The sequence below is a fragment of the Aureimonas sp. ME7 genome, assembly GCF_903970965.1.
Taxonomy (GTDB): domain Bacteria; phylum Pseudomonadota; class Alphaproteobacteria; order Rhizobiales; family Rhizobiaceae; genus Aureimonas.
Map to the genome: position 1 here is coordinate 56,120 of NZ_CAJCKW010000009.1, position 54,777 is coordinate 110,896.

Genomic DNA, 54,777 nt, shown 5'->3' on the forward strand with positions numbered 1-54,777 from the left:
TCGTTCCGCTCGCCATCGCCGCGACGCCCTATTACGCGCGCATCGCCGAAGTTTCCTTGCGCGAGGTCGAGCCCGGCCTTATCGAGGCGATCCGGGCGATGGGCGGCAATCGCTGGCACATCGTGCGTGAGGTGCTGGTTCCCGAGGCGCTGCCGGGCATCGTCGCCGGCTTCACGGTCACGCTCGTGACGCTCGTCGGCGCTTCGGCCATGGCGGGGGCGATCGGGGCGGGGGGGCTCGGCGATCTCGCCATCCGCTACGGCTACCAACGCTTCGAGACTGGGGTGATGATCGCGGTGGTCGCCGTTCTGATCGTTCTCGTCTGCGCCCTGCAATGGGTCGGGGACCGCATTACCGCCCGGCTCGATCATCGCGGAGCCCGCTGACGACGGCACCCAGCAGGCCGCATCGCGTAGAGTTCTTTCGAGTTCCCGCAGCTTCGTTCAACGGACGAAACGTTCCCAAATCAGTATATCTTGTGGATGGATTTATCTCGTTCCCGTCTTCCTAGTCGCCGATACTGTCTTCATCGGCAGAGCGAGCCAGGAAAGCCGGCTTTCGCCGTCCGAGTTCGATGAACGACGCAAGGGGGCCTGGGAAGCATGAAACGGACGAAAACTTGGATCGCCGCCTTGGCGGGAGCGATGGCGCTGACCTTCGGAACGGGCGCCGAGGCTGCCGACAAGAAGGTGACGGTCGCCTACCAGACGGACGCGTTGCCGTCGTCGGTCGCCATCGCCAGCGGCGAGTTCCAGCGCGCCACGGGATACGAGATCGATTTCCGCAAGTTCAATTCCGGCGCCGACATCTTCGCCGCCATCGCGTCGGGCGACGTGCAGGTCGGCTATGTCGGGTCGAGCCCGTTCGCGGCGGCGACCTCGCGCGGGCTCGACGTGAAGGCGTTCCAGCTCGCCTCGATCTCGGGCACGGACGAAGCGCTCGTGGTGCGCAACGGATCGGGCATCGAGGGGCTGGGCGACCTGAAGGGCAAGAAGCTCGCGGCCGCTCCCGTGTCCACCGATCATTATCAGTTGCTGGCCCTCATCAAGGCGCAGGGTCTCAGCGAAAAGGATGTTCAGGTCTTCGCCATTCCCCAGCCCGAGATCGTCGCCGCCTATAACCGCGGCGATCTCGACGGCGGCTTCGTCTGGGATCCCGCTTTGACCGAGCTGAAAAAGGGCGGCAAGGTCCTCGTCACCTCGCGCGAGGTCGCGGAAAAGGGCGCCCCGACCTTCTCGGCCTGGGTCGCGGCGGGCGAGTTCGCCAAGGAGAACCCCGAATTCCTGAAGAGCTTCGCGGGCGTCGTCGACAAGATCTATGCATCGTTCCGGCAGGACCCGGCCGCCTGGGGGCCGGACAGCGAGAACGCCAAGACGCTGGCCCAATTCCTCGGCGGCACGGCCGAGCAGCAGGCGGCGGCCTTGAAGAACCTGACGCTGCTGACGCCCGAAGAGCAGGCTTCCGCCCAGTGGCTCGGCGGCGGCGCGGATTCGGGTGCGGCCAAGATCCTGAAGGACACGGCGACCTTCCTGAAGGAGCAGGGCAAGGTATCGCGTGTTCTCGCCTCCTACGCCGACTTCGTCACCCCGACCGCGCTGGCCCTGACGAACTGAGAGCGAACCGGACAGGCCGCCTCCTTTGACGCGGCCTGTTCTAACATTTCGACCCCAAGGGAGAACGGTTCCATGCTCAAGGTCGATCGCGTCAGCATCCATTTTGCGGGACGCGACGGGCGCGCCGTCCATGCCCTGGACCGCGTGTCGCTCGACATTCCCGATCGCGGTTTCGTGGTGGCGCTGGGCGCGTCGGGCTGCGGCAAGTCCACGCTTCTGAATGCGATCGCCGGGTTCCTGCCGGTGTCGAGCGGCACCATCACGCTGAACGAGCGGCCGATCGCGGGGCCGGGTGCCGACCGTGGCGTCGTCTTCCAGAAGGACACGCTCCTGCCCTGGAAGAGCGTGGCGGACAACGTCGCGCTCGGGTTGAAGTTCGCGGGCCTCGGGCGCGCCGAGCGCCGCGAGCGGGCGGACGAACTCCTCGGCCTCGTCGGCCTTCAGGACTTCGGGAAGGCTTACCCGTACGAACTGTCCGGGGGCATGCGCCAGCGCGCCGGCATTGCGCGAGCGCTCGCCACCGATCCGGAAATCCTCCTGATGGACGAACCCTTCGGCGCCCTGGATTCGATGACGCGCGAAACGATGCAGGAGCTTCTCGTCAGCGTCTGGCACCGAACCGGCAAGCGCATCTTCCTGATCACGCATTCGATCGACGAGGCGCTCCTGCTCGGGCGCGAGGTCGTCGTGATGTCGCCGAGGCCCGGGCGCATCGTCGCGCGCATTCCGCTCCGCTTCGTCGAGGAATTCGCCGCCGAAGGCACCGCCCACACCGCCAAGGCGCGTCCCGAATTCGCCGCGCTCGGCGAGGAGTTGCGCGCCATCATCCACCGCTCCGACCTTCAAGGCCTCGCCGCATGAGCGACATCGCCCGCGTTCGCGTTCCCGTACCGCAGGCCGAGACGGCCGAAGCGCCCCGCCTCGTTCGCATGCACGGCTTCGGCACCGAGGGCCGTTCGACGCGCGCCATCAGCATCGGCACGGCCGCCGCGATCCTCTCGGCATGGTGGCTGATTTCCCGTCTCGGACTGGTTTCGCCTCTTTTCCTGCCGAGCCCGGACGAGGTCTGGTCGCAGATCCTCCTGATCGCGCACGACGGCTATGCCGGCGCCTCGCTTTGGGAGCACGTGTCCGCCAGCCTGACGCGCATCGTGTCCGCCGCGGTGATCGCGACGTCCATCGGGGTGCCGCTCGGTCTTCTGATGGGGCTCAACCGTTGGGCCAAGGGCGTGTTCGACGTGCCGATCGAGTTCTACTGGCCTCTGCCCCCGCTGGCCTACCTGCCCTTGATGATCATCTGGCTCGGCATCGGGGAAACTTCGAAGATCGCGCTTCTGGTGCTCGCCATGTTCGCCCCGATCTGCCTCTCGGCGCAGGCCGGCGTGCGGTCTCTGCCGATCGAACGCGTGAACGGCGCGCTGACGCTCGGCGCCACCCGGCGCCAGCTCTTCCTCGACGTCGTCCTGCCTTCGGCGCTTCCCGAAATCCTCACCGGCATCCGTATCGCGCTCGGGGTGGGATGGAGCACGTTGGTCGCCGCCGAGCTGATCGCCTCCACGCGCGGCATCGGCTTCATGATCATGTCGGCGGCGCAGTTCCTGGCGACCGATGTGGTGTTCGTGGGCATCGGCATCATCGCGGCGCTCGCCTTCGGCTTCACCCTTCTGATGCGCCTGGCCGAGCGGCGTCTGGTTCCCTGGCGGGGCAAGAGCTGAAGCCCGCGATCCAACCGTTGCGGGGGATTCCCTGCCGCAAGGTGAACGAACCCGACCGCGACGGGATGGATGCCTTCAGGAGGCAAGCCGGTCCGGCGCGACCGTGGTCGTGATGATGCCGGCGATCTCTTCGCGCAAGGTCTCGAAAGCGGAGTCGCTACGGCGGCGAGGACGTTCGAGATCGACATCGAAATGCGCGGCGATCTGGCCCGGCCCCGGCTTCATGACGAGAATCCGATCGGCAAGGATCAAGGCCTCGTCGAGGTCGTGCGTCACGAGAACCAGCGTGAGACCGCTGCCGCGCCAAAGGTCGAGGAGATGCTCGTGGAGGCTGGAGCGGGTGAAGCTGTCGAGCGCCGAGAAAGGCTCGTCGAGAAGAAGCACCGAGGGCTCTGCAACCAGCGCGCGGGCGATGGCGACGCGCTGGGCCTGCCCACCGGACAATTCCTTCGGCCATCGCGCGCCCACCCCGTCCAGCCGGAGGCGGGCGAGCGCTGCGGCCGCGCGCTCGCGGCGCACCGCGCGCGGCAGGTTCGACAGGCCGAACTCGACATTGCCGGAATTGGTCAGCCAGGGCATCAGCCGCGGCTCCTGGAACACGATGCCGACGGCGGGGTGGGGCTGGCGAATCGGCTGCCCGTCGAACAGGACCTCGCCCCCGTCGGGCCGGTCGAGGCCGCCGAGAAGTCGCAGCATGGTCGACTTCCCGCAGCCCGAGCCTCCGACGACGGCGGTGATGCTTCCGGGGGCGAACTCCGCCGAGACGTTTCGGAGCGCCGTCGTGCCGTTGCGATAGGTCCGGGTGAGATTGGCGGCGATCAGCATGGGGTCATATCCCGTCCTGGTGGCGGTCCTGCCAGCGCAGGAACGGTTCGGAGGCCGCGGCCAGGCATGCATCGCTGACCTTGCCGAGCGCGGCGAAGACGAGGATCGCGGCGACGATCTGGTCGGCCTTGCCGAGCTGCTGGCCGTCGACGAGCAGATATCCCAGGCCCTCCGAGGCGCCCATGAACTCCGCCGCCACGACGAACATCCAGCCAAGGCCAAGACCCGTGCGCAGCGCCGTCACCGTCTGAGGCAGGATGGCGGGGAGGAGGACGCGGCGCACGAGCGCTGGCCGCGACAGGCGGAAGGCCCGCCCGACCTCGACGATGCGCCGGTCCACCGAAAGAACGGCGCTGGCAACGCCGAGATAGACGGGAAAGAACACCCCGGCCGCGATCAGGACGATTTTGGAAGTTTCGAAGATGCCGAACCAAAGGATGAAGAGCGGCACCCAGGCGATGGATGGAATGGCGCGCAGCGCCTGGATCGTCGGGTCGAGGAGGCGACGCGCCAGGGGCACCGCGCCGGTGAGCGCACCAGCGAGGATGCCGACGGCGGCACCGGCCGCAAAGCCCCAGGCGACGCGCACGGATGTGGCGACGACATGGTCGTACAGCTCGCCGCTGGCGGCAAGGGTACAGAGCGTGCCAGCGATGCGGGAGGGGGGCGGCATCAAACGGCCGTTCGACCAGCCGGATCGAACCGCCAGCTCCCAGACCAGCGCCAGACCAACGGGTAGGATCCAGCCGAGCGGCACGGTGATCCGAGCGCCGCCACCGGCCGCCGACCTTCGGGCTTCGCCGGCGGTTCCGGACGGCGCGGTCGTTGGAGCCGTCGAGCTCATGTCGCCTGCGCTCATGGGGTCGGGGAGACGAAACTTTCGTCGATCAGCTCGTTCGTGACGGCGGCGACATCGACCTCGGCGCCGACGAGTCCGGCCTTTTGGAGGGCGAGCCCGGCCTCGGCGATCGCCTCCCGCTCGGCGGGCTGGATGGCCGTGGTGGTGAGGCGCGTGCGCTCGAGCTGACGCTCGATCACTTCTGGCGGCAGCTTCGTTGCGGCCACGAGCGCCTCCTTCAGCGCCTCCGGCCGGGCAAGGGCGTCCTGACGAGCCGTTTCGTAGGCGCCGAGCACGCGGCGCACGATATCGGGATGCTCGGCCGCGAAGCTCTCGGGGACGCTGATGACGCCGCCGCTGTTGTATTCGGGCTTGCGGAAGAGGAGAACCGCCTTGTTCTCGAGCTCGGCCGAGGCCATCAGCGGGTCGAGTCCGGCCCAGGCGTCGACGTCGCCGCGCAGCAGCGCCTGCTTGCCGTCGGCATGTTGGAGCAGGACAAGGGTCACGTCCTTGTCGGAAAGTCCGGCATCGGCGAGCGCGCGCTCGAGGAAGATGTGGGGGTCCGTGCCGCGCGTGACCGCGATGCGCTTGCCCTTCAGGTCCTCGACCTTGGTGATGGGGCTGCCCTCCGGCACGACGAGCGCTGTCCATTCAGCCAGCGAGTAGACGCCGACCGAGCGGATGGGGTTGCCGTTGATGCGCGCTACGAGTGCCGCCCCTCCGGCCGAAGCGCCGAAGTCGATGGAGCCCGCGTTCAGGAACTCCAGCGCCTTGTTGGAGCCTGCCGATTGCACCCAGTTGACGGTGATGCCGTCCTTTTCGAACTCCTTTTCGAGAAGGCCTTCGTTCTTCAGGAGGATCGAAACCGGGTTGTAGGTCGCCCAGTCCACGGTGATCTGCGACAGCTCCGCAGCGCTTGCAGAGCCTGAAAGGAGGGCGATGACACCGGCAACGAGCCCTGAAAGACGGAAGGCGGTTCGATTCATGAGGAAGGGCTCCTGGGGCTTTGGGTCATCGCCCCATCGAAACGGTTCCTCGACGCGGCGCTGCCCAGCCTAAGGCAGGCGGGGTGCCCTTCGACAGAAATGTATATCTATTTGCTGGACATTTGAGAGAATAAGGCACGTCGGATCCGCGGACCTCTGGCATTCGGACGCGCTGGGCGCCCCGCACCCCCCGCCTGCGGTTCCATCGCGTTCGCACCGGATCGTATCGATGAGTTCGTCGAACCGCGTGCCGTATTTCGCGCTCTTGGGCTCAGCTATCCCTGGCCGATCCCTCGATCTGCGCGACGATGGCTTCGTAGAGCGGTTGCGGTCCGAACTGCGCCGGCTCCTTTCCGTTGACGAAGAATGTCGGCGTCTTCGCGATACCGATGGCCTTGAGGTCCGCGACGTCGCGTTCGAGGACGGCCGTCACCTCCGGCAGCGCCGCATCCTGCCGGGCTTGGGCCAGGTCGATCCCGCCCGTCCCTGCGATCTCCCAGGCCTTCGCGATGTCGGGCGCGCCATGGATCGCCCATTCCGGCTGCCGCTCGAACAGCCGATCCAGGACCGCCTCGAACCGGCCCTGTCGCCGTGCGGCCTCCAGGATGCGGACCGCTTCGTCCGAGCCCGCATGGAGCGGCGTGTAGCGCAGCACCAGCCGAAGGTCGTCGGGATGTCGCGACAGCATTTGCCCGAGGATCGGGTGAAAGGCCCGGCAGGCCTCGCAGGACGGATCGAAGAACTCGACCAGCGTCACCGGCGCCGCGGCGGGCCCGATCACGGGCGAGTGGGGACGCACGAGCCGGTCGCCTTCCGCCGAAAGCGCGACGGCTTCCGGGCGGCGGCTTCGATACCACGCCGCTCCGCCGCCGAAGGCTAGAAGGGCGGCGGCGGCGGTGGAGGCGACGAAGGTCCGGCGGTTCATCGGCGTCTCCTGTCGAAGGGGAGGGCAAGAAGAAGAAGGATCGCGGCGAAGGCCGCGAGGGATAGGGGCGGCAGCGGCAGGACGCCGAGGATCGTCATGTCGGCGCTCGCGCAGGACGGCCCCGCGCCGCAGGGTTCGATCGCCTCGGGCACGATCCCGGCGAGGACGAGGGTGTGGAATGCGGCAAGGGCGAGACCTACGGCCGCCAGCGGCAGCGCATAAAACCGCACGCCCCAATCGCCGGGGAAAGCCGCGATGCCGAGCAGGACGGCCAGCGGGAACATCGCGATCCGCTGGTACCAGCAAAGGACGCAAGGCGTCCGCCCCATGACCTCGCCGACGAACAGCGCTCCGAGCGTCGCCGCAAGTGCAACGATCCATGCCGCCTGGAGCGGGACCAGATGACCGGTCGGCGCGTCATGGACGCCGGCCTGCCGTCTTGCCCGATCAACCGATTGTGCCGACATCGGCAGCCTCCATTCCGCTTCGCGCGATCGCTTCGCTTGTCCTACCGCTTCGCCTCCGGAATGCCGCGCCGGTCCCCAGCCGTTCGGCGGGACGCGCCACCACATCCCTTTGCATCCTCATCTCCCGCGTATTCGGTTCTGTGAGGCGGACGCAGTTCGCGAGGGAACCGCCACGGGCAGGTCCGTCGCCGCGGCGAGCACGCCCGGAAATGCAGGGTTGCAGGAGGGGAGGTGGAAATTCGGCGTGGCCTTGGCATCGGTTGCCCGTTTCAAGCCGACCGGCATCAGGCTCCATACGGCAATCCCAACCGGACGCCCGGCAAAACGAGCGGAGGGCGTTCTTGCCCCAGTGCTGCGGGACGCGGGCCGACGCGCTTTTCGCAGCGTTCACCTCCGGGGTGTTCCCGGCGGCGGCGCTCAACGCGGCCTCCAGCCGAGGAGCCGCATCGCGTTGGCGGTGACGAGGACGGTGGCGCCCGTGTCGGCGAGGATCGCCGGCCAAAGGCCCGTGATGCCGAGGACGGTGGTCACCAGGAACACGCCCTTCAGGCCGAGCGCGATCGCGATGTTCGCCCGGATGTTGCTCATGGTCGCCCGGGACAGGGCGATCATGTCGGGCACGTCCCGGACGCGGCCATGAAGAATTGCGGCGTCGGCCGTTTCCAGCGCCACATCGGTGCCGCCGCCCATGGCGATGCCGATGTCGGCGGCCGCCAGCGCCGGCGCGTCGTTGATGCCGTCGCCGACCTTGGCGACGACGAGCCCTTCCGCCTGGAGTTCGCGCACGATGCGCTGCTTGTCCTGCGGCAGGAGCTCGGCCCGCGCTTCGATACCGAGGCCGCCAGCGACCGCCTCGGCCGTCGTGCGGTTGTCGCCCGTCAGCATGACCGTGCGGATGCCGCCGGCCTTCATCGCGGCCAGCGCTTCGCGGGCGTCCGGGCGTGCCTCGTCGCGCATGGCGATGGTGCCCGCGATCCCGCCCCTCGCGATGACGACCGATACGGTCTTGCCTTCGGCATTCAACGCCGCGATCGCGGTCCTCTGCGTCTCGCCGAGAGACACCCGCCGATCGGCGGCCTGCGGCGAGCCCAGAAACACGGGTTCGCCGCCGACCTTGCCTTCAACGCCCTCGCCGGGAACGGCGTTCGCGTCGAAGGCGGGCGGTACCGGAGCGTTGTCGATCTTGGCCTTTTCCAGGATCGCCAGCGCCAGCGGATGGCTCGACCCTTTTTCCAGGGCGGCCGCAAGCGACAGGACGTCCCGCGCCGAGCGCCCGACGGGAACGACATCGGTGACGACGGGTTTGCCGGCCGTCAGCGTCCCCGTTTTGTCGAAGGCGACGGCGGTGATCTTGCCGAGCGTCTCCAGCACCACGCCGCCCTTGATCAGCAGGCCGCGCCGGGCGCCGGCCGAGAGGCCCGCCGCAATGGCGGCCGGCGTCGAGATGACGAGCGCGCAGGGGCAGCCGATCAGAAGGATGGCAAGACCCTTGTAGATCCATTCGCTCCAGTCCCCGCCGAAGGCCAAAGGCGGGACGACGGCGACAAGGAAGCCGACCGCAAGCACGGCCGGGGTATAGACCTTCGAGAAGCGGTCGATGAAACGCTCGGTCGGCGACTTTCCTTCCTGCGCCTCCTCGACGAGGCGGACGACGCGCGCGATCGTGTTGTCGGCCGCCGCGGCCGTGACGCGCACCCTGAGGACCGAACCCGCATTGACCGTGCCGGCGAAGACGGCGTCGCCGACGGTCTTGCGCTTCGGGACGCTTTCGCCGGTGACCGGCGCCTCGTCGACCTCGCCCGATCCCTCCACGACCGATCCGTCGGCCGGAATGCGGTCTCCGGGGCGCACGAGAATGATCGCACCGACGGCGAGGCTTTCGGCCGGAACCTCGGCCGTCTCGCCATCCTTTTCCACAAGCGCCGTCTTCGGCACGAGGGCGGACAGGCCCTGGATACTCGCCCGGGCACGGCTCGCCGCCAGCCCCTCCAGCATCTCGCCGACGAGGAACAGGAGAACGACGGTGGCGGCCTCCTCCTCGGCCCCGATCAGGACGGCGCCGATCGCGGCGATCGTCATCAGCGTCTCGATCGAGAACGGGCTGCCGAACCGGGCCGCCGTGATCGCCCGCCAGGCGACGGGGACGAGGCCGACCGCGAGCGCGGCAAGGAAGGCCGGTCGCTCCATCGCGGGCGCGAAGTGTCCGAGAGCGTAGGCCGCAAGCAGCGCCGCGCCGCAGGCGGCCGTGAGCTTCGCCTTCTTCGTCCGCCACCAGGGCAGGCCGGCCTCCGCCGGATCGTCGTGCGTGTGGCTTCCGCCGTCGTGTTCGCGAGCCTCGCCCTCAGCGTGGTCGTGGTGGCGGTGATCGTCGTGATCGTGATGTCCGGCTGCGCCGGTACGGGAGATCGGGCCGCTCGCCGCTTCGGCCCCGTAGCCGAGGTTGCGGACCTGCCGCGTCACGGCGCCTGCGTCGAAGTCTTCCCCGTGACGAACCCGCATCGTGCCGGCGGATACGGATACGGCGACGTCCTCCACCCCCGGAAGCCGCCGGACGGCGGTGTCGACCTTGCTCGCGCAGGCCGCGCAATCCATGCCCGTAATCCGGAAACGGCTTTCGCCCGTCGTGGCGCTCATGGCGCTCTCCTTGCATCGTTCCGGGACGAGGCGTACTTCCTCTAGCGGCTAGAGGAGCAAGGGAAAAATGACGGGCGGTGTGTCCATCGGCGAGGCTTCGCGCGCGAGCGGCATCAAGGTGCCGACCATCCGCTACTACGAGGGGATCGGCCTCTTGGCCGCACCGCGCCGCACGGAAGGCAACCGCCGGCTCTACGACGAGAGCGACCTGCGCCGGCTTCGCTTCATCCGGCACGCCCGGGAGCTCGGCTTCGAGATCGAGCCGATCCGCGAGCTTCTGGCGCTGGCCGGCGAGCCGGACCGCCCTTGCGCCAGCGCCGACCGCATCGCGGCGGCACACCTCGCCGACATCGACCACAAGATCGCCCGGCTGACGGCGCTCAGGGTCGAGGTTGCCCGCATGGCGGACTGCGCGAACCACTCCGTCGCCGACTGCCGGGTCATCGAGGTGCTAGGCGACCATGGTCAATGCGTGTTCGATCACCACTGACCCGCCGGCCGACGCTCAAGGCAGCCCGGTTCCGTCCGTCGGCACCATGTCCCATCGTCAGAACGGCATGGCGCCGATGACGAGTGGAGCCGGGTAGGCCAGGCGGGCGGGACCGGCACTCGCGGCGTGGCAAGCGGCCAGGGAAAGGCCGCTCAGAAGAAGTATCGTCGCGCGGATCATGAAACGTCGTCCATCGAGGAGGTCGAGCGCCGCAATGGCGCTTTCGATGGCTCCGATGTCCGATGCGCGATACGATCTCTCAAGTAGGCAGAAAAATCGGACTTGGTTTGAAAATGGATACGATCGGCAGTTCCGGGGGCGGGGACGTCTGCATTCCCTCCGCGCAGGAGGTCGCGGAGTTCCGGCGGGTGGTCCATACGGTCGTCGGCAAGTGGAAGATCGATATTCTGTTCGTTCTCATGGCCGGACCCAGGCGGTTCGGCGAGCTGCGCCGCGCTCTGCCCGGTATCACCCAGAACATGCTGACCTCGCAGCTCCGAGCGCTCGAGGCCGATGGGCTCATCAGCCGCACGGCCTATCCCACGATCCCGCCCCGTGTGGACTACGAACTGACCGAAGCCGCCTGTTCCCTGACGCCGATCTCCGCCGAGCTCGTGGCCTGGTCGCGCCGGAGAAAGGGCATGCCGGTAATCTCCTGAAGTGCCGCCGCGCCCTTTAGAGCTCGCGAGCCGCCTCAGGTCGCCTCGCCGCTCGTGGGCGGTGTCGCACCGCCGGCGTCGTTGCGGATGGCGTCTTCGATCGCGCTCTGGAGAGCGGAAGGGGAAGACGGCTTCGAGCAGATCAGCGCCAACGGGTAGCGACGGCGCAGGTGCGCGTCGTCGGCATGGCCGGAATGGAAGATGATGGGAACGGCGGCGGCGTCCAGCGCGTCCGCGAGCGGGAACACGTCGCCATCCTTAAGCCGGACGTCGAGGATCGCGCAGGTCGGCTTCTGCGAGCACAGGGCGTCGCTGGCTTCGCGAACGGTCGGGTAGGGACCATCCATCAGGTGGCCCATGCCTTCCACGATGTCCTGTATATCGAGCGCGACGAAGAACTCGTCCTCGACCACCATCACCACGTTACTCACGGACCAGAACCTCGTTCGGCAATGTCATGCGGATCGAAAAGCCTCCCGCCTCCGCGGACCGCTCGACATCCGCCCCGAGCTGGCGCGCGGAGGTTTCGACGAGGAGCGTGCCGAAGCCTGGCGTACCGCTCGGCTCGACCGTTCGATCCGACGCTTCCTCCCAATGGAACGCCAGCCCTTCCTCGACCTTGTGCCAGGATACGCGAAGGCTGCCCCCCTCCGCGCCGAGCGCGCCGTACTTGAAGGAGTTGGTCGCCCATTCGTGCAGAAGGAGCGCCAGCGGCGACAGGTAGCGTCCGTCGACGGTGGCGGACGGTCCGTCGAACTCGATCGCGGAATGGCCGCGATAGGCGGCGAGCGTCGTGTTCAGGAGCTCGCCGAGATCGATCGCATATTGCTGGCCGGACGGGGCGGCGAGCGAATGGGCCTGGCCGAGCGCTGCGATGCGCTCGCGCATGGAGCGCGAGAACGCGCGCACGTCGACATGGGTGCGCGCGCCGGCCGTGATCATGCCGCCGATGATGGCGAAGAGGTTCTTCACCCGGTGGTTCATCTCGCGCAGCATGATCTCGCGCGTGTCGGTCGCCTCGCGCTCGGTGGTCACGTCGATCGAGACGCCGACGAGGCGGCGAGGCGTGGAATGGGCGATCAGCCGGCCGAAGCCCTTGATGTGCCGGATCTCGCCGTCCTTGGTCCGAAGGCGGAAGCTCGTCTCGAAATCCGCCTCGCCGGCGGCCGCGCGGCGCAGGTCCGCCTCGATGCGCGCCCGGTCCTCCGGGTCGATCGCGGCCGTCAGTTCCTCGATCCGGTGGAACTCGGCGTTCTCGACCTCGAAGAGGCTTCGCTCGGTCGCATCCAAGATCACCTGTCCCGTTTCGGGAAGGTACTCCCAGATGCCGATGCCTCCCGCCTTGACGGCGAGATCCAGCCGCTCGCGCTCGGCGGTCAGCGCGCGTTCCAACGACAGGGCGTCGGTGATGTCGGTGAAGACGAGCGTCACCCCGTCGACGCTGTCGGTCTGCGTCCGGTAGGGCAGGATGCGCAAGGAAAGCGTGCGCTCGGCCCCGCGCAGCGTGACCCGACGCTGCATCGGCGAGCGCCCCTGCAGCACGTCCTCCGCGTCGCCGAGATAGGCCGCGTCGTCGAGCCGGCTCGTCATGTCGGCGAGCGGGCGGCCCCGGTCGGAGGGCTGGAACGGAAAGATGCCGAGCGCCGCGCTCGTGTAGGAGCGCAAGCCGAGGTTGCGGTCGAGCACGACCACGGCGAGATCGGTGGATTCGAAGAAGTTGCGAAGGTCGGAATTGGCGATCGTGATCTGATCGACCTTGCCCTTCAACTCGTCGTTGACGGTGGACAGCTCCTCGTTGGTCGACTGAAGCTCCTCGTTCATCGACATCATTTCTTCGTTGGAGCTTTTCAGCTCCTCGTTCGCCGTTTCCAGCTCCTCCACGGCCGAGCGGAGGCGGTGTCGCGTCACGCGCAGCTCGTCCTCCAGGGTTTCCACATGGTCGTCCCCGTCGCTCATGGACACAAGGTCGGGATCGCTGACCGGCTGGAACGGGGCGGTTTCGCGGAACACGAAGAGGAACGTGCCGTCGGGCAGGGGATCGCAGACGACCTGCACCTCCTGCGCGCCGTATTCGGACTTCACCTCCACCGCGTTGACGACGAGGCGCTTGCCGTTGTCGCGCACCTGGCGGAGCAGCGGCCCGACCACGGAGCGAAGGCCCGGCTTGGCGAGCGAGGTCGCGCTGGAGCCGCCTGCGCGCGACACGGGAAAGTCGAAGAACCGGCTGAGCGGCCCGTGGGCGGCGACGATGCTGCCGTCCTGGTCGAGCACGAGCGTGGCGGGCGCATAGCGATCGACGATGCGGCGCAGGAGGGCCGTCTCGTCGCTTTCCGCCGCGCCCGAGCGCCGCGCGCTCCCCTCGCTCGGGCGGCCCGAGCGCCGCGTGTTGCCGCCGGGCAGATCGATCGGATAATGGGGCGCGCCCGGCGAGCGCTCGAACAGGCGCGCCTGATGGTCGATCGGCGGAAACAGGTAGTCGAACCGGCTGACGCTTTCCGACGGGCCGAGGAACAGGTAGCCGCCCGGCCGCACGGCATAGTGCATCAAGGGAACGGTGGACTGCTGGAGCCGGTCGTCGAAATAGATCAGGAGGTTGCGGCAGGACAGGAGGTCGATCCGCGAGAACGGCGGATCCTTGACGAGGCTATGCGGCGAGAAGCGGATCAGGTCGCGGATCTTGGGCGCGATCGTGAAGCGCTCGGCATGGGGGATGACGTAGCGCTCGCGAAGATCGGCGGGAATGTCGGCGAGCGCGGCGGCGGGGTAGGTTCCTTCGCGCGCGATCTGGAGCATGCGCTCGTCGATGTCGGTGGCGAAGATCTGGACGGCCAGCGGCACGTCGTATTCGCGCGCGACCTCCGCGAAGATCATCGCGATCGTATAGGCTTCCTCTCCGCTGGAGCAGCCGGGTACCCAGACGCGCAGGTCGTCTTCGCCCGTATGGCCGCGCATGAGGGGTTCGATCGCCTTTTCGCGCAGGACCTGGAAATTCTCCGCGTCGCGGAAAAAGCGCGTGACGTTGATCAGGAGATCGCGGAACAGGGCTTCGCATTCCGCCGCGTCGGCGCGCAGGCGCGCGACATAGGAGCGGGCGGATTCCAGGCCCAGAACATGCATCCGCCGCTCGACGCGCCGCACCAGGGTGGAGCGCTTGTAGCCGGAAAAGTCGTGCCCGACGGCCGTGCGCAGGACACGGCACAGATCGTCCACGTGATCGGCGACGAATTCGGCCTCGCCCCCCGACCCGTCCGTTTCGCGGCGGCGGAAGAAGGACGACAGGCATTCCAGAATGTCGCCCGGCGCCTTGACGAAGTCGACGAGGCCGGTGCCCACGGCCGACAGCGGCATTCCGTCGTATTTGGCGGTAACGGGATCCTGCGCGACGCACAGGCCACCATGCTCCTTGACCGCGCGAAGGCCGGTCGTGCCATCGGCCCCCGTGCCCGACAGGATCACGCAGGCCGCGCGTGCCTGCTGGTCGCCCGCCAGCGACAGGAAGAAGTCGTCGATCGGGCGGCGCATGCCGCGCGGCTGCGAGAACTCGGTCAGCTCCAGGACGCCGTCCGAGACGATCAGCCCGTGCCCGGGCGGGATGATGTAGACGGTCTCGGCCTCCAGCCGCTCGCCGCCCTCGCACTGGATGACGCTGAGCGGTGTGTGCCGGTCGAGAAGCTGCGCCAGCATGCTCTCGTGATAGGGGTCGAGATGCTGCACCACGACGAAGGCCATGCCGGTCGGCACGCGGGCGGCCGCCAGCATCTCGCGCAGCGCCTCCAGCCCGCCGGCCGAGGCGCCGACGCCGATCACGGGCAGGAACGGCAGCGGGGCGACGGCGGGCACGGTGCTCGGCGCCTGTTCCACGCCGTCCCCGGCGCCGGCGCGCGGCTCGCCCATGTCTCGGGTCGGCTCAGCCATCGAGTTCGGCAAGCCTCAGCTTGGCCTGCGCCACGGTCGCGGCGGTGTTGGCGATGGTCATGAGCGAGCCCTCGATGATGATGCCGGTGTCGGCGAGCTTGGGCTTGAGGTCGAATAGGGCACGCGCGAGTTCGGCGTCGTAGGTGGCCAGAAGCTCGGGCTGCGACCGGCTGACATCGAACTGCGAGGCGAAGATGAACTCGCAGGCCCCCGACTGTCCGCGCAGCTTCGACATGTAGAGAAGGTTGACGAAGGGGCGCCCGTCCTTGCGGAAGTTCACGATGGGCGTGCGCACGCTTTGCTGCGCGTCGGAGGCGAGGAAGGCGTGGATCTTGTCGCGCGCGTCCTTGTTCTCGGCGTCGCGCTGGAGGAGGCGGCAGTTCTGGCCGACGACGTCGCCCGCCGTGTAGCCGGTCAGTTCCTGGAAGGCGTGGTTGACGCGCAGCAGCGGATTGTCGTGGCTCGAGGACGCCAGTGCGATGGCCACGCTCGCCCGCTCGAAATAGGTGTCCAGTTGCTGGGGAACGGAATGCGACGACAAGACGGCGACCTTTCGGAGCGGTGACGCTGGAGGGAGCGCCCTACCATAGAAAATGGACGAGATCCGAGACCGGCTCCACTAGCCGATTCGGACCGGCAGGCTGCGAAGCCATATCGTCGCAGCGCGGGTGTGGCCGATCGGCGAACCGCGATCCTCTCCCTGATAATGGGATGGTATTCGTCCCTTATCAACGCAGGAGCGCATCGACGCTGACCCCGAAATATCCGGCGAGCGCCTTCAGGGATTTCGGCGATCCCGAGGAACGCCCGCTTTCCAACCCCGCCACCAACGCGACCGGAAGTCGCGCACCCTCGGCGACGTCCTCGATCGTCTTCCCGTCCGTCACGCGCAGCCGGGTGATGTTGTCGGAAAGAGGCATGGCATCCTTGTCTGCCGTTCGGCATCGGGGAAACGGAATGGAGCGAGGCCCGCGATTTTCGGCGGCACGCTCCGGCAGATGCGCGATCCGGTCGGCCTCTTCAACCCTTTCCCGGCTGCGCGACGCGGTCGGCGCCTCGCATGCTTCAAGCCTTCGCCCAACGAAAAACCGCCGCCAAGGGCATGGCGGCGGTTTCGATCCACAAGAAGCAGACGGTTACTTGGCCGGGGTGATCGCATCCTCGCCGGCGCTCGTGCCCGGCACCGGGTTCTGCGTATCGGTCGGCACCTTCACCGCGTCGCTCGTGCTGACGACGGTGTTGGCGGCCGCAGCCGGCAGGGTGGAGTCGATGCCCGAATTGTTGCCCGGAACCGGGACGGAACTCGTGGCGGCGCCCGTGGTCGCCACCGGCGCATCGTTCGTGGTGACGACGCGCGACGCCGCGCCGGCCGGAACGGTGGAGTCGATCCCGGAATTGTTGCCGGGAACCGGGATGCTGCTGCCGCTTTCCGGCGTGGTGACGGACGGCGCCGTCTGCGCCAGCGCGGCGCTGCCGGACACGGCGAAAAGGGCGGCGGCTGCAAGGGTCGTCATCTTCATGTCGGTTCTCCCACGGAATAATCGCCGGAAGAAAGCGCCACTCGAAACAACGTTCCGGTCGGGCGCAAGATATTGCGACACGAGTTTGGGAGCAGACGGTGATCGCACAGCGGGAGTTGGGACGCGCGCGCGAATCGTGCCATCCTGTATCAAGACCGGGACGGCGGGAGGCGCACGACCCGGCGCCAGGCCCCAGCGTTGGAAACGAGCGTATGGCGGCCCGTTCGGGAGGATCCAAGCGACATGAAGACGATCAAAGGGCCGGGCATCTTTCTGGCCCAGTTCGCGGGCGACGCCGCCCCGTTCGATTCGTTCGACGCGATCTGCGGCTGGGCCGCCTCGCTCGGCTACGAGGGCGTCCAGATCCCGACCTGGGACGCGCGACTGTTCGATCTGGCGAAGGCATCCCGGTCCAAGGACTATTGCGACGAGATCGCCGGGGTCGCCGCCTCGCACGGTTTGAGCATCACCGAGCTTTCCACCCATCTGCAGGGACAGCTCGTTGCCGTCCATCCCGCCTATGACGAGGCTTTCGACGGGTTCGCGGCGCCGGAAGTCCGCGGCAACCCGGCCGCGCGAAGCGAATGGGCCGCCGAAGAGGTGCGCCGCGCGCTCACCGCGTCCCGCCATCTCGGCCTGCGGGCGCACGCGACCTTTTCCGGCGCGCTCGCCTGGCCCTATGTCTACCCCTGGCCGCAGCGTCCGGCGGGACTCGTGGAAACCGCCTTCGACGAACTGGCGCGGCGCTGGCGCCCGCTTCTCGATCATGCCGAGGAGATGGGCGTCGACGTCGCCTACGAGCTTCATCCGGGCGAGGATCTGCACGACGGCGCGTCCTACGAGATGTTTCTGGAGCGCGTGAACGGGCACAGCCGCGCGGGCATTCTCTACGACCCCTCGCACTTCGTGCTCCAGGGCCTCGACTACCTCGCCTTCATCGACATCTACGCCGCGCGCATCCGCGCCTTCCATGCCAAGGATGCCGAACTGAACCCGACCGGGCGTCAGGGCGTCTACGGCGGGTTCCAGTCTTGGGCGGACCGGGCGGGGCGGTTCCGATCGCTCGGCGACGGGCAGGTGGATTTCGGCGCCGTGTTCTCCAAGCTGACCAAGGAAGGCTTCGACGGCTGGGCGGTCCTCGAATGGGAATGCGCGATCAAGAGCGCGGAACAAGGCGCGCGCGAAGGCGCGCCCTTCATCGCCGCCCACATCATCGAGGCGACTGAGAAGGCGTTCGACGATTTCGCGGGGGCCGGCACCGACGAGGCGGCCAACCGGCGCATGCTCGGGCTGGATCGATAAGGAGACGACGAATGGCGATCGAAGCGGGACAGGCAACGGAAGGCGGGCAGGGCCGGATCCGCCTCGGCATGGTCGGTGGCGGGCAGGGCGCCTTCATCGGCGCGGTGCATCGCATCGCCGCCCGGCTCGACGACCGCTACGAGCTGGTCGCGGGCGCTCTCTCGTCCGACGCGGAGCGGGCACGGGCGTCCGGCGCGGCGCTGGGGCTCGATCCGGAGCGGGCCTATGCGAGCTTTGCCGAAATGGCCGAACGCGAAGCCGCGCGCCCCGACGGGATCGAGGCGGTGTCGATCGTGACGCCCAACCACATGCATGCGCCGGCCGCGCGCGCCTTTCTCCAGGCCGGCATCCACGTCATCTGCGACAAGCCGCTGTCGGTATCCGTCGCGGAAGCGGAGGAACTCGTCGCCCTCGGCAAGACGTCGGGCCGCATCTTCGCGCTCACCCACAACTACACCGGCTATCCGATGATCCGCGAAGCGCGTGCGCTGGTGGCGGCGGGCGAGCTCGGAACCGTGCGCCTCGTGCAGATGAACTACGCGCAGGACTGGCTGAGCGAGCGCGCCGAGCTTTCGGGCTCCAAGCAGGCCGAATGGCGCACCGACCCCGAGCGATCGGGCGCGGGCGGCGCGATCGGCGACATCGGCACCCATGCCTTCAACCTCGGCGCCTTCGTGTCGGGCCTTCGGCCGGAGGCGCTTCTGGCCGAACTGACGTCCTTCGTCGAAGGGCGCCGGCTCGACGACGACGTGCGCGTTCTCCTACGCTACCGGGGCGGCGCCAAGGGGTTGCTGTGGGCGAGCCAGGTGGCGGTCGGAAACGAAAACACCCTGCGCCTTCAGGTCTATGGGACCAAAGGTGGCCTCGAATGGTCCCAGGAAGACCCGAACCACCTGTGGTTCACGCGCCTGGGCGAGCCGAAGCAGCTTCTGACCCGCAACGGCGCGGGAACGGGCACGGCCTCCAAGCGCGTTTCGCGCGTGCCGCCCGGCCATCCGGAAGGCTATCTCGAAGGCTTCGCCAACATCTACGGCGAGGTCGCGGAGGCGATCCTGGCGGCGCGAAGCGGTGCCGTGCCCGACGCCGCCGTGACCTTCCCGAGCGTCGAGGATGGGTTGGCGGGCATGCGCTTCATCGCGGCTGCCGTCGCGTCCTCGAAGGCCGGCAGCGTCTGGACCCCCGTTGGATAGCGCTCTCCGTCTGACGCTTTCGTGATCGTTCGCCGGGAGGTTGCATTTGTCTAAGGATTGGCCAAGCTAACGGCGAAGTCGCATGGGGCCAAGCGAATCGAACCGGAAGAGGGTTCGGCGCCGGCCGGGAAGGAGTGGCTGATGGAACGGGTTCCTACGGGAGCCGGTCGCGTCTCGCCCCCGGCGATCGCGACCGAAGGCGTGTCGAAATCCTTCGGGCCGGTGGAGGTCCTGCGCGATATCAACTTCTCGCTGATGGCGGGCGAGGTCCACGCCATCATCGGCGAAAACGGCGCGGGCAAGTCCACGCTGATGAAGATTCTGGCGGGGCACCTGAGCCCAAGCGCCGGGCGCATCATCGTGAAGGGCGAGCCGGTGAGCCTCGGCGGGCCGGTGGACGCGGAAGCTCGCGGGATCGTCCTCGTCCACCAGGAGATCCTGCTCGCCGGCGACCTGACGGTCGCGCAGAACATCCATCTCGGGCGCGAGGTGCGGCGCGGCCTCACCCTCGACGATCGCGCCATGAACGCTTCGGCGGCCGAGGCGCTCGCAGGGCTCGGCGCGACGATCGACCCGCGTGTCCCCGTTCGCTCCCTGTCCATCGCGCAGGCCCAGCTCGTCCAGATCGCCCGCGCGCTTCTCGTGCCGCACGAGGTGGTGATCTTCGACGAGCCGACCGCATCGCTGACGCCGCACGAGACGCAAGCCCTCCTGCGCGTGATCCACGACATCCGGGCGCGCGGCGTCGGCGTTCTCTACATTTCGCACCGTCTGCCGGAGGTGAAGCTCCTGGCCGACCGCGTCACGGTCCTGCGCGACGGCGGCCAGGTCGCCACCCACGCCGCCGCCGATCTGGAGCCCGCCGACATGGCGCGGCTGATGGTCGGGCGGGACGTGTCCAAGCTTTATCCCGACCGCGTCGCGGCCCCTGTCGGCAGCCCGGTTCTGGAAGCCGAGGACATCGAGGTGCCGGGCTATGTCAGCGGCGCGAGCTTCGCTCTGGCCAAAGGTGAGATTCTCGGCTTCGCCGGTCTCGTCGGCGCGGGGCGCACCGAGCTTCTGGAAGGGATCGTCGGCCTTCGCCCGATGCGCGGGACGGTTCGCCTCGACGGGCAGGCAGTGCGCTTCGCCGACGCGCGCGCCAGCATGGAAGCGGGCATCGTCTACCTGTCGGAGGACCGCAAGGGCAAGGGCCTCCTCCTTCACCAGACGCTGCGCACCAACCTGACGCTGGCGGCGCTCGACCGGTTTTCGAGCGGACCTCTGCTGCGCCCCGGCCGCGAGGACGAGGCGCTGGACACCGCGATCCGCGACTTCGACATCCGCGCCCGGCGGCGCGACCTTCTGGCGGGGCAGCTTTCGGGCGGCAACCAGCAGAAGCTCCTGCTCGCCAAGATGATGCTTCTCGACCCGCGCGTCGTGGTGGTGGACGAGCCGACGCGCGGCATCGATATCGGCACCAAGGAGCAGATCTACCGCTTCCTCGCCGAACTGGCCGCCGAGGGGCGCTCGGTGATCGTGATCTCGTCGGAGATGCCGGAGCTGATCGGGCTGTGCGACCGCATCCTCGTGATGCGCGAGGGCCGGATCGCGGGCGAGGTGTCGGGCGAATCCATGAACGAACGGGCCATCGTCATGCTGGCGACCGGTGCCGATGCCAAAGAGGCCGCCATGGCCAGCGAAGGAGCATGACCCGCATGAGCGAGGCGACCACCGCCGCATCCGCGCCGGTTCCCCGCCGGGGGATCGATCTCCGGGCCGTCGCGCCCTTCGCCGCGCTCGCCGCGCTGCTTGTCTTCGGCGCCCTCGTGAACCCGAACTTCCTCGGGATCGAGAACCTTTCCAACGTCGTCACCCGCTCCGCGTTCATCGCCATCATCGCGGTGGGCGCGACCTTCGTGATCTCGGCCGGCGGGCTCGACCTGTCGGTCGGTTCCATGGCGGCCTTCGTGGCGGGAACGATGATCCTGTTCCTGAACGCGGCGCCGACTGAGGGCGCGTTCGCCACGCTCGGCCTCGGCATGGCGCTGGCGCTCGGCGTCGGCGCCGCGTGCGGGCTCGCCAACGGCCTGATGACGACGCTCGGGCGCATCGAGCCCTTCATCGTCACGCTCGGCACCATGGGCATCTTCCGCGCGCTCACCATCTGGCTGGCCGAGGGCGGCTCCATCGCCATGCGCTCGCAGGAGCTGCGCGCCGCCTATCGACCGGTTTATTTCGGCAGCGTGTTCGGCATTCCCTTTCCGGTGATCGCGATCCTTCTCGTCGCGGCCCTTGGCGCCTTCGTCCTTTATCGCACGCGCTTCGGCCGGCATGTCATGGCCGTCGGCTCCAACGAGGATGTGGCGCGCTATTCCGGCATCCGCGTCACCCGCGTGCGCACCCTGACCTATGTGATCCAGGGCCTGTGCGTGGCGATCGCGGTTCTCGTCTACGTGCCGCGTCTGGGCGCCGCCACGGCCACGACCGGGCTCCTGTGGGAGCTTCAGGCGATCACCGCCGTCGTCATCGGCGGCACCGCGCTGCGCGGTGGTGTCGGCCGGGTCTGGGGGACGGTCTGCGGCGCGCTGATCCTGGAGCTCGTCGGCAACATCATGGTTCTGTCGAGCCTCGTCAGCGAATACCTCATCGGCGCGGTGCAGGGTGCGATCATCATCGTGGCGATGCTGATCCAGCGCTCGCTCGCGCGGCGATGACGAAGGCTCCGGCGGCGCCTTGCCCGGGGCGCGCCGCCGGATGTCGAAGCCGAAAACGCCCCGGCTTTTGGGAGGAACCGAACATGAAGCGTATCGTCGCGAGCCTTGCCGCGCTCGCAGCCCTTTCGGTGGCGACGCTGGCACAGGCGCAGGACAAGAAGGTGATGGCCGTCTCCATCCCCGCCGCCGACCACGGCTGGACGGGCGGCGTGGTCTACCATGCCGAGCGCGAGGCCAAGCTCCTGCGGGAGCGCTATCCGAACCTCGAGATCATCGTGAAGACCTCGCCCGACGGCGCCGCGCAGGCCAATGCGCTGGAAGACCTGACCGCGCAGGGTATCAATGCGCTCGTCACCCTGCCGCACAATTCCGACGAGCTGACCGATCCCGTCCGTCAGGTCAAGGACGGCGGCGTCTTCGTCACCGTGGTGGACCGCGCCCTGTCCGACACTTCCATCCAGGACCTCTACGTCGCGGGCGACAATCCGGGTCTCGGACGCGTGGCGGGCGAATACTTCAAGGAGCGCCTCGCCGACGGGGGCGACGTCGTCGTGGTGCGCGGCCTGCCCATCGTCATCGACGAGGAGCGCCAGAAGGGGTTCGACACCGGCATCGAAGGGTCCAAGGTCAACGTCCTCGACCGCCAGTTCGGCAACTGGTCGCGCGACGACGCCTTCAAGGTGATGCAGGACTACCTCGCCAAGTATCCCAAGATCGACGCCGTCTGGGCGCAGGACGACGACATGGTGGTCGGCATCCTCGAGGCCATCCAGCAGTCGAACCGCTCCGACATCCAGTTCGTGGTGGGCGGCGCCGGCATGAAGGAGATGATCAAGCGCGTGTCGGACGGCGACAAGATGGTGCCGGTGGACGTCCTTTATCCGCCTGCGATGATCGCCACCGCCATGGACCTGACGGCAGCGGCCCTCTTCGATCAGAACCCGGTGCGCGGTAGCTACGTTCTGGACGCCACGCTGGTGACCAAGGACAACGCCCAGGAGTTCTATTATCCCGACTCGCCGTTCTGACGTCTGGGCGCACTCGCTTGAGGGCGGGCGTCCCCGGGGACGGCGTTGCCCGCCGCGCTGGAAATTCCCGGCGCGACGGGCTAATTGGAACAAACGACCCCGACGGCCCCCGAAAAGCGAAGTTTTTCATCCATGCTGACCATGAAAGGCAAGTACGGCCTCAAGGCCATGCTGCATCTGGCAAGGCTGCCCGAAGGCCAGCGCGCCCTTTCGGAGGAGATCGCAAGGTCCCACAGCATTTCCAAGAAGTTCCTGGACACGATCCTCGGCGAGCTTCGCACCGCCGGGATGATCCATGCGCGCAAGGGCCGGGGCGGGGGCTACATCCTCGCCCGCCCGCCGTCGGAAATCCGGATCGGACATGTCCTGCGCGTTCTGGACGGCCCCCTGGCGCCGATCCCCTGCGCCAGCCGCACGGCCTATCGCCGCTGCGACGACTGTCGCGACGAGCGCACCTGCTCGGTGCGCCGCATCATGCTGGAGGTGCGCAACGCCATCTCCGCCGTCCTGGACGAGCGCACGTTGGCCGAGGCGGCCGAGCACCCGGGCGAGATCGATCTTGAATTCCGCGAACTGGTCGGAAACGCCTGACGCCCGCGCCGCGGAAGAGGGAGCGGACGATCGGGCTCGATCGCGGGGGATAGGCTTTCCGCCTCAGTCCATGAAAAGAGTATGGTTTGTTTTTCCCCCAGTGAGGGCCGCTCCTATCTTGGAAGGCGACACGCATTCACGGGAAAGGCCAAACCCATGATCGAGACGTTGATCGTTCCAGGTCTCAACGGTTCGCCGACGGGCCATTGGCAGCATCATTGGGCCTCGAAGGACCCGGCGGCCGAACTGGTCGAGCAGGAGCACTGGTCCGACCCGCGCCTGTCCGACTGGCTCCATGCGCTGGAGGCGAAGATCGCGGGCAGCGCGCCGGGCGTCATCCTCGTCGCCCACAGCCTCGGCTGCGCGCTGGTGGCCGCGCTCGCGCGCCGCCCCGCCGCCTCGCATGTCGGGGGCGCGCTTCTCGTGGCGCCGGCCGACCTCGAGCCGTTGTCGCAGACCCATCCCGCGGTGTCGCAGTTTGCGGCCGCCTCCAAGGGTACGCTGCCCTTCGCCTCGATTCTCGTGGCCAGCCGGAACGACCCCTACATGAGTTTCGAGCGCGCCGAACGGCAGGCCGCCGAATGGGGCTCCGCGCTCTACGATGCCGGCGAGGTGGGGCACGTCAACATCGCCAGCGGCTTCGGGCCCTGGCCCGACGCCGAGACGCTGGCGGACGGCTTGCGTGGGCGCCCGGTCCTGGGACGCGGTTCGTCGCCGCGCCTCGCCAGCCCCTGGACCGCGCGAGGCTGGACCGAGCGCCGGCACGACGTCGGCCTGGGCATCGGCTGAGGTGGTGACACGGGTTCGAGCCATTCGAGTTTCGAAGGGTCGGACCCTCTTTTCCCGCCGCCGCTTCGCCCCATCTATGGGGTCTCGTTCACGGCGGTGGGTTCGATCCACGCCCGCGAACGGCTGAAGATCGGCGGGTCCATCCGGCGCGCCGGTCGCTTGAACCCGGGTTGCAGCAGTATGTATCAGCAGCGAAGCGCATCGTCCTCCAAGGTCGTTCTCGTGGTGGACGACGAGCCATTGGTTCGGCTGAACGCCGTGGACATGTTCGAGGAAATGGGGTTCGAGGTTCTGGAAGCGTCCGACGGCGCGTCCGCGCTGGCGCTTCTGGAGCGGCGGGACGACGTATCCCTTCTGTTCAGCGACTGCCGGATGCCGGGCATGTCCGGCCCGGAACTCGCCACCGTCGTGGCCGAACGCTTCCCGCAGGTGCGGATCGTGCTCGTGTCCGGCTACGTCAACGTCCAGAAGCTCGAATGGCCGCTTCTGCCCAAGCCCTACGACGCGCAGTCCCTGCGCAAGGTCGCGGGCGACATCGCCCCTGCGAACTGAAGGCTGTCGGCCTTCGTATTCTCCTCCGTATCCAGACTAGGGTCCGGGTAGGATCGACGGATCCACCCCTCGGCTGGCATGCGCCGCGCGCTGATCATCGGCGCCGGGGTTTCCTTGCCAAGGGCCGACGCGTCCGCATCCTTGATAACGAAAGCTTCTCACGCCGGGCTTCTCGCTGAGCCGGAGGACAACACCCTCACATCGGCGGGGTCGCAGAGCTGATCGGGCTCGAGTCTGGAAATGTCGGAAGCCTGACCTTGGTCCTTGCCAAAGGCGGATAGCCGATACGCGGGGCCAATCCTTCCCGGTACCTCTAACCGGTAGCTCCCGAAGAAAACGTCCGGTCGAAGCGAGGCCCGAGCGGCGGGAAAAGGCCGGCGACGGGTCGCCGGCCGGCCGGGTCAGTCCTTGGCGCGCTCGACATAGGAGCCGTCGGCCGTCATCACCACGATGCGCGTTCCGGCCGCGATGTGGGGCGGAACCAGCGTGCGCACGCCGTTGGAGAGCACCGCCGGCTTGTAGGACGAGGACGCCGTCTGGCCCTTGGTGGTCGGCTCGGTCTCGGTGACCTCGTAGGTCGCGCGCTGCGGCAGCTCGATCGAGATCGCCAGATCGTTGTAGATGGCGACCTGGACCGGCATGCCCTCCTGGAGATAGGGCGCATAGTCGCCGACGACGCTTTCCGGCACCGCCACCTGGTCGAAGCTTTCCGGGTTCATGAAGTGGAAGCCTTCGTCGTCGGAATACAGGAACGTGTGCTCGCGCTCCTCCACGAAGGCGCGCTCGACCTGCTCGGTCGTGCGGTAGCGATCCGACACCTTCACCCCGTCGGAGATGCGGCGCATGTCGAGCTGGGTCACGGGCGTGCCCTTGCCCGGGTGGATGTTCTCGGCGGACAGGATCACGTAGAGCTTGCCGTCGTCGCGTTCCACGACGTTGCCTTTGCGGAGCGAACTGGCGATGACCTTCACGGGCTTTGTTCCTAATCTGTGTTCGTTGTCGTACAGGGGGAGTTCGTCTCAAGCCTTCGCCCCCGGCCCTAGCGCATCTGGCGGCCTGCCGCCAGCCCGGGGACGTCGGCGATCATCCGAGCGGTCCGCTGCCCCGCGGGCTGCCGAAAGCCGGAATGCCATGAGCCACGCCTCGCCCTGGTGGGCCCCCCATGTCCATGCCGACCGGCGCCCGCGCCTTCTCCTGCGCAACCGGCTGACCGCGGCTTTCCGGGTGTGGTTCGACGCGCGCGACTTCGTCGAGGTCGAAGCCGCCGCACTTCAGGTGTCGCCGGGCAACGAGGCGCATCTGGCCGCCTTCGAAACAACCGAGCATCGCTCCGACGGCACGCGTCAGCCGCTCTACCTCCACACTTCGCCGGAATTCGCCTGCAAGAAGCTCCTGGCGGCGGGCGAGACGCGCCTGTTCAGCCTCGGCCCGGTCTATCGCAACGGCGAGCGCAGCGCGCTGCATCATCCAAGCTTCACCATGCTGGAATGGTACCGGGCGGGCGAAACCTACAAGAGCCTGATGGCGGACTGCGCCGCGCTTCTGGCGCTGGCCGCCGAAACCGCTGGCACCCGCCGCTTTTCCTTCCGTGACAGGCAGGCCGATCCGTTCGCGGAGGCCCAGCGTCTGTCGGTGGCCGAGGCGTTCGAGCGCTTCGCCGGGATCGACCTCTTGGCCGGCGTCTCGGCCGCCGGGGAAACCGACCGCGATCGCCTCGAAGCCGACCTTCGCGTCATCGGCCTGCGAACCGCGCCGGACGACACCTGGGCCGATCTCTTCAGCCGCGTCCTCACCGAGAAGGTCGAACCGAACCTCGGGATCGGGCGCGCCACGATCCTTCACGAATACCCGATCGCAGAGGCCGCGCTGGCGCGCCGAAGCGCGAGGGACGGACGCGTTGCCGAGCGCTTCGAGCTGTATTGCTGCGGCGTGGAACTCGCCAACGCCTTCGGCGAACTCACCGACCCGGCCGAGCAGCGCCGGCGGTTCGAGGCGGAGATGAACGAGCGCGAGCGGGTCTACGGCGAGCGATACCCGCTGGACGAGGACTTTCTCCGGGCGCTGGGCGCCATGCCGGAAGCCAGCGGCATCGCGCTCGGCTTCGACAGGCTGGCGATGCTGGCGGTCGGGGCGCGCCGGATCGAGGACGTTCTGTGGACGCCGGTCGCGGACGGCGCCCCGTGAGCCGCCCGTTGCGCAGCGCTGAAAGCTTGGTGGAGGCCGGCCTCGCGCCGCCCGAACGCCTGGCCGAACTCCAGCGCGTCGCCGCGCGCTACGCCGTGTCCGTCACGCCGGACATGGCCGAGCTGGTGGAGGAAGCGGACGATCCGATCGGCCGGCAGTTCGTGCCGAGCGAGGCCGAGCTTCTGACGTTGCCCGAAGAGCGCCTCGATCCGATCGGCGACGAGGCGCATGCCCCCGTTCCCGGCATCGTCCACCGCTACCCCGACCGCGTCCTTCTCAAAGCCCTTCATGTCTGCCCGGTCTATTGCCGCTTCTGCTTCCGCCGCGAGGTGGTCGGGCCCGGCGGTGCCGGCAGCCTGACGGACGCCGAGCTGGAGGCCGCGCTCGCCTACATTGCCGGTCGGTCCGAGATCTGGGAAGTGGTGTTGACGGGCGGCGACCCGTTTCTCCTGTCGCCGCGCCGGATCGAGGCGATCGCGCGCGCGCTCGGCGCCATGGGCCACGTCAAGGTCATGCGCTTCCACACCCGCGTGCCCGTGGTGGAGCCGAAGCGCGTCACCGCCGAACTGGCCTCGGCGCTGCGTGCGTTTCCGGGGGCGAGCTTCGTCGCGCTCCATGCCAACCATCCCCGCGAGTTCACTGAGGAAGCGACCCGCGCGATCGCCCGTCTCGTCGATGCCGGCATTCCGATGGTCAGCCAGTCCGTGCTCTTGGCCGGCGTCAATGACGACCCCGAGACGCTGGCCGCGCTGATGCGGCGTTTCGTCGAGAGCCGGATCAAGCCCTACTACCTCCATCAGGGCGATCTGGCGCCCGGCACCTCGCACCTGCGCACTACGATCGAGGCGGGGCAGGGACTGATGCAAGCCTTGCGCGGCAACGTGTCGGGCCTTTGCCAGCCGACCTACGTGCTCGATATTCCCGGCGGCCACGGCAAGGTGCCGATCGGGCCGAGCTATCTGGAGCGGCAAGGGGAAGAATGGTCGGTCGCCGATCCCGGCGGCACCTTGCATCGCTACCCGCCGCCCTCCTCCTGAAAAGTTGAAAAGGGTTGCATCGTTTCGCCGGATGCGGGAAACAGGAGGCACACCCATTCCCGCCCGTGGTTCGTCCGCCCGCCGGAAGGTGCGGCAGCCCATCCCCACGCTCCGAGTCTGCTTCGACGGAACGGGGAAGCGCGCCCACCCCTCCGGCATCCATGGCATGGCAACCCCCCGACCGGAGGACGTCATGGCGCGTCGCGCGAGCCAGGATCCCGAAACGAATGCACCGGTCCCGGAGCCGCGCGACCAGATCGCCGCGCTCCCCGTGCGCGTCCTCGACGACGGGACGATCGAGATCCTGCTCGTCACCTCGCGCGAGACGCGCCGATGGATCGTTCCCAAGGGCTGGCCAATGAATGGCCTTCGCGACGACGAGGCGGCCGGTGTCGAAGCGCGCGAGGAGGCGGGGATCAAGGGAAAGCTCCTGCGCGAGCCGATCGGACGCTACGCCTATTGGCAGCGCACGCGCACCCACATGCGCTTCAACCAGGTCGACGTGTTCCTGATGCGGGTCGACAAGATGCTGAAGCGCTGGAAGGAAAAGGACCAGCGCGAGCGGCAGTGGTTCACGCCGCTGGATGCGGCCGATCTCGTGCTGGAGCCCCAGCTCGGCCAGCTCTTCCTGCGCCTGTCCGGCCAGCAGGAAGCGCGGCGCTTCCTGCGGCTCGACAAGCCGAAGGGCGAGGTCGCCAAGCCGAAGAAGCGCAAGGCGGACGACGCGGCGCCGACGCGCTGAACGGGCAAGAGGCCGGTCGAGAGACAGGCGAGCCTTGCGTGAACCTGTTGATCGCGCGAGGGCGGAGCTTTATGACGGGGCGATATCGCGCGGGCCCGGCATGAGATCGCGGCACGCTTCCCGAACCCCTTGTACTGGAACGGAATGCCGCTTTTCGACGTCCTGCCGCCGGATCTCTTCAAGCCCCTGGCGGCGTCCACCAAGCGGCTCTACTCCGACCTCCTGATCGACCTCCTCCATCGCACCTTCGAGCCCTCGGCCGAAGCGCCGCGCCGGGTCGACGTCCTGCGCGAGATCGAAGCGTTCCTGATGCGCCGCGACGAGGCGGGCGAGGCGGAGGAGGGCGCCGACGACCTGCCCCCCGGTCGTCTGGAGGAGCGCGCGCGCACCGTCTACGACCGGCTGATCGAGACCGGCTGGCTGGTGGAGCACCGCGACCGCTATCTGCGCCTCGTCGACCTCGACCCGGAAGCGGCGGGCCTCCTCCATCTCCTGTCGCGCATCGAGCGGGGCGAAACGCGCTCCTACGGCGGCGCGGTGCTGGAGGTCTTGAGCGGCCTCGAAGGGGCGGCCGAGCACCCGGACGAGCGCTCCGAGTCCCTTCGCAACGCCCTGCGCTCGGCCGACGACTTCATGGCCCATATGCGCACGGTCGCCGTCACGCTGCGCCAGGCGGAGGAGCGCATCCTGCGCCAGCCCTCGCTGCGCGCCGTGTTCCATCAGTTCTTCGGCGACTTCGTCGAGCGCCACCTGATCCGCGACTACAAGACGCTTCACACCAAGGACAACCCGTTCCGCTTCCGCACCGCCATCATCCGCCGGGCGACGGAGATGATCGAAAACCCGGCGCTTCTGTCCAGCCTTGGCGAAGCCTACGGGCGCGAAGGGCGAAGCCCCGGGGCGGACGAGGGAGAGGCGGAGATCCGCACCGAGCTGTCGCGCATCGTCCAGGTGTTCGAGGCGGCCGAGCGGCATCTGGAAGCCATCAACGCCACCGTCGCGCGCATCGAGCGCCGCATGGTCAACGCCGCCCGCCACATGGACCGGATGAGCGGCGGCTCCACGGCGGAACTCGCCGAAGCGCTGCGGCGTCTGGGCGCCGACACGCGGGGCGAGGTCGCCGTCGCGCCCCCCATCCTGCCGCGCTTCATGCCGATCGGCCCGGTGCACATTCCCTCGCCCCGGCGCGACAAGCCGCCGGTCTCGGCGGTGCTCCTGCGCGACGTGCCGCTGGATCCGGCGGCAATCCTTTATGCGAGGGCGAAGGACGAGTACGTGCGGCGCACCCGCGTCACCGCGCCGGTGCTCACCGCCTATCTCGAACGCCTGATCGGGGTTCGAGCCGAGGTTCGCGGGCGCGACGTGCAGCTCGGCTCGATCGACGACTTCGTCGCCTTCCAGCGCCTGCGCGAACTGCCCTCGATCTTCGGCGGCACCATGGCGCGGCGCTACGAGATCGAGTTTCTCGACGCGCGCTGCGCCAACCGTTGGATCGTCTGCCAGGACTTCGTGATCCGCCGCCGCATGGGGACCGAACTCGATGCCGCCTGAGACCGACGAGTTCCGCGACATCGTGGACGGCGACTGGGCCGGCGGCCACATCGCCGGCAAGCGTCCCACCGGGGAGGAGATGACGCGCGCCCTCCAGGTGATGATGACGCGCCAGTGCCTCTATTCGCACACGGTCGGGGCCGGGCGCACCTACGATCTCGTGCGCGCCTATCCCACCTTCTTCGAGCGCTATTTCGGCTCGCTCGGATATCGGCTCGTCGTCTCCCCACGCGACCAGATGGTGGCGCTGTCGGTTCCCGAGAACGAGCCGCGATACGACGGCACCTTCGAGCGGCTGCGCAAGGACGAGACGATCGTGCTTCTGGCGCTGCGCCTGATCTGGGAAGAGGCCCTGCGCGCTCACGAGGCGGGTGATGCGGCCACCGTCGAGGCCACGACCGACGATCTCGTCGATCGGATCGCCGGCGTCGCGCAGGCGCCCGCGCCCGACGAGCCGCGCCTCCTCGACATCCTGCGCATGTTCGCCCGCCACGGCGCGCTTAAGCTCGGCGAACGCGACAAGGCCCGGCGCGTGTCCCCTTTGACGATCCTGCCCGGCATCGGCATTCTCGTGCCCGATTCCTACGTCAAGGAACTGATCCTCTGGGCGGGCGAGCCGGTGGCGCCGATCGCGGAACCAGAACCCGTGAGCGACGAGCCCGACCCGACCCCCGCCGAGAGCGAACCCCATGTATAGCCTTCGGCGGATTTCCCTTTCGAACTGGTACCTGATCGGCGCCAAGGACATCGAGATCCGGGGCGAGGCGGCGCTGATCGGCCCGACGGGCGCCGGCAAGACCTCGATCCAGGACGCGATCCAGACCGTCATCACCGGCGCCAGCCAGAACCGCCTGAACCTCAACGCGTCGGCGAGCGGCCGCTCCTCGCGCTCGGTTCTCGAATACTGCCTCGGCATGACCGGCGACCCGGCAGAGAACGGGCGCCCGCTTCGCCCGTCCTGCGAGACGATCCTCGTCCTGACCTTCGCCAACGACGGGACGGGCGAGCCGATCTCGGTCGGCATCGCCATGGCCGCGCGCCTCGGCGACAGCCGCGAGGAGATCCTGTCGCGCTTCATCGCGCCGGGCTACGCCTTCACGATGGAGGGGATGCGGCGCGGCGCGGACGGGGCGGAAACGATCGCCCCCTGGAGCGAGATCGCGGCCGAGATGCGGCAGGCCTCCGCCGGCTTCCAGGAGTACAGGAACTCGGCCGAGAAGTTCACGAGCGACATGCTGAGCGCGATGCGGGGCCCCGCGTCCGCCCCGAACGCCCGGCATTTCCTGCGCGCCTTTTCCAACGCGCTCGCCTTTCGCCCGATCTTCGATCCCACCGTCTTCGTGCGCGATTTCGTGCTGGAGCCCGACCCGCTGGACGTCGATCGGGTGCGCGCCTCGATCGCCTCCTGGCGCGAGCTGGAAGCCCTGATCGAGGAGGCGGAGGCCAAGCACCGCCACGTTTCGCTGATCGCCGGGCGCTTTCGCACCTGGGCCCGCGAACGCTTGAACGCCGATACCGAGCGCTGGCGCGCCGGCGCCTTCGGGGCGCGCCGCGCGGGGCAGGAATGGCTCGCCCTTCGCCGAACTTTAAGCGAGCGCGAAAAGGAACTGGCGCTGGAGCAGGGCGTCCTCCAGAGCCGTCGGGAGTGGATCCGCGCCTGGGACGAGGAAATCCGCGAAAAGCAAGCGTTTCTATCCGCCGCCGGCGGCGAAGGGCGGCTGCGCGAGATCGCGGCGGAAGGCCGGCTGGTGGAGCGCGACATCCGCGACATCGAGCAGGGCTGGGGCCGGATCGCCGGAGGGCTCGGCACGCTGGCGCGGCTCGTCGTGCGTCACGCCGCCAACCTGCCGCCGGGTGCGGTGGAAGCGGGCCGCGCGGCGGCAGAAGCGCTGACCATCCTGCCCGACGGAGACAGCTTCTTCGATCTGCCGCGCGGCAAGGGGGGCGTTCTCGACGATCTTCTCGCTCAGGCGCGGCGCACCAGCGGCTGGGAACTGGCCCTCGACGAGGCGACCGAACGGCTCGGAGCCAAGGCGCATACGCAGGAGGGCGAGCTCGAGCGCCTGCGCGATGCGCTGTCGCGCCCGCAAGGCAGCCGCCTCCTGTCGCGCGAGGCTTTGAGGCTTCTCACCGTCCTAAAAGACGCCGGCATTCCCGCCGTGCCGCTCTGCGACGTCGTCGATGTGGTCGACCCGAGCTGGCAATACGCGGCGGAAGCCCTGCTCGGGCGCGGGCGCGAGGCGATCATCGTCGAACCGTCGCTTCTGCAGCGCGCCTTCGACCTGATGTGGTCGGACCGCAACGCCTTTTCAGGCTGTACGCTGGTGAAGACCAGCGCCACCCGGTCGAGCGGGGGGCGTGCCGCGCCCGGCAGCATCCTGGAGGCGCTGGAAACCGGCAACGATCATGCCCGCGCTTTCCTGAACGTGCGCATCGGCGCCTTCCGCAAGGCGGAAACGGATGCCGAGCTCGATCGCCTCGATCGCGGCGTCATGCGCAACGGCAAGACCTCGTCCGGCATGGGGTTGTCCGTGCAGCGGGACTTACGCGATCTCCTGTTCGGCAAGGGCGGTGCGGGCCCGAGCGCTTCCGGCCTGGAAGGCGAGCGCGATCGGCTGGAGCGGGAACTCGCCGCCACGCGCGCCACCCTTCGGGATCTTCGCGAAAGCGCGCGCGCGCTCGGCACGGTCGCCGCCGCGCTGTCGCCCGACGCCGGACCGGCCGAGCTGGAGCGGCGCGCGGCGACCGTTCGCCAGCGCCGCGACGAGCTGACGCGCGACCGGCGCGCGGTGGAGGAGGGCGAAGCGTCGGAGATCAAGGCCGAGCTCGACGACATCCGGCAGGAGCGCGACGCTCACGCCGCCGAGCTCGCCGAAGAGGTGGAGCCCAAGGTCGAGACGCTGCGCCAGACGGTCGCGACGCTTCGCGCCCGGCTCGACATGGCGGCCGACAAGCACAAGTCGGCGGTGGGGCGCCGCCGCAAGGCCTGGCGCGTTGTGGGCGGCGAAGCGACGGGCGAACTGTTTGCCCTGCGGATGGGCGGCCATCCGTCGGCGCAAGCGGCGTCCGCCGCGACCAAACGGGAGATCGCCGCGATCGAGGCCAGCCCGCGCGACATGCTGGGCGCCCTGGCGAGCGCGCGCAACGAGGCGGACGCGAAGGCCGACGCATCGGACACGGCCGCGCGCCGCGAGCAGCTCGTCGCGCTTCGCGAACTCACCGAATATGCCGGGCGCTGGAAGGTCTCGGTGCCGCTGATCGACGGCGATACGATGCCGGCCGGCACGCGTTGGGTGTTGGACGAGGCCGCGCGCCTCGAAACGCACGAGCTGCGCGGTCACCGTGAGGCCTGCGCGCGCGCCGCCACCGAGATGCGCGCGATGATGCGCGAGGATCTTCTCGCCCGCCTGTCGGAGAAGCTCGCTCGGGTGAACTATCGCCTCGCCGGCATCAACCGTCTCCTGAAGCGCCACCGCTTCACCGGGCAGACCTACGCATTCTCCTATGCGGTCAACGGCCGCTTCGCCGGCATGCACGATCTGGCTCAAAAGGCGGGGGAGGGCGAACTGACGGACGAGGCCTTCGCCGCTTCCATGGCCGAGGTGGAGGCGATGATCGAAGGGGCGGAGGACGCCGCGCTTCTCGCCGACTACCGCCAGTACTTCACCTTCGAGATCGTGATGAGCGATGCGTCGGGCAATCGGACGACCTTGTCCTCACGCGCGATGAAGGGCTCGGGCGGCGAGGCGCAGGTGCCGTTCTATGTCGCGATCGCGGCCTCGCTGGCGCTCGCCTATTTCCCCGGCCACATCGCCGGCCGGCCGGTCGGCATGGGGCTTGCCCTCTTCGACGAGGCGTTCAACAAGCTCGACGTTCCCAACACGCAGGCGCTCCTGCGCTTCTTCCGCGACATGGGGCTCCAGCTGCTGATCGCCGGCCCGGAGGACAAGCGCGCCACCTTCACCGAGGTGCTCGACACGATCATCCTCGTCAACAAGTCGCTGGACGGGCGCACCGTCTATATCGACACCGAGTATCCCGGCGAGGCGGCCAAGAAGGCGCTGGAGCGACTCAATCCGGACCATCGCGGCGTCGAAGGCTTCCGCTCGGCCGCCGAGTAAGGCAGGCGGCGCTTGCGCGCGGGCGATATCGCGTCGTGGGCCATCCCCGAACGCGACAACGCCCGCCGGGGGAGGACCGGCGGGCGTCGTTTAAGAGCCTGCGTGGGAGGATCGCAGGCTGGATCCGCTTCGGCCTTTGGGAGGAGGATGGCCGTCGCGAAACTGATGAAATCTTAGCGGGTCGCCTGGCGGGCGAGGGCCGGAATGTCCGAGCGCGCAATGCCGAGGTCGGCGAGTTCGCGGTGCGACAGACGGTTCAGCTCGTTCACCGTGCTGCGGTACTGACGCCAGGTCTGGAAGGAACGGGCGATGCCCATGGTCTTGTCCTCTTGAGGCTTCCCGCTGGAAGCCGCTGTCTTGGTTTCGATGAGAGGAACATACGCACCCACGCCCGAGACCTGTAGTGCGTATTGTGCATGGCAGCATTGCATGTGAGTGCAAAGCGGGCGGAACCCCTTCCTGCCTTCGGTTTCAGCAGATTTCACTTCGTGCTCTGTGGCGCAAACGCGCCAATGTGACGGGGACGTTCATGAATTCGTAATAAGGGCTGACATCCCCTTGGCCTTTCCATAGGTTGCCGCCAGACGTCGCCCGAGGGGACTTATGAAGCATCTCACATTTTCCGCCGACTTCGCGCGGATCCTCGTTTGCGCAATCGCCATCATGCTGGTCGGTGCGATCCTGTCGGCCAAGGCATTGGGCTTTGCCGACGCGTCCACGGAGAATGGCCCCCTGGAATGGACGCAGGAGGTTTTCCTTCTCGTCGCGGCCGTGTTCTCGGTCGGCTCCATGGTCAGCCTTCGCAAGGCGGAGCGTCTGGCCGCCTTTCTCGCCACGGTTCTCTACGTGGTGTTCCTGCTGCGCGAACTGGAACTGCCGCCGATCGGGCCGATCACGCGCTATCTCGGATCCCACGCGTTCCGCTGGCACGAGATGGTCGCCGTCGTCCTCATCACCGTTCCTTATCTCGTGGCTCGCCGGCACTGCCTGCGCGAGATCGCGGCCTATGGCCTGTCCTTTCGCGGCTGGCCCTTCGCGGTCGCGGCCGGCTTCGTGTTTCTCGGCGCCTATTTCGACGGCTCACCGATGTTCGACGGGATCGCCTATCTCGGCACCTTCCTGGAGGAAACCGCCGAGCTTCTGGGATACGGCGTTCTGGCCGTGGCGGCGGCCTGGGTTCTCTGCCAGTCCCGCCGGACGGAAGACGAGGCCGTGGATCTGGCGATCCTGCCCCGTTCTTCCGTCGGCTGAACGCCTCGTTCAGTATCCGATCGCCGCGCCCGCGCCTGCGCGGCTGTCGATCGCGCCGAAATAGCGCTCGGGGCGCGATGGGTCCCGGTCCGCAAGGCTCGGGCCGCCGACGAGGATGCCCGCTGCCTCGCCCCAGATCGGCCAATCCGGATCCTCGCTGACCGTGTGACCCTTGGCCGACAGGATCGCGATCGTGTCGGGCGAAAGCGCGTGCGGCTCGATCGTGATCCGGTCGGGCAGCCATTGGTGGTGAATGCGCGGCGCGTCGATCGCCTCCTGGATGTCCATCCCGTGTTCCAGGACGTTGAGGATCGCCTCCAGCGTGATGGTGATGATGCGTGAGCCGCCGGGGCTGCCGATCACCATCAGGGGCTCGCCGTCCTTGGACACGATGGTCGGGCTCATGGAGGATAAAGGCGACTTGCCGGGCTCGATCGCGTTCGCCTCGCCTTGGACGAGGCCGTAGAGGTTGGGAACACCCGGCTTCTGCGTGAAGTCGTCCATCTCGTTGTTAAGAAGGACGCCGGTGCCCGGCGCCACGACCCGCGCCCCGAACGAGCCGTTGAGCGTATAGGTCACCGCCACCGCGTTGCCGTCCCGGTCGATGATCGAATAGTGCGTCGTCTCGTGGCTCTCGCCCATGCCGGCCGGCTTCAGCGCCGCCGATACGCCCGCCCGGTTCGGGTCGATCTTGGCCCGGATTTCGGCCGCGTGTTCCTCCGACAGAAGCGTTTCAACCGGGTTCTGGACGAAGTCGGGGTCGCCCAGCGCCGAGTTCCGGTCGACATAGGCGTGGCGCATGGCCTCGGCCATGAGATGCACCGTTTCGGCCGAGCCGAAGCCGGTATAGCTCAGCGGGTAGGCCTTCAGGACGTTGAGGATCTCGCAGATGATGACGCCGCCCGAGCTCGGCGGCGGCGAGGAAACGATCTCGTATCCCTTGTAGTCGCAGCGGACGGGATCGAGGTCGCGAACCTTGTAGCCCTCGAAGTCGGCGGCTTCCAAGATGCCGCCGTGGGCCTCGCTCGCCTTCACGATCGCGTCCGCCGCCGCGCCCCGGTAGAACCCGTCCGGCCCGCGCTCCGAGATCGCCCGAAGCGTGTTCGCCAGATCGTTCTGCACGAGGCGCTCGCCCGCCGCGTAAGGCGTGCCGCCCGCCTTCAGGAAGATCGCGGCCGCCGCCGGATCCTTGGCAAGATCCGCGTTGCCGTCCGCAAAGCTCGCGACATCGCCGGGCGACAGGGCGAACCCGTCGGAGGCGAGGCGGATCGCGGGCGCGATCAGCGCCGCCCGCTCCTTGGTGCCGAAGCGCTCGCGCGCGTGCTCGAACCCGGCCACCGAGCCGGGAACGCCGACTGCCAGATAGCCGTCGGTCGACAAACCCTCGACCGGGTTGCCGGCGGGGTCGAGATACATGTCGCGCGTCGAACGGGCGGGGGCGCGCTCGCGAAAGTCGATGAAGGCGGTCTCGCCGCCTTTCAGGCGGACCGTCATGAAGCCGCCGCCGCCCAGGTTTCCAGCCGTCGGATACACGACGGCGAGCGCGTAGCCGACGGCCACCGCCGCGTCCACGGCGTTGCCGCCCGCCTTCAGCGTCTCGATCCCGACCTCGCTCGCCAGCCGCTGCGCGGTGACCACCATGCCGTTGGTGCCGGGCACGGGGGCGGGTGAAGCGGCGAAAGCGCCTCCTGAGCCCGATATCGCCACGATGCCGGCCGCGCAGATCCATGCGACGCCGCGTTTGAAGACCATGCTGGTCTGCATCTTCGTCTCCCCGTCCGTGAGGCTCGGGAGGATGCAACAGAGCGGAAAGATTGTCGAAACCAAAAGGCGCCCGCGCGTCATGCGCCGGCAATGCGGGGAGCGGAAAGAGAGGCCTTTCACAACGCCAAGGACTTGAAGAAGCGATGCTGTCCCACCTGCGATCCGCCCTCGATCTCCACCGCCGCCGCCGGCGCAACCTGGCCGCGCTCCATCATCTGACCGACCGCCAGTTGGCCGATATCGGCCTCGTCCGCTGCGGAAACGACGCCTTCGTGCTCCGCCGGGGAGAGCCGTGACGGTTTTTAGCCGGTCACCTCGATCTCGCTCCGCTTCGACGAAACGCCGACCCCGTCGCGGATCACCTCTACCGAAACGGTCCATCGGCCGGGCAGGAGAGGGCGCTTGCGGCCCGCGAAGGCGGAATAGACCGCCTGGTTGCCGGGGAGGGGCTCCCCGGACCCTTCGAAGAAGGTCTGCCCGTCCGGCGACACCATGCGAAAGGCGAGCGTGTCGCCCTTGCGAAGGTTGGAGATCCAAGCCCAGACCAGCGATGCGTCGCCGCCCGCGTGCGGCACGGGCGGCGCGCCCTTGATCACGAGCGCCCCGTAGTCCACCGGCGCACCGGCGAGGCCGAGGCCGAGAACCGACGTGGACGAGCCCGACAGCGCCTTCACCGCCCCCTCGTCGAACAGGGTGCCGGCGAAGGGCGCGCCCCTGCCGCAGCCCGAGCCGATTGCCCGCCCGCTCGCCGGATCGATCTTCTCGCCGCCCCGCCGCACGGAAAAATGCACGTGTGGGAACTCGGCCGCGCCCGAGGCGCCGATCTCGCCGAGCTTCTGCCCGGCCTCCACCCACTCGCCGGACTTTACCGAAACGCTGCCGCGCCGCATGTGGCAATACTGGGTCTCGAGGCCCTCGCCGTGGTCGATCACGACGCCGTTGCCGCACTCGACGCCCCGGACCGCCTCGCGGCCCGCTGCGCCCGCGGCCAGCTTGTCGGGCAGCGCGTCGCGAACGCCCTTCACGGTGCCGGCGGCCGCCGCCACCACAGCGACGCCCTTGGCCACGTCCGCCATGGATCGCACCCGGATGTCGAGCCCGTCGTGACCGTCATAGGCGGCGCTGCCGCAGAACGGATCGGCCGCGCCCGGCCCGCCGTCCATGTCCGGCCATTGCTGCACGAAGCACGTGTCGCCGATCGCGCAGGCGACGGGGAGGGCGAGGCGCGGCTCGGCATGGGCCGTGGCTGCGGCGAGGCTCAGACCGGAGGCGAGAACGCAGGCGAGGAGATGTCGGCGCGGCATGGGGGCTCCGGTTCGCTTCGGGCGGGTGGCGGAGGGTTCGGCTTGGAATCGGGCGGGGGCGTGGCCGTTGGCTCGCGTGAGCGTGAAAGTGGATTTGTGCTACCCGCGATTGTTCGGCTAAGCATCGCGCGGGAATGCCAGCAGACGCCGAGACGAATCATGGTTGCCATCGACATCGCCACACGGGTTTGGAACCACACGTTCAAGCTCGACCCGATCGTCCGCTCGCTGCTCGACACGGACTTCTACAAGCTCCTGATGCTCCAGATGATCTGGGGTCTCCACCGCGACACGGACGTCACCTTCCGCCTGATCAACCGGACGAAGACGGTGCGCGTCGCCGACGAGGTGGACGAGGACGAGTTGCGCGCCCAGCTCGACCACGCGCGCTCCGTCCGCTTCTCCAAGCGCGAGATGATCTGGCTCGCCGGCAACACGTTCTATGGCGAGCGGCAGATCTTCCGCCCCGCCTTTCTGGAGTGGCTGAAGGACTTTCAGCTTCCCCCCTACGAACTCGCCAAGCGCGACGGCCAGTACGAACTGATGTTCCGCGGCCGCTGGACCGACACGATGATGTGGGAGATCCCGGCGCTCGCCATCATCAACGAGTTGCGCTCGCGCTCGGCGATGAAGACCTACCGCCGCTTCGAGCTCGACGTCCTTTATGCGCGCGCCAAGGCCAAGATGTGGGAGAAGGTCGAGCGGCTCGACCGGCTGCCCGATATCCGCATCTCGGACTTCGGAACGCGCCGTCGCCATTCCTTCCTGTGGCAGCGTTGGTGCGTCGAGGCGCTGAAGGAGAAGCTGGGGTCCCGCTTCATCGGCTCCTCCAACGTGCTCCTCGCCATGGAGGCCGATCTCGAAGCCATCGGCACCAACGCGCACGAGTTGCCGATGGTCGCCGCCGCGCTGGCCAAGACCGATGCCGAGCTTCGCGACGCGCCCTACAAGGTTCTGGAGGAGTGGCAGAGCTGGTACGCCGGCAACCTCCTCGTGGTGCTGCCCGACACGTTCGGCACGGCTTCCTTCCTCCAGCGCGCACCCGATTGGGTGGGGGCCTGGACCGGCTTTCGCCCCGACTCCGCGCCGCCCATCGAGGGCGGCGAGGCGATCATGGCGTGGTGGCGCTCCAAGGGGATCGACCCGCGCGAGAAGCTCCTGGTGTTTTCCGACGGGATGGACGTCGATTCCATCGAGGAAACCTATCGCCATTTCGACGGTCGGGTGCGCATGAGCTTCGGCTGGGGCACCAACCTCACCAACGATTTTCGCGGCGTCGCGCCGGAGGAAAATCTCGGCCTCCACCCGATCTCGCTCGTCTGCAAGGTGATGGAGGCCGACGGGCGCCCGGCGGTGAAGCTGTCGGACAATCCTGCCAAGGCGACGGGAACGCCGGTCGATATCGAGCGCTACCGCCGCCTGTTCGGGACGGCGGCGAATATTGCGCGCGAAGTCGCCGTTTGAGAAAAACCTGCCTTGGAGAGCGGCCCTCGTCGTGCCACTCCCCGACTTGATGGATCGCGGGGCCTTTTGCTGCGCCGCATCAGGCTTTATCTCCCTGAAGCCAAAGCGAACGCTCAACTGGAAAAGGGCCGATCATGACCGGAACCGCCGAGACCCTGGAACACGCTTCGGGCGCGCCGAGCTTCCCCATTCCCGCCAACGTCTTCGCCGAAACGGTGACGGAGGTGAAGCACTACACCGACAGCCTGTTCCGGTTCCGGATGACGCGTCCGGCAAGCTTCCGCTTCCGCACCGGCGAGTTCGCCATGATCGGCCTGCCGAACGCCGAGAAGCCGGTGTTCCGCGCCTATTCGATCGCCAGCCCCTCCTGGGACGAGGAGCTCGAGTTCTTCTCGATCAAGGTTCCGGACGGCCCGCTGACCGAGCACTTGCAGAAGATCCAGCCGGGCGACACGGTCCTCCTGCGCAAGAAGCCGACCGGCACCCTGGTTCTGGACGCGCTCCTGCCCGGCAAGCGCCTCTACCTCTTCTCCACCGGCACCGGCATCGCGCCCTTCGCCGGCACGATCCGCGACCCGGAAACCTACGAGAAGTTCGATCAGGTCATCCTGACCCACACGACGCGCACGCTCGCCGAGCTGCACTACGGCGAGGAACTGGTGGAGGCGCTGAAGACGGACGAGATCCTGTCGGAGATCGCCGCCGGCAAGCTTCTCTATCACGGGTCGGCCACGCGCGAGGGCGAGCACAAGGGCGAGCGGATCACGACGCTTCTGGGAACCGGCAAGCTGTTCACCGATCTCGACGTGCCGCCGATCGACCCCGCCCATGACCGCGCGATGATTTGCGGCTCCATGGCCATGCTCAAGGACACCGCCGAAATGTGCGAGCGCTTCGGGCTCGTGGAGGGCTCCAACGCCAATCCCGGCACCTATGTCGTGGAGCGCGCCTTCGTCGATTGATGGGGTCTCTTCGGATTGGGAGCGGCGTCCTCTAGATACGGGATGCCCTCTTCTTCGGAGCCGTCGATGACCCGCTGGACCCCCGTCGCCGATTTCGACGCCGCCTACGACAATTCGGCGGCGGTGCCGGGATCGGACGCCTTCCTGCCGCGCTGGAGCGCGGAGGCTTCGGCCTTTCGTGAGCTCGCCTCGGCGCGCGGACGGGCCGAACTCGACCTTGCCTATGGTTCCGACGAACGACACCGGCTCGACCTGTTCCGGCCGGAGGCCGAGGGTGCGGCGGGCCTCGTCGTCTTCGTGCATGGCGGATACTGGAAGGCGCTCGACAAGTCCTACTGGTCGCATCTCGCCAAGGGCGCGCTCGCCAACGGCTTCCATGTCGCCATGCCGAGCTACCGTCTGGCGCCCCAAGTGCGCGTGAGCGACATCGCCGTCGATATCGCGGCGGCGATCGCCTTCGCGGCCGGGCGGGTGGAGGGGCCGATCCGCCTCGTCGGGCATTCGGCCGGCGGCCATCTCGTCACCCGCATGGTGGCGGGCGATACGCCCCTGGAACCCCGGATTCTGTCGCGCGTCGACCTCGCCCTGCCGATCAGCGGTCTCTTCGATCTTCGCCCGATCCGCCGCACCAGGATGAACGACGTCCTGAGCATCGACGGGCCGGAGGCGGCAGCTGAGAGCCCAGCACTTCTGGAGCCGGTCCACGACGTGCGCATCGAAGCGGTGGTGGGCGGGGCGGAGCTTCCCGAGCTTCGCCGCCAGACGCATCTCCTCCAGTCGGCCTGGGCCGGGCTCGGCGCCCGGATCGACGCGCACGAGGTGGACGGGGCGCACCATTTCGACGTGATCGCCTCGCTTGGCTCGGGGGGTGGGCGGCTCGCGCGTCTTTTGACGGCCGGCGCTCCGCTCTGATACGCAACCCCATCGACAGGGGTCCCGCGATGCAAGCCATATTCGTCCAGTTCAAGTGCCGGCCGGGCCGCGCCTATTCCGTCGCTTCGGCCCTCGTGGAAACGGTCGAGGAAATTTCGGAGGTCTTTTCCACCTCCGGCCAGTACGACCTGATCGCCAAGTTCTATCTCGAAGCGGGCCGGGACATCGGCCACTTCGTCACCGAGCGCCTGCAGGTGATCGACGGGGTGGCCGACACGTTCACCACCGTCGCCTTCAAGGCGTTCGGCCGTGAGTGAGGTGGGCGGGCCGAAAGTGGCGCGCCTTGCGGTTCTCGTGTCCTCGCCCGACGAGGCGCGCCGGGCATTGGAAGCGGGCGCGGACTACGTGCTGGCGCCGGCCCGGCGCGAGCGTTCGCGCATCGGTGTTCCCGATCGCATCCGGGACGAGGGGGACGACCTTCTGTTCGCGGTCGGCGCCGACGAATCCCTGCCGGCCGAACCCAAGCGCATCCGACGCGTGCGCGAACTCGGCGACGTGGCGGAGGCGGGCACGAGCTTTGCCGCGCTGCTCCTCGACCCCGGCCGCCCCCTCCTGCGCGCCTTCTCCCTGGAGGCCCTCTCGCGGCACCTCGACGAATGCCGCGCGGCCGGCATCGAATGCTGGCTCGGCGGAGCGCTCGAACTTCCCGATGTCCCGCGTCTCGGCGTCCTTTCGCCCGATGCGCTGGTCGTGGAAAACCTGTCGCCGGAGGCCCTGGCTCAAGCGCTCGCGATGCTGCGCCGTCCGGAAGAAACGCTCGAGGACGGGCCGATCGACCGGATCAGGGTTACGAACTACGTTCTCCATACCCATATCGGAGCCTACGAGTTCGAACGCGAGCGTGCCCAACGCGTCCGGTTCAGCGTCGAGGCCTCGGTTCGCCGGCCGGCGCGCCGAGCGGACACGGTCGGGAATGTTTATTCCTACGACGTGATTCTCGATGCCATCCGCCGTTTGTGCGAGCGGGGGCACACCGACCTCGTGGAAACGCTGGCCGACGAACTGGCCGAAGAGCTTCTGCTCGACGCTCGATTGAGTGATGTCACCATCCGCGTCGAGAAGCTCGATCTCGGGCCGGAAGCCGTCGGCATCGAGATCCATCGCCGCCGCAAGCCTTGAGTTCCGTCGCACCGCACAGCCTTCTCGCGTGCGGCTGCGAAGGGAACTTTCCAACTGCGGCAAACTTGTTCAAATTGCGGCGCGGCGGATATGGGATCCCTATCCGTCCGGCGTAACCGACAGGAGTTCGCGAAATGCATGACGTCTTGATCGTCAAGTTTGGTGGCAGCTCGATCGCCTCGACCGACCTGCGCAAATGGGTCGAAGCGATCGAGAAGTCCACGCGTCCGCTCGTCGTCGTTCCCGGCGGGGGCCCCTTCGCCAAGCTCGTGCGCCAGTACCAGACTCGGATCGGCTACGACAACGACGCCGCCCACCGCATGGCGATCCTCGGCATGGAGCAGTTCGGCCACGCGCTCGTGAGCCTGGGCACGCGCCTTCGCCCCGCTGCGACGCTGGATGCGATCGAGGCCGCCCACGAGGCGGGTGCGATTCCCGTCTGGATGCCGGCGAAGCTCGTCTTGCGCGCCGACGGGATCGAGCGGACCTGGAGCACCACGTCCGACAGCCTTGCCGCCTGGCTGGCGCGCGGCATCGAGGGTGCCTCGCTCTGCCTCATCAAGCAGATTGACCTGCCGCCGGGCTCGACCATCGAGGCGGTGTCGGCGGCCGGCGTCGTGGATACCGGTTTCGTCAGCCTTCTGCATCCCGCGACGCGCGTCTATGTCGCCGGTCCCTCCGATCTTCCCGTATCCGGGCGACGCCTCGCCGAAGGCGGCGTTCCGGGCCGCGAGGTGATCCACGAGAAGCACGGGTTCGTGGAAGCCGCGCAATAGGCCGATCTCGCGTGACGGATGGGCTGTCAGCCAACCGGTCCGGGGGCATCGCCGAACCGGACGCCCGAAGCGTTCATGCGACGTCCTTGCAGCGCGCGCGGGGGCGGGCGAGTGCTCTTGTCGGACCCGTCCGGCGCGGCGACGCCGAGCCGACCGCCATCCGCCGCCTCCATCAGGCCGGCTGCCTGAAGCTGCGCTTTCCCCGCTTGCCCGGCGGCGCCTGCGAGGCGGTCGTCATCAACACGTCCGGTGGCTTGACGGGGGGGGACCATCTCGATCTTGCACTTTGCGTCGAGCCACGCGGTGTCCTGACCGTGACCACGCAGGCCTGCGAGCGCATCTATCGCTCGCGCGGCGATGCGGCCGACATGAACGTGTCGCTGGTGGTCGGGCCGGGCGCCACGCTGTCCTATCTCCCGCAGGAAACGATCCTTTTCGATGGCGGTCGCCTGTCGCGAAGCCTCGATGTCGAGGCTCGGGCCGACAGTCGCTTCCTCTTGGTGGAAAGCGTCGTCCTCGGCCGGACCGCGATGGGGGAGACGGTGCGCGAAGGCGAGATCCGCGACCGCTGGCGCGTGCGACGTGACGGCCGGCTCGTGTTCGCCGACCACCTTCGGCTTGCCGGCGCGCTCGGCGAACGGATGACTGAGGGGGCGGTTCTCGATGGAGCCGCCAGCTGGTCCACCATCCTGCATCAGGGGCCGGGGGCGGACGAACTCGTGCCTCGACTTCGCGAAATTCTGGGAGACCATGGCGGTGCCAGCCTTGTGGATGGGCTGCTCGTCGCCCGACTGGTCGCGGCCGACGGCTACGCCTTGCGCCAAAGGTTGATGCCTGCGCTCGCCCTACTGGCGCAGGCGCCGCTCCCGCGCGTATGGTCGCTGTGACCGTATGCTTCGTTCGAAAGGCCCGCGATGAACCTCACCCCTCGTGAAAAGGACAAGCTCCTCGTCGCCATGGCGGCCCAGGTCGCGCGCCGTCGTCTGGAACGCGGCGTCAAACTCAACCATCCCGAGGCCATCGCCCTGATCACCGATTTCGTGGTGGAAGGCGCGCGCGATGGACGTTCAGTCGCCGATCTGATGGAAGCGGGTGCCCACGTGGTCGGACGAGATCAGGTCATGGACGGGATCGCCGAGATGATTCACGACATTCAGGTCGAGGCGACCTTTCCCGACGGCACCAAGCTCGTCACCGTACACGAGCCGATTCGCTGAGGTCGTCGGCATCCAGCGCAGCCACCGCATCGTCCGGCGCGGGACCGAGGAAACGGTAGGCGCGCGCGGTGTGCGAGTAGTAGGCCGGACCGCTCGTACCCTGCATCGTCACGGTGCGCACCGTGAAGGGTTCGGCAACGCCTGCCGGCACGGCCGTGCCGGCGGTGGCCAGAAGCGCGAAAACCAAGGTGACCGCTCCGGTGGGAATCGGTTTCATCGTCTTTGTCGTCCCTGCGGTGCCGGTTTTCTTGTGTTCGGTCGGCGCTTGCCCGCCGCCGTGTCCGGCTGTTCTGTTGCTCTCGAAACTAACGGCGTGAGGTTTCGATCCGGTGTCGAGGACCCGGCTTTTTCGTTTCCCCCTGGTTTCGTCGCGCAGAACGCGGGTCGTCAGGAGCGTCCCTCGGCCTTTGACAGCTCTGGGCCCGCGCCGCATGATGGCGCGGTGAGGCTTTAAAAGCGAAGGTTGCCCCCGTGATTCCAGGCGAGATCATGACTGCGGATGGCGAACTCACCCTCAACGAAGGGTGCGAAGCGATCAGCCTCCACGTCGCCAACACTGGTGATCGCCCGATCCAGGTCGGCTCGCACTATCACTTCGCCGAAACCAACCCGGCGCTTCGTTTCGACCGGGATGCCGCGCGCGGCATGCGGCTCGACATCGCGGCGGGCACTGCGGTCCGTTTCGAGCCGGGTCAGGCCCGCGACGTGCGTCTCGTCGCCTTCCGGGGCGACCGACGCGTCTTCGGCTTTAACGCCCGCATTTCCGGCGCTTTGGACGACTGACAGGCTGGGGGGTCAGAACCCGCGGGAATCCGGCGTGGCGTTCGGGCCCATGCGCAACGCGGCCCGGATGCCGTCGAGATCGACGTTCACGCGCGGGCGTGGAATGTTGTAGAGGCGCGCGGGGCCGGCACCCGCCTGACCGTAGGATGCGCCCGTTCCCGACGCTCCGATCGTGCCCGAAACACCGCCGATCGAACTGGCCGAACCGACGTCTCCAGTGCGCGCTGCCGCATCCGCATTGACCGGGTTGAGCGTGCCCGACCCTTGCGTCGCGCGCTGCTGGGTCGATGTCGCGCTCGAGCCGACGCCACCCGACGAGCCGACCGAGTTGGACGCGCCGCCAAGGCTTGGGGTCGAGGATCCGCCGCCGCCCCCGCCGATACCCGAGCCGCCCGAGCCCGACGAACCCACCGAATTGGATGCGCCGCCCAGCGACTGCGCGCCTGCCGGCAAAGCGGCGACGAGGCCGGACAGCGCGAGGCCGAGGACAAGGGACGTGGCGCGACGCATGACGGGAAACCTTTCGGTGGAACGGAGCGCTCCCAAACGGGGCTCGACGTGGATGGCGGGCGAATCGGTCGATTTTCTATAGGGGGAAAAGACTGACGAGACCATTAAGTTGCAAGCCGCGTGTCAGCGCACGATCCGGGCGCGGCGCGGCGGCGCGATAGGGCGTGTCACGCCGCTCCGGTTGATCACCGATCCGTCCGAGCGAGCGAAGTCGCCAGCCGTGTCGGGCTCGATCGTCGAGCGTCCTTGCGCCGCGCGAAGCCGGGTGGAGGAGCCGTCGACGTCCGGCTTCACCACGCGGGGGCGACGGTAGGAATCGTCGTAGTCCCGTCCGTATCGCCGCTCCTCCACCGTGTCTCCGAAGACGGGCGCGTTGGGGATCGCGAGGGGAGCCGCAGGGCGTCGATACCCGCCGATCGGAGCGATCGCGATCGACCCCCCGGGAACGGCGGCGCGCGGCCCGGGATCGAAGGCCTGCGCCCCGGCTGTCTGCGTGCCGAGGCACGGCGCGATGACGATGGCGGTGAGGAGGAGTGCGTTGCGCGGGGACATCGAATGCTTCCTGATGATGGAAATCAACGCGGTTCTTGCGAAAAAGTCGCTCATGCCCGTTTGAAAGGCAGACAAGCTTTTGCGAGCGTCCTAATCTCCCGCAGTGCAAACGCCCATTCCGGAGACGACATGCCCGCCACGATCTCCCGCGCTTCCTACGCCGCGATGTATGGCCCGACCACCGGCGACCGGGTCCGGTTGGCCGACACCGACCTCCTGATCGAGGTGGAGCGCGATCTGACGACCTATGGCGAGGAGGTGAAGTTCGGCGGCGGCAAGGTGATCCGCGACGGCATGGGGCAGGGGCAGCGCTCCCGGGCCGAGGGTGCGGTGGATACGGTGATCACCAACGCGCTGATTCTCGACCATACCGGCATCTACAAGGCGGATGTGGGCCTTCGCGGCGGGCGCATCCACGCCATCGGCAAGGCCGGCAATCCGGACACGCAGCCGAACGTCACGATCGTCGTCGGTCCCGGGACGGAGGCGATCGCCGGCGAGGGCAAGATCCTGACCGCCGGCGGCATCGACAGCCACATCCACTTCATCTGCCCGCAGCAGATCGACGAAGCCTTGTATTCGGGCGTCACCACGATGATCGGGGGCGGCACGGGGCCGGCGCACGGAACGCTCGCCACGACCTGTACGCCGGGTCCCTGGCATCTGGCGCGCATGCTCCAGTCGCTCGACGCCTTTCCCATGAACTTCGCGCTGTCGGGCAAGGGCAACGCCTCGCAGCCGCAGGCTCTGGTCGAGATGGTGAAGGCGGGCGCGGCCGCACTCAAGCTCCACGAGGACTGGGGCACGACGCCGGCCGCGATCGACTGCTGCCTTTCGGTGGCGGACGACTACGACGTCCAGGTGATGATCCACACCGACACGCTGAACGAATCGGGCTTCGTGGAAAATACGGTGGATGCGTTCAAGGGGCGCACGATCCATGCCTTCCACACGGAAGGGGCCGGCGGAGGCCACGCGCCTGATATCATCAAGGTCTGCGGCCTGCCCAACGTCCTGCCGGGCTCCACCAACCCGACGCGCCCCTACACGGTGAATACGCTGGAAGAGCATCTCGACATGCTCATGGTGTGCCACCATCTCGACGCCTCGATCCCCGAGGACATCGCGTTCGCCGAATCGAGAATCCGGCGCGAGACCATCGCGGCGGAAGACATCCTCCACGACATCGGCGCCTTTTCCATCGTCTCCTCCGATAGCCAAGCCATGGGCCGTGTCGGCGAGGTGGTGATCCGCACCTGGCAGACCGCCGACAAGATGAAGAAGCAGCGCGGCGCGCTACCCGGCGAAACGGGCGACAACGACAATCTGCGCGCCCGCCGCTACGTCGCCAAATACACGATCAATCCGGCGATCGCGCATGGCCTGTCGCGCGAGGTCGGCTCGGTCGAGGTCGGCAAGCGCGCCGACCTCGTTCTATGGGATCCGGCCTTCTTCGGCGTGAAGCCGATGATGGTGCTCCTCGGGGGGACGATCGTCGCCGCCCCGATGGGCGATCCCAACGCCTCGATCCCGACGCCCCAGCCCATGCACTATCGTCCGATGTTCGGCGCCTTCGGCAAGGCGGTCGGGGCATCCGGCGTCACTTTCGTGTCGCGCGCCGCGATGGAGGACGGGCTGCGCGAGCGCCTCGGCTGCGAGAAGGCGTTCCTCGCCGTCGAGAACACGCGCTCGGGCATCTCCAAGGCCTCGATGATCCTCAACGACCTGACGCCTGAGATCGAGGTGAACCCGGAAACCTACGAGGTGCGGGCCGACGGCGAGCTTCTGACCTGCGAGCCCGCCACCGTTCTTCCGATGGCGCAGCGCTACTTCCTGTTCTAGTCTCTGCTCGACATGACCAAGGCTCTCGCTTCCGACCTCTACGACAGCGACTTCTACGCCTGGACGCAGGAACAGGCGGCGCATCTCCGCGCCCGGGCGCACAACTCGATCGACTGGGACAACGCCGCCGAGGAACTGGAAAGCTTGGGAGATTCTCAACGAAGCGAGATCGAAAGCCGCCTGGGCGTCTTGTTGATGCATCTCCTGAAATGGAGGTACCAGCCGGATCAGCGTTGCGGCAGTTGGAAGGGCACGATCGTCGAGCAGCGCAATCGAATCCGAAGGCGCATCATCAAGAGCCCGAGCCTTAAGCATTACCCAGCCGAGATGCTGGGGGAGGAATACGAGTTGGCACGGGTCCAGGCGGCCGCCGAAACCGGCTTCTCGGAAAGCGCCTTCCCCATTTCCTGCCCATTTCGGATCGAAGATGTGCTGGACCCCGACTTCTATCCGGATAGCGAATGAAGACATGCCTCGTTCTCGCGGCGGCGACCCTGGCCTCCGTGGCCGGCGCCAAAGCCGACCCGCTGACGCTCGACCTGCCGGGAGCGGCCGAACGGCGCTCCTTCGCCTATCAGTGCTCCGACGACGTCCGCCGAGTGGTGGAATACGTGAACCTGCCCGACAACGATCTGGCGATCGTGGAGGCGGGCAACAGCCGCCGCCTCTTCGTCGGCGTGATCTCGGCGTCGGGCGCCAAATATGCCGCCGGCTCCTCGGTCTGGTGGTCGAAAGGGGGCGAAGCCAGCCTTCTCGACGTCACCAAGGGCGATGCGCCGGTGGTGGAATGCCAACAGGTCAGGAAATAGGGGCCGGCGCTTGATCGAAGCGGGGGACATCCGGGAACGCGAGACGTGGCAGCGCCCTGCCGCGGACACGATCACGCTGGACGAGGCGCAGCGCCATCGCCGGCGCATGGCGATGGTGTCGGACGGCGGCATCGCCTTTCTGCTCGACCTCACGGAGGCGCGCCTCCTGAGGGAGGGGGATGCGATCGTCCTCTCCGACGGGCGCCTTGTCGAGGTCCGGGCGAAGCCCGAGCCGCTCGTGGCGGTGGAAGCACGCGACGCCGGTCATCTTCTCGAACTCGCCTGGCAGATCGGCAATCGCCATCTGCCGTGCCAGATCCGCGATGGCCGGCTTCTCCTGCGCCGCGACCATGTGATCGAGGCGATGCTGAAAGGGCTCGGGGCGCATCTCAGCGAAGTCGAGGCTCCGTTCGACCCGATCGGGGGCGCTTATGCCGGCGGCCATGGACATGCGCACCACGCTTGATGCCGAGGCGAGCGCGGCGCTCCTGCCCGCCCTCCTGAAGCTGCAGACCTGGCTGTCGCCGGCCTTTCCGGTCGGCGCCTTCGGCTATTCGCACGGGCTGGAAGCGGCGATCGCGGAGGGGCGGATCGCGGGCGCCGATGCCTGCCGCGGCTGGATCGAAACCCTCGTCCGGCATGGCAGCCTGTGGAACGATCTCGTTCTCCTCGGCGCCGCGCATCGCGCGGCAGCCTGCGGCGACGAGGTGGAACTTAGATCCCTCGGCGAATTCGCCGTCGCCCTGTCCGGCTGCGCCGAGCGCCGTCGCGAAACGCTGGAACTCGGCGCGGCCTTCACCCGCGCAGCGGAGCCTTGGGGCGGAAGCGGCGCCGAGTGGCCCTATCCGGTGGCGGTCGGCGCCTTGGCAGCGCGCCACGCCATTCCCCGTCTTCTGACGCTGTCGGCCTATGCGCATGCGCTCGCCGCCAATCTTCTCAGCGTTGCCGTTCGCCTCGTGCCGCTCGGTCAAGGCGCGGCGGTCGGCATCCTGCACGACCTCGAGCCCTTCCTGGCCGAGACGGCGGAGCGCGCGGAAGGCGCTTCGCCGGACGATCTCGGCTCGGCCTCGATCCTTTCCGACATATCGGCGATGCGCCACGAAACCCTGTCCACGAGGCTGTTCCGCACATGACGAACCTCCAAGCGTCCGATCATCGCCCGCGTCGCAACGGCCCCTTGCGGGTTGGGATCGGCGGCCCGGTCGGCTCCGGCAAGACAACGCTGTGCGAGCGGATCTGCGTCGCCATGCGCGAGCACTGGTCGATCGGGGTCGTCACCAACGACATCTACACGGTGGAGGACGCCGAGGCGCTGGTGCGCCGGCAGGCGCTGCCGGCCGACCGGATCATCGGGGTGGAAACCGGGGGGTGCCCGCACACGGCGATCCGCGAGGACGCTTCCCTGAACCTTCGCGCGATCGCCGAGCTTCGCGCGCGCCACGCCGATCTCGACCTCGTTCTCGTGGAATCGGGCGGCGACAATCTCGCCGCGACCTTCTCGCCCGATCTGGTGGACCTGTCGATCTACGTCATCTCGGTCTGCCAGGGCGACGACATCCCTCGAAAAGGGGGCCCCGCGATCACCCGGTCCGACCTTCTCGTCGTCAACAAGACCGATCTCGCCCCCCATGTCGGCGCCGATCTCGATCGCATGGCCACGGACGCCGAGCGCGGCCGAAAGGGGCTGCCGAGCGTCTTCGCCGACCTGTCGCGCGGGAACGGGCTCCCCGAGATCCTCGATTTCCTTGAAGCGACCGGCGGCCTGCCGGAACGGCGCGAGGCGGCCTGACGCATGGCGCGCCTGTTCCTGCGCTCGCCGCTTGCGATCCTCGCGGAGAACGCCGACGGCGGCATCGTCGTCGAGAACGGGCGCATCGCGGAACTCGTGCCCGCCGGTGGTGCGCCATCGTCGCCGGTGGATGAGACCTTCGACGCCTCGGGTCACGTCGTCCTGCCCGGCCTCGTCAACACCCATCACCATTTCTACCAGACGCTGACGCGCGCCCACCCGCAGGCCATGGACAAGGAGCTGTTTCCCTGGCTCCAAGCGCTCTACCCGATCTGGGCACGGCTCGACCCCCATTCCTTTCGCCTGTCGGTTCGCCTGGCGCTGACCGAGCTTCTTCTGTCGGGCTGTACCACGGCGGCGGACCACCACTATCTGTTCCCGGCGGGCCTGGGCGACGCGATCGACATCGAGGCGGAGGAGGCGAGGGCGCTCGGCATCCGCGTAACGCTGACGCGCGGCTCGATGAACCTCAGCCAAAAGGACGGCGGCCTGCCGCCCGACAGCGTCGTGCAGGACGAGGACGAGATCCTTGCCGATTCCGAGCGTCTCCTGAACCAGCTTCACGACCCCAGCGACGGCGCGATGGTGCAGATCGCGCTGGCGCCTTGTTCGCCCTTCTCCGTCACCAAGAGCTTGATGGAGAAGAGCGCGGGGCTTGCCGAGCGCTTCGACTGCCGGCTGCACACGCATCTCGGGGAAACGGAGGACGAGAACCGCTTCTGCGAGGAGCGCTTCCGCTGTCGCCCGGTGAACTATCTCGAAGAGGTCGGCTGGCTTGGGCCCCGCACGTGGCTGGCGCACGGCATCCACTTCACCACCGACGAGTGCCGGCGCCTCGGCGCGCACCGTGTCGGCGTCTGCCATTGCCCGACTTCCAACGCGGTGCTCGCCTCCGGCTTCTGCCCGGCGGCCGAACTGGAAGCCGCCGGCAGCCCGGTCGGGCTCGGCGTCGACGGCGCGGCCTCCAACGATTCCTCCAACATGATGGAGGCGGTGCGCCACGCCCTGATGCTGAACCGGCTGTCGCGCAGGTCCGCGTCGGCAATGACGGCGCGCGACGCGATCCGATGGGGCACGGAAGGCTCGGCCGCCTGCCTCGGTCGCGCCGACATCGGCCGGATCGCGGTCAACCTTCAGGCCGATCTTGCCCTGTTCACGATCGACGAGCTGCGCTTTTCCGGCGCCCACGATCCGATCGCCGCGCTCGTCCATTGCGGGGCGACGCGCGCCGACCGGGTGATGGTCGCCGGTGTCTGGCGCGTCGTGGACGCGATGCCGGTCGGCGTCGACATCGCCCGTTTGCGGGCCGAGCACGGCGAAGCGGCGCGCCACTTCGCTTAAGGCACTCAGTTGGTCGTCGGGAGGGCATAGGCGATCACCGAATCGCCGCGCTTGGTGCCGAGCGAGCCGTGGCCGCCCGCCACCACCAGCACGAACTGCCGCCCGTCCGCGCCGCGATAGGTCATCGGCGTCGCCTGGCCGCCGGCCGGAAGGCGTGCCTTCCAAAGCTCCTCGCCCGTCGTCACGTCGTAGCCGCGCACATAGTCGTCGATCGTGCCCGACAGGAAGGCGACGCCGCCGGCCGTCATCATCGGTCCGCCGAGATTGGGCACGCCCATGCGGAAGGGCAGGGGTACGGGCGAGGCGTCGCGCGTGGTGCCGTTCTTGTGCATCCAGACGATCTCGCCCGTCGAAAGATCGACGCCCGCGACATAGCCCCAGGGCGGCGCCTGGCAGGGCAGGCCGAGCACCGAGGTGAAGGGCGCGAGCTTGATCGCATAGGGCGCGCCGAAGTTTTCGTTGAGGGCAGGCAAAGCCCCTTCCGGCTTCTGCTCGTTGACCACCAGTTCGTCGCCCGCAGGCCGGGGCACGAGCTGCGAGGTGAAGGCAAGATAGGTGGGCGTCGCGAACAGGACGCCGCGCGCCGGGTCCACCGCCACCGAGCCCCAGTTGAAGACGCCGAAATTGCCGGGATAGATCAGCGACCCTTGCGTCGACGGCGGGGTGAAACGGCCCTCGTAGCGATAGCCGTGGAAGGCGATGCGGCAGGCGAGCTGGTCGAACAGCGTGGCGCCCCACATGTCGCGCTCCCGGAGCGGCGGGGGCTCGAATGAGATGGCCGACTTTGGCTGGGTCGGCGCCGCGCGGTCCGGCTCCTGCGCGCCGCCGGGTGCGGTCTTTTCCGTCACCGGCAGGATCGGCTCGCCGGTGCGCCGGTCGAGCACGAAGATCTCGCCCTGCTTGGTCGGCTGAACGAGGGCGGGCACGGTCGTGCCGTTGATCGGCAGATCGACGAGGCTGGACTGGGCGGGAACGTCGTAGTCCCACAGATCGTGGTGTACGGTCTGGAAGTGCCAGCGCACCTGACCCGTCGAGATGTCGAGCGCGACGATGGAGGAGGAATACTCCTCGACTTGCTGTGAGCGGTTGGCGCCCCACTGGTCCGGCGGCTGGTTGCCGAGCGGCACGTAGACGAGGCCGAGCGCTTCGTCGGCGCTCATGATCGACCAAGAGTTCGGACTGTTGGGGGTATACGTCTGCCCTTCCGCGATCGGGGCGGTCTCCGTCGGCTTGCCCGAATCCCAGTTCCAAAGAAGGGCGCCCGAGGTGATGTCGAAGGCGCGGATGACGCCGGAGGCTTCGGAGGTCGAGACGTTGTCGAGAACCGTGCCCCCGACGATCACGCTGTTGCCGGCGACGATCACCGGCGAGGTCGAGTAGTACGAGCCCGGATTGACGTTGGGCATCCGATCCCAAAGGTCGATCTGCCCGTCGCCACCGCCCGCGTTGGAGCAGACCGCGCCGGTTTCCGGGTCGAGGATGAGGATGCGCCCGTCCGCCGTCGGCATGAAGAGCTTGTCGTCGCAGACCGCCGTGCGCGCGTTCGCCGCCGCTATCGGAAGGCCCGGATCGTTCGTGTTGCCGGGCTGGCCGGTGGGAGCGCCGGCTTCACCTTCGTTCTGTGGAGCCGTCAGTCCGCCTTGAGCGGAAAGCTCGCTCGCTGTGCCCGTCGGGGCGGCGGACGGTTGCGGGGCGTTGGGGGCGGCCGTTGCCGCCGCCGGCTGCGCCGCCTCCGCGCGCTGGTAGGACAGGCCGCGGCAGGTCAGGTGCTGGAGGGCGAGTTCGCCCTGAATGACGGGGTTGAAGCGCCAGATCTCGGCGCCCGTCGTGGCGTCCAGCGCGATTACGCTCTGATGCGGCGTGCAGAGGTAAAGGCGCTCGCCGATCTTCAGCGGTGTCACCTGGAATGTGGTCTCCTCCGGGTCGCCCGGCTGCGACTTGTCGCCGGTCTCGAAGCTCCAGGCGACCTTCAGCGAGGCGACGTTGGCGGG

Annotated in this window: 57 protein-coding genes (2 of these 57 only partly in view); 38 read left to right on the plus strand and 19 right to left on the minus strand. The window is 68.1% G+C overall.

Annotated elements, in window-relative coordinates; all coding sequences use genetic code 11:
* The 4 genes from H7A85_RS15395 to H7A85_RS15410 all read left to right on the plus strand — a co-directional run.
* Positions 1-386 carry the 3' portion of a methionine ABC transporter permease gene (locus H7A85_RS15395; RefSeq protein ID WP_182086845.1) on the plus strand. Its footprint begins 277 nt before the window's first position, so only the last 386 of its 663 coding nucleotides appear in the window; the start codon falls outside the window, past its left edge; it ends in the stop codon at positions 384-386.
* A 258-nt stretch (positions 387-644) separates the two neighbouring features.
* Positions 645-1,613, plus strand: coding sequence for a taurine ABC transporter substrate-binding protein (gene tauA, locus H7A85_RS15400; protein WP_244631236.1), 969 nt, complete (start codon positions 645-647; stop codon positions 1,611-1,613).
* A gap of 72 nt (positions 1,614-1,685) precedes the next feature.
* Positions 1,686-2,474, plus strand: a complete 789-nt coding sequence (locus H7A85_RS15405; protein WP_182086847.1) for an ABC transporter ATP-binding protein — start codon at positions 1,686-1,688, stop codon at positions 2,472-2,474.
* Positions 2,471-3,328 (plus strand): ABC transporter permease subunit, encoded by an 858-nt coding sequence (locus H7A85_RS15410; protein WP_182086848.1) that lies wholly within the window; start codon positions 2,471-2,473, stop codon positions 3,326-3,328. Before H7A85_RS15405 ends, H7A85_RS15410 begins: the two co-directional genes overlap by 4 nt.
* Positions 3,329-3,403: 75 nt before the next feature.
* Here H7A85_RS15410 and H7A85_RS15415 read toward each other — a convergent pair whose 3' ends face one another.
* The 6 genes from H7A85_RS15415 to H7A85_RS15440 all read right to left on the minus strand — a co-directional run bounded on the left by H7A85_RS15415 (position 3,404) and on the right by H7A85_RS15440 (position 10,003).
* A complete protein-coding gene (locus tag H7A85_RS15415) occupies positions 3,404-4,153 on the minus strand; it encodes an ABC transporter ATP-binding protein (RefSeq protein ID WP_182086849.1) in 750 nt (249 codons plus the stop codon).
* A gap of 4 nt (positions 4,154-4,157) precedes the next feature.
* On the minus strand, positions 4,158-4,997 hold the full coding sequence (locus H7A85_RS15420; protein ID WP_182086850.1) for an ABC transporter permease: 840 nt from the start codon (positions 4,995-4,997) through the stop codon (positions 4,158-4,160).
* 11 nt (positions 4,998-5,008) lie between these two features.
* Positions 5,009-5,977: an aliphatic sulfonate ABC transporter substrate-binding protein gene (locus H7A85_RS15425; protein WP_182086851.1), complete on the minus strand. Its 969-nt coding sequence runs from the start codon at positions 5,975-5,977 to the stop codon at positions 5,009-5,011.
* A 271-nt stretch (positions 5,978-6,248) separates the two neighbouring features.
* Positions 6,249-6,902 (minus strand): thioredoxin domain-containing protein, encoded by a 654-nt coding sequence (locus H7A85_RS15430; RefSeq protein WP_182086852.1) that lies wholly within the window; start codon positions 6,900-6,902, stop codon positions 6,249-6,251.
* A complete protein-coding gene (locus tag H7A85_RS15435) occupies positions 6,899-7,369 on the minus strand; it encodes a disulfide bond formation protein B (protein ID WP_182086853.1) in 471 nt (156 codons plus the stop codon). Before H7A85_RS15435 ends, H7A85_RS15430 begins: the two co-directional genes overlap by 4 nt.
* A gap of 417 nt (positions 7,370-7,786) precedes the next feature.
* Entirely contained in the window at positions 7,787-10,003 is a 2,217-nt protein-coding gene (locus H7A85_RS15440) for a heavy metal translocating P-type ATPase (protein ID WP_182086854.1), read from the minus strand.
* A 67-nt stretch (positions 10,004-10,070) separates the two neighbouring features.
* Between H7A85_RS15440 and H7A85_RS15445 the strand changes: the two genes are divergently transcribed.
* Positions 10,071-10,493 (plus strand): helix-turn-helix domain-containing protein, encoded by a 423-nt coding sequence (locus H7A85_RS15445; RefSeq protein WP_182086855.1) that lies wholly within the window; start codon positions 10,071-10,073, stop codon positions 10,491-10,493.
* Between the two features lie 293 nt (positions 10,494-10,786).
* Entirely contained in the window at positions 10,787-11,152 is a 366-nt protein-coding gene (locus H7A85_RS15450) for a winged helix-turn-helix transcriptional regulator (protein WP_182086856.1), read from the plus strand.
* 35 nt (positions 11,153-11,187) lie between these two features.
* On the opposite strand, the gene H7A85_RS15455 is transcribed toward H7A85_RS15450, so the two are convergent.
* The 5 genes from H7A85_RS15455 to H7A85_RS15475 form a co-directional block, all read right to left on the minus strand.
* Positions 11,188-11,583, minus strand: a complete 396-nt coding sequence (locus H7A85_RS15455) for a response regulator (RefSeq protein ID WP_210270264.1) — start codon at positions 11,581-11,583, stop codon at positions 11,188-11,190.
* Positions 11,576-15,067 (minus strand): chemotaxis protein CheB, encoded by a 3,492-nt coding sequence (locus H7A85_RS15460; RefSeq protein ID WP_244631224.1) that lies wholly within the window; start codon positions 15,065-15,067, stop codon positions 11,576-11,578. The genes H7A85_RS15455 and H7A85_RS15460 overlap by 8 nt, the downstream gene beginning before the upstream one ends.
* A complete protein-coding gene (locus H7A85_RS15465) occupies positions 15,060-15,608 on the minus strand; it encodes a PAS domain-containing protein (RefSeq protein WP_182086857.1) in 549 nt (182 codons plus the stop codon). Before H7A85_RS15465 ends, H7A85_RS15460 begins: the two co-directional genes overlap by 8 nt.
* Positions 15,609-15,795: 187 nt before the next feature.
* Entirely contained in the window at positions 15,796-15,987 is a 192-nt protein-coding gene (locus H7A85_RS15470; RefSeq protein ID WP_182086858.1) for a helix-turn-helix transcriptional regulator, read from the minus strand.
* Between the two features lie 216 nt (positions 15,988-16,203).
* Entirely contained in the window at positions 16,204-16,587 is a 384-nt protein-coding gene (locus tag H7A85_RS15475) for a hypothetical protein (protein ID WP_182086859.1), read from the minus strand.
* Positions 16,588-16,830: 243 nt separating this feature from the next.
* Here H7A85_RS15475 and H7A85_RS15480 point away from each other — a divergent pair, with 243 nt between their 5' ends.
* The 8 genes from H7A85_RS15480 (at position 16,831) to H7A85_RS15515 (ending at position 24,735) form a co-directional block, all read left to right on the plus strand.
* The gene (locus H7A85_RS15480) at positions 16,831-17,889 is read left to right on the plus strand and encodes a sugar phosphate isomerase/epimerase (protein WP_182086860.1); all 1,059 of its coding nucleotides are present in this window, start codon (positions 16,831-16,833) and stop codon (positions 17,887-17,889) included.
* An 11-nt stretch (positions 17,890-17,900) separates the two neighbouring features.
* Complete coding sequence (locus H7A85_RS15485) at positions 17,901-19,079, plus strand: Gfo/Idh/MocA family oxidoreductase (RefSeq protein ID WP_182086861.1); 1,179 nt, start codon at positions 17,901-17,903, stop codon at positions 19,077-19,079.
* A 141-nt stretch (positions 19,080-19,220) separates the two neighbouring features.
* The gene (locus tag H7A85_RS15490) at positions 19,221-20,771 is read left to right on the plus strand and encodes a sugar ABC transporter ATP-binding protein (protein ID WP_182086862.1); all 1,551 of its coding nucleotides are present in this window, start codon (positions 19,221-19,223) and stop codon (positions 20,769-20,771) included.
* A 5-nt stretch (positions 20,772-20,776) separates the two neighbouring features.
* A complete protein-coding gene (locus H7A85_RS15495) occupies positions 20,777-21,775 on the plus strand; it encodes an ABC transporter permease (protein ID WP_244631225.1) in 999 nt (332 codons plus the stop codon).
* 83 nt (positions 21,776-21,858) lie between these two features.
* Positions 21,859-22,803, plus strand: a complete 945-nt coding sequence (locus tag H7A85_RS15500) for a substrate-binding domain-containing protein (protein ID WP_182086864.1) — start codon at positions 21,859-21,861, stop codon at positions 22,801-22,803.
* Positions 22,804-22,935: 132 nt separating this feature from the next.
* A complete protein-coding gene (locus H7A85_RS15505) occupies positions 22,936-23,394 on the plus strand; it encodes an Rrf2 family transcriptional regulator (protein ID WP_182086865.1) in 459 nt (152 codons plus the stop codon).
* 156 nt (positions 23,395-23,550) lie between these two features.
* Positions 23,551-24,183: an alpha/beta hydrolase gene (locus H7A85_RS15510; RefSeq protein WP_244631226.1), complete on the plus strand. Its 633-nt coding sequence runs from the start codon at positions 23,551-23,553 to the stop codon at positions 24,181-24,183.
* 180 nt (positions 24,184-24,363) lie between these two features.
* A complete protein-coding gene (locus H7A85_RS15515) occupies positions 24,364-24,735 on the plus strand; it encodes a response regulator (protein WP_182086866.1) in 372 nt (123 codons plus the stop codon).
* A 401-nt stretch (positions 24,736-25,136) separates the two neighbouring features.
* On the opposite strand, the gene efp is transcribed toward H7A85_RS15515, so the two are convergent.
* Positions 25,137-25,706 carry an elongation factor P gene (gene efp / locus H7A85_RS15520; RefSeq protein WP_182086867.1) on the minus strand — a complete coding sequence of 190 codons (570 nt, stop codon included), beginning with the start codon at positions 25,704-25,706 and terminating at the stop codon, positions 25,137-25,139.
* Between the two features lie 160 nt (positions 25,707-25,866).
* Here efp and epmA point away from each other — a divergent pair, with 160 nt between their 5' ends.
* The 6 genes from epmA to H7A85_RS15550 all read left to right on the plus strand — a co-directional run bounded on the left by epmA (position 25,867) and on the right by H7A85_RS15550 (position 34,370).
* Positions 25,867-26,919: an EF-P lysine aminoacylase EpmA gene (gene epmA / locus H7A85_RS15525; protein ID WP_182086868.1), complete on the plus strand. Its 1,053-nt coding sequence runs from the start codon at positions 25,867-25,869 to the stop codon at positions 26,917-26,919.
* Complete coding sequence (locus tag H7A85_RS15530; protein ID WP_182086869.1) at positions 26,916-27,956, plus strand: lysine-2,3-aminomutase-like protein; 1,041 nt, start codon at positions 26,916-26,918, stop codon at positions 27,954-27,956. The genes epmA and H7A85_RS15530 overlap by 4 nt, the downstream gene beginning before the upstream one ends.
* Positions 27,957-28,149: 193 nt before the next feature.
* The gene (locus H7A85_RS15535) at positions 28,150-28,698 is read left to right on the plus strand and encodes an NUDIX hydrolase (RefSeq protein WP_182086870.1); all 549 of its coding nucleotides are present in this window, start codon (positions 28,150-28,152) and stop codon (positions 28,696-28,698) included.
* A 144-nt stretch (positions 28,699-28,842) separates the two neighbouring features.
* On the plus strand, positions 28,843-30,249 hold the full coding sequence (locus tag H7A85_RS15540) for a Wadjet anti-phage system protein JetA family protein (RefSeq protein WP_182086871.1): 1,407 nt from the start codon (positions 28,843-28,845) through the stop codon (positions 30,247-30,249).
* On the plus strand, positions 30,239-30,946 hold the full coding sequence (locus H7A85_RS15545) for a DUF4194 domain-containing protein (RefSeq protein WP_182086872.1): 708 nt from the start codon (positions 30,239-30,241) through the stop codon (positions 30,944-30,946). Before H7A85_RS15540 ends, H7A85_RS15545 begins: the two co-directional genes overlap by 11 nt.
* The gene (locus tag H7A85_RS15550) at positions 30,939-34,370 is read left to right on the plus strand and encodes an SbcC/MukB-like Walker B domain-containing protein (RefSeq protein ID WP_182086873.1); all 3,432 of its coding nucleotides are present in this window, start codon (positions 30,939-30,941) and stop codon (positions 34,368-34,370) included. Before H7A85_RS15545 ends, H7A85_RS15550 begins: the two co-directional genes overlap by 8 nt.
* A gap of 173 nt (positions 34,371-34,543) precedes the next feature.
* On the opposite strand, the gene H7A85_RS15555 is transcribed toward H7A85_RS15550, so the two are convergent.
* Complete coding sequence (locus H7A85_RS15555) at positions 34,544-34,687, minus strand: DUF1127 domain-containing protein (protein WP_182086874.1); 144 nt, start codon at positions 34,685-34,687, stop codon at positions 34,544-34,546.
* 286 nt (positions 34,688-34,973) lie between these two features.
* On the opposite strand from H7A85_RS15555, the gene H7A85_RS15560 reads away from it, so the two are divergent.
* Complete coding sequence (locus H7A85_RS15560) at positions 34,974-35,621, plus strand: hypothetical protein (protein ID WP_182086875.1); 648 nt, start codon at positions 34,974-34,976, stop codon at positions 35,619-35,621.
* Positions 35,622-35,630: 9 nt separating this feature from the next.
* Here H7A85_RS15560 and ggt read toward each other — a convergent pair whose 3' ends face one another.
* Positions 35,631-37,385 (minus strand): gamma-glutamyltransferase, encoded by a 1,755-nt coding sequence (gene ggt, locus H7A85_RS15565; RefSeq protein ID WP_244631227.1) that lies wholly within the window; start codon positions 37,383-37,385, stop codon positions 35,631-35,633.
* 143 nt (positions 37,386-37,528) lie between these two features.
* Between ggt and H7A85_RS15570 the strand changes: the two genes are divergently transcribed.
* The gene (locus H7A85_RS15570) at positions 37,529-37,681 is read left to right on the plus strand and encodes a DUF1127 domain-containing protein (RefSeq protein ID WP_182086876.1); all 153 of its coding nucleotides are present in this window, start codon (positions 37,529-37,531) and stop codon (positions 37,679-37,681) included.
* Between the two features lie 6 nt (positions 37,682-37,687).
* On the opposite strand, the gene H7A85_RS15575 is transcribed toward H7A85_RS15570, so the two are convergent.
* Entirely contained in the window at positions 37,688-38,689 is a 1,002-nt protein-coding gene (locus tag H7A85_RS15575) for a M23 family metallopeptidase (protein WP_182086877.1), read from the minus strand.
* Positions 38,690-38,848: 159 nt separating this feature from the next.
* On the opposite strand from H7A85_RS15575, the gene pncB reads away from it, so the two are divergent.
* The 8 genes from pncB to H7A85_RS15615 all read left to right on the plus strand — a co-directional run bounded on the left by pncB (position 38,849) and on the right by H7A85_RS15615 (position 45,160).
* Complete coding sequence (gene pncB / locus H7A85_RS15580) at positions 38,849-40,153, plus strand: nicotinate phosphoribosyltransferase (RefSeq protein WP_182086878.1); 1,305 nt, start codon at positions 38,849-38,851, stop codon at positions 40,151-40,153.
* Between the two features lie 134 nt (positions 40,154-40,287).
* Complete coding sequence (locus tag H7A85_RS15585; protein WP_182086879.1) at positions 40,288-41,115, plus strand: ferredoxin--NADP reductase; 828 nt, start codon at positions 40,288-40,290, stop codon at positions 41,113-41,115.
* A gap of 66 nt (positions 41,116-41,181) precedes the next feature.
* Positions 41,182-42,027, plus strand: a complete 846-nt coding sequence (locus H7A85_RS15590) for an alpha/beta hydrolase (RefSeq protein ID WP_182086880.1) — start codon at positions 41,182-41,184, stop codon at positions 42,025-42,027.
* A gap of 29 nt (positions 42,028-42,056) precedes the next feature.
* Positions 42,057-42,305 (plus strand): Lrp/AsnC ligand binding domain-containing protein, encoded by a 249-nt coding sequence (locus H7A85_RS15595; RefSeq protein WP_182086881.1) that lies wholly within the window; start codon positions 42,057-42,059, stop codon positions 42,303-42,305.
* The gene (locus H7A85_RS15600) at positions 42,298-43,167 is read left to right on the plus strand and encodes a dihydroneopterin aldolase (protein WP_182086882.1); all 870 of its coding nucleotides are present in this window, start codon (positions 42,298-42,300) and stop codon (positions 43,165-43,167) included. Before H7A85_RS15595 ends, H7A85_RS15600 begins: the two co-directional genes overlap by 8 nt.
* Positions 43,168-43,301: 134 nt before the next feature.
* A complete protein-coding gene (locus tag H7A85_RS15605) occupies positions 43,302-43,943 on the plus strand; it encodes an amino acid kinase (protein WP_182086883.1) in 642 nt (213 codons plus the stop codon).
* An 86-nt stretch (positions 43,944-44,029) separates the two neighbouring features.
* Positions 44,030-44,830 carry an urease accessory protein UreD gene (locus tag H7A85_RS15610; RefSeq protein ID WP_244631228.1) on the plus strand — a complete coding sequence of 267 codons (801 nt, stop codon included), beginning with the start codon at positions 44,030-44,032 and terminating at the stop codon, positions 44,828-44,830.
* Between the two features lie 27 nt (positions 44,831-44,857).
* Positions 44,858-45,160: an urease subunit gamma gene (locus H7A85_RS15615; protein WP_182086884.1), complete on the plus strand. Its 303-nt coding sequence runs from the start codon at positions 44,858-44,860 to the stop codon at positions 45,158-45,160.
* On the opposite strand, the gene H7A85_RS15620 is transcribed toward H7A85_RS15615, so the two are convergent.
* On the minus strand, positions 45,135-45,377 hold the full coding sequence (locus tag H7A85_RS15620; RefSeq protein WP_182086885.1) for a hypothetical protein: 243 nt from the start codon (positions 45,375-45,377) through the stop codon (positions 45,135-45,137). The genes H7A85_RS15615 and H7A85_RS15620 overlap by 26 nt on opposite strands.
* A 254-nt stretch (positions 45,378-45,631) precedes the next feature.
* Here H7A85_RS15620 and H7A85_RS15625 point away from each other — a divergent pair, with 254 nt between their 5' ends.
* Positions 45,632-45,943, plus strand: a complete 312-nt coding sequence (locus H7A85_RS15625) for an urease subunit beta (RefSeq protein WP_182086886.1) — start codon at positions 45,632-45,634, stop codon at positions 45,941-45,943.
* Between the two features lie 12 nt (positions 45,944-45,955).
* Here the strand turns inward: H7A85_RS15625 and H7A85_RS15630 are convergent, their stop codons facing one another.
* Both H7A85_RS15630 and H7A85_RS15635 read right to left on the minus strand, forming a co-directional pair.
* On the minus strand, positions 45,956-46,453 hold the full coding sequence (locus tag H7A85_RS15630) for a hypothetical protein (protein WP_182086887.1): 498 nt from the start codon (positions 46,451-46,453) through the stop codon (positions 45,956-45,958).
* A gap of 123 nt (positions 46,454-46,576) precedes the next feature.
* Complete coding sequence (locus tag H7A85_RS15635; RefSeq protein WP_182086888.1) at positions 46,577-47,005, minus strand: hypothetical protein; 429 nt, start codon at positions 47,003-47,005, stop codon at positions 46,577-46,579.
* Positions 47,006-47,134: 129 nt separating this feature from the next.
* On the opposite strand from H7A85_RS15635, the gene ureC reads away from it, so the two are divergent.
* The 7 genes from ureC to H7A85_RS15670 are packed head-to-tail and all read left to right on the plus strand — an operon-like array spanning position 47,135 to position 52,786.
* Positions 47,135-48,847, plus strand: coding sequence for an urease subunit alpha (gene ureC / locus H7A85_RS15640; protein ID WP_182086889.1), 1,713 nt, complete (start codon positions 47,135-47,137; stop codon positions 48,845-48,847).
* 12 nt (positions 48,848-48,859) lie between these two features.
* Complete coding sequence (locus H7A85_RS15645) at positions 48,860-49,312, plus strand: DUF29 domain-containing protein (protein ID WP_182086890.1); 453 nt, start codon at positions 48,860-48,862, stop codon at positions 49,310-49,312.
* Positions 49,309-49,656 (plus strand): MliC family protein, encoded by a 348-nt coding sequence (locus tag H7A85_RS15650; protein WP_182086891.1) that lies wholly within the window; start codon positions 49,309-49,311, stop codon positions 49,654-49,656. The genes H7A85_RS15645 and H7A85_RS15650 overlap by 4 nt, the downstream gene beginning before the upstream one ends.
* 10 nt (positions 49,657-49,666) lie before the next feature.
* Positions 49,667-50,122 (plus strand): urease accessory protein UreE, encoded by a 456-nt coding sequence (locus H7A85_RS15655; protein ID WP_244631229.1) that lies wholly within the window; start codon positions 49,667-49,669, stop codon positions 50,120-50,122.
* On the plus strand, positions 50,106-50,789 hold the full coding sequence (locus H7A85_RS15660; RefSeq protein ID WP_182086893.1) for an urease accessory UreF family protein: 684 nt from the start codon (positions 50,106-50,108) through the stop codon (positions 50,787-50,789). The genes H7A85_RS15655 and H7A85_RS15660 overlap by 17 nt, the downstream gene beginning before the upstream one ends.
* Complete coding sequence (ureG, locus tag H7A85_RS15665) at positions 50,786-51,445, plus strand: urease accessory protein UreG (RefSeq protein ID WP_182086894.1); 660 nt, start codon at positions 50,786-50,788, stop codon at positions 51,443-51,445. The genes H7A85_RS15660 and ureG overlap by 4 nt, the downstream gene beginning before the upstream one ends.
* 3 nt (positions 51,446-51,448) lie before the next feature.
* Complete coding sequence (locus H7A85_RS15670) at positions 51,449-52,786, plus strand: 8-oxoguanine deaminase (protein WP_182086895.1); 1,338 nt, start codon at positions 51,449-51,451, stop codon at positions 52,784-52,786.
* A gap of 5 nt (positions 52,787-52,791) precedes the next feature.
* Here the strand turns inward: H7A85_RS15670 and H7A85_RS15675 are convergent, their stop codons facing one another.
* Positions 52,792-54,777: the 3' portion of a membrane-bound PQQ-dependent dehydrogenase, glucose/quinate/shikimate family gene (locus H7A85_RS15675; protein ID WP_182086896.1), read on the minus strand. 594 nt of this gene lie beyond the right edge of the window; 1,986 of the gene's 2,580 nt are visible here — the last part of the coding sequence; its start codon lies off the right edge, out of view — the gene reads right to left on this strand; it ends in the stop codon at positions 52,792-52,794.

Coding starts and splice junctions, on each gene's coding strand:
- tauA (WP_244631236.1), top strand. CDS start 645: ATGGCGCTGACCTTCGGAACGGGCGCCGAGGCTGCCGACAAGAAGGTG.
- H7A85_RS15405 (WP_182086847.1), top strand. CDS start 1,686: ATGCTCAAGGTCGATCGCGTCAGCATCCATTTTGCGGGACGCGACGGG.
- H7A85_RS15410 (WP_182086848.1), top strand. CDS start 2,471: ATGAGCGACATCGCCCGCGTTCGCGTTCCCGTACCGCAGGCCGAGACG.
- H7A85_RS15415 (WP_182086849.1), bottom strand. CDS start 4,153: ATGCTGATCGCCGCCAATCTCACCCGGACCTATCGCAACGGCACGACG.
- H7A85_RS15420 (WP_182086850.1), bottom strand. CDS start 4,997: ATGAGCTCGACGGCTCCAACGACCGCGCCGTCCGGAACCGCCGGCGAA.
- H7A85_RS15425 (WP_182086851.1), bottom strand. CDS start 5,977: ATGAATCGAACCGCCTTCCGTCTTTCAGGGCTCGTTGCCGGTGTCATC.
- H7A85_RS15430 (WP_182086852.1), bottom strand. CDS start 6,902: ATGAACCGCCGGACCTTCGTCGCCTCCACCGCCGCCGCCGCCCTTCTA.
- H7A85_RS15435 (WP_182086853.1), bottom strand. CDS start 7,369: ATGTCGGCACAATCGGTTGATCGGGCAAGACGGCAGGCCGGCGTCCAT.
- H7A85_RS15440 (WP_182086854.1), bottom strand. CDS start 10,003: ATGAGCGCCACGACGGGCGAAAGCCGTTTCCGGATTACGGGCATGGAT.
- H7A85_RS15445 (WP_182086855.1), top strand. CDS start 10,071: ATGACGGGCGGTGTGTCCATCGGCGAGGCTTCGCGCGCGAGCGGCATC.
- H7A85_RS15450 (WP_182086856.1), top strand. CDS start 10,787: ATGGATACGATCGGCAGTTCCGGGGGCGGGGACGTCTGCATTCCCTCC.
- H7A85_RS15460 (WP_244631224.1), bottom strand. CDS start 15,067: ATGGCTGAGCCGACCCGAGACATGGGCGAGCCGCGCGCCGGCGCCGGG.
- H7A85_RS15470 (WP_182086858.1), bottom strand. CDS start 15,987: ATGCCTCTTTCCGACAACATCACCCGGCTGCGCGTGACGGACGGGAAG.
- H7A85_RS15475 (WP_182086859.1), bottom strand. CDS start 16,587: ATGAAGATGACGACCCTTGCAGCCGCCGCCCTTTTCGCCGTGTCCGGC.
- H7A85_RS15480 (WP_182086860.1), top strand. CDS start 16,831: ATGAAGACGATCAAAGGGCCGGGCATCTTTCTGGCCCAGTTCGCGGGC.
- H7A85_RS15485 (WP_182086861.1), top strand. CDS start 17,901: ATGGCGATCGAAGCGGGACAGGCAACGGAAGGCGGGCAGGGCCGGATC.
- H7A85_RS15490 (WP_182086862.1), top strand. CDS start 19,221: ATGGAACGGGTTCCTACGGGAGCCGGTCGCGTCTCGCCCCCGGCGATC.
- H7A85_RS15495 (WP_244631225.1), top strand. CDS start 20,777: ATGAGCGAGGCGACCACCGCCGCATCCGCGCCGGTTCCCCGCCGGGGG.
- H7A85_RS15500 (WP_182086864.1), top strand. CDS start 21,859: ATGAAGCGTATCGTCGCGAGCCTTGCCGCGCTCGCAGCCCTTTCGGTG.
- H7A85_RS15505 (WP_182086865.1), top strand. CDS start 22,936: ATGCTGACCATGAAAGGCAAGTACGGCCTCAAGGCCATGCTGCATCTG.
- H7A85_RS15510 (WP_244631226.1), top strand. CDS start 23,551: ATGATCGAGACGTTGATCGTTCCAGGTCTCAACGGTTCGCCGACGGGC.
- H7A85_RS15515 (WP_182086866.1), top strand. CDS start 24,364: ATGTATCAGCAGCGAAGCGCATCGTCCTCCAAGGTCGTTCTCGTGGTG.
- epmA (WP_182086868.1), top strand. CDS start 25,867: ATGAGCCACGCCTCGCCCTGGTGGGCCCCCCATGTCCATGCCGACCGG.
- H7A85_RS15535 (WP_182086870.1), top strand. CDS start 28,150: ATGGCGCGTCGCGCGAGCCAGGATCCCGAAACGAATGCACCGGTCCCG.
- H7A85_RS15540 (WP_182086871.1), top strand. CDS start 28,843: ATGCCGCTTTTCGACGTCCTGCCGCCGGATCTCTTCAAGCCCCTGGCG.
- H7A85_RS15545 (WP_182086872.1), top strand. CDS start 30,239: ATGCCGCCTGAGACCGACGAGTTCCGCGACATCGTGGACGGCGACTGG.
- H7A85_RS15550 (WP_182086873.1), top strand. CDS start 30,939: ATGTATAGCCTTCGGCGGATTTCCCTTTCGAACTGGTACCTGATCGGC.
- H7A85_RS15555 (WP_182086874.1), bottom strand. CDS start 34,687: ATGGGCATCGCCCGTTCCTTCCAGACCTGGCGTCAGTACCGCAGCACG.
- H7A85_RS15560 (WP_182086875.1), top strand. CDS start 34,974: ATGAAGCATCTCACATTTTCCGCCGACTTCGCGCGGATCCTCGTTTGC.
- ggt (WP_244631227.1), bottom strand. CDS start 37,385: ATGCAGACCAGCATGGTCTTCAAACGCGGCGTCGCATGGATCTGCGCG.
- H7A85_RS15570 (WP_182086876.1), top strand. CDS start 37,529: ATGCTGTCCCACCTGCGATCCGCCCTCGATCTCCACCGCCGCCGCCGG.
- H7A85_RS15575 (WP_182086877.1), bottom strand. CDS start 38,689: ATGCCGCGCCGACATCTCCTCGCCTGCGTTCTCGCCTCCGGTCTGAGC.
- pncB (WP_182086878.1), top strand. CDS start 38,849: ATGGTTGCCATCGACATCGCCACACGGGTTTGGAACCACACGTTCAAG.
- H7A85_RS15585 (WP_182086879.1), top strand. CDS start 40,288: ATGACCGGAACCGCCGAGACCCTGGAACACGCTTCGGGCGCGCCGAGC.
- H7A85_RS15590 (WP_182086880.1), top strand. CDS start 41,182: ATGACCCGCTGGACCCCCGTCGCCGATTTCGACGCCGCCTACGACAAT.
- H7A85_RS15595 (WP_182086881.1), top strand. CDS start 42,057: ATGCAAGCCATATTCGTCCAGTTCAAGTGCCGGCCGGGCCGCGCCTAT.
- H7A85_RS15605 (WP_182086883.1), top strand. CDS start 43,302: ATGCATGACGTCTTGATCGTCAAGTTTGGTGGCAGCTCGATCGCCTCG.
- H7A85_RS15615 (WP_182086884.1), top strand. CDS start 44,858: ATGAACCTCACCCCTCGTGAAAAGGACAAGCTCCTCGTCGCCATGGCG.
- H7A85_RS15620 (WP_182086885.1), bottom strand. CDS start 45,377: ATGAAACCGATTCCCACCGGAGCGGTCACCTTGGTTTTCGCGCTTCTG.
- H7A85_RS15630 (WP_182086887.1), bottom strand. CDS start 46,453: ATGCGTCGCGCCACGTCCCTTGTCCTCGGCCTCGCGCTGTCCGGCCTC.
- H7A85_RS15635 (WP_182086888.1), bottom strand. CDS start 47,005: ATGTCCCCGCGCAACGCACTCCTCCTCACCGCCATCGTCATCGCGCCG.
- ureC (WP_182086889.1), top strand. CDS start 47,135: ATGCCCGCCACGATCTCCCGCGCTTCCTACGCCGCGATGTATGGCCCG.
- H7A85_RS15645 (WP_182086890.1), top strand. CDS start 48,860: ATGACCAAGGCTCTCGCTTCCGACCTCTACGACAGCGACTTCTACGCC.
- H7A85_RS15650 (WP_182086891.1), top strand. CDS start 49,309: ATGAAGACATGCCTCGTTCTCGCGGCGGCGACCCTGGCCTCCGTGGCC.
- H7A85_RS15660 (WP_182086893.1), top strand. CDS start 50,106: ATGCGCACCACGCTTGATGCCGAGGCGAGCGCGGCGCTCCTGCCCGCC.
- ureG (WP_182086894.1), top strand. CDS start 50,786: ATGACGAACCTCCAAGCGTCCGATCATCGCCCGCGTCGCAACGGCCCC.
- H7A85_RS15670 (WP_182086895.1), top strand. CDS start 51,449: ATGGCGCGCCTGTTCCTGCGCTCGCCGCTTGCGATCCTCGCGGAGAAC.